This window comes from Peristeroidobacter soli (assembly GCF_004138485.1).
GTDB classification, from domain to species: Bacteria; Pseudomonadota; Gammaproteobacteria; order Steroidobacterales; family Steroidobacteraceae; genus Steroidobacter; species Steroidobacter soli.
On record NZ_RYEV01000007.1, the window covers coordinates 115,344 to 172,455 of the forward strand.

General features: G+C 62.8%; 52 protein-coding genes and 1 pseudogene (2 of these 53 only partly in view). 36 read left to right on the plus strand and 17 right to left on the minus strand.

From position 1 onward, the window contains the following. The 3 genes in view from ligD to EKO19_RS29960 are tightly spaced (at most 9 nt apart) and all read left to right on the plus strand, a layout consistent with a single transcriptional unit that may run on beyond the window. Window positions 1–1,034 carry the end of a DNA ligase D gene (gene ligD / locus EKO19_RS29950; RefSeq protein WP_129781093.1) on the plus strand. The gene continues 1,732 nt to the left of window position 1, outside the view, so 1,034 of the gene's 2,766 nt are visible here — the last part of the coding sequence; its start codon lies off the left edge, out of view; it ends in the stop codon at window positions 1,032–1,034. Window positions 1,035–1,043: 9 nt separating this feature from the next. Continuing rightward, window positions 1,044–1,877 carry a CAP domain-containing protein gene (locus EKO19_RS29955; protein ID WP_129781094.1) on the plus strand — a complete coding sequence of 278 codons (834 nt, stop codon included), beginning with the start codon at window positions 1,044–1,046 and terminating at the stop codon, window positions 1,875–1,877. Beyond that, the gene (locus tag EKO19_RS29960; RefSeq protein ID WP_129781095.1) at window positions 1,874–2,074 is read left to right on the plus strand and encodes a DUF3565 domain-containing protein; all 201 of its coding nucleotides are present in this window, start codon (window positions 1,874–1,876) and stop codon (window positions 2,072–2,074) included. Before EKO19_RS29955 ends, EKO19_RS29960 begins: the two co-directional genes overlap by 4 nt. 56 nt (window positions 2,075–2,130) lie before the next feature. Here EKO19_RS29960 and EKO19_RS29965 read toward each other — a convergent pair whose 3' ends face one another. Beyond that, complete coding sequence (locus EKO19_RS29965) at window positions 2,131–2,979, minus strand: hypothetical protein (RefSeq protein ID WP_129781096.1); 849 nt, start codon at window positions 2,977–2,979, stop codon at window positions 2,131–2,133. Between the two features lie 597 nt (window positions 2,980–3,576). After that, window positions 3,577–5,085, minus strand: coding sequence for a S8 family serine peptidase (locus tag EKO19_RS38960; protein ID WP_217705702.1), 1,509 nt, complete (start codon window positions 5,083–5,085; stop codon window positions 3,577–3,579). Window positions 5,086–5,217: 132 nt separating this feature from the next. Between EKO19_RS38960 and EKO19_RS29975 the strand changes: the two genes are divergently transcribed. From EKO19_RS29975 to EKO19_RS29985, 3 genes are all read left to right on the plus strand, one after another. Next, complete coding sequence (locus tag EKO19_RS29975; RefSeq protein WP_129781097.1) at window positions 5,218–5,724, plus strand: RNA polymerase sigma factor; 507 nt, start codon at window positions 5,218–5,220, stop codon at window positions 5,722–5,724. A gap of 10 nt (window positions 5,725–5,734) precedes the next feature. Then, on the plus strand, window positions 5,735–6,466 hold the full coding sequence (locus EKO19_RS29980) for an anti-sigma factor family protein (RefSeq protein WP_129781098.1): 732 nt from the start codon (window positions 5,735–5,737) through the stop codon (window positions 6,464–6,466). A 75-nt stretch (window positions 6,467–6,541) separates the two neighbouring features. Further along, entirely contained in the window at window positions 6,542–8,047 is a 1,506-nt protein-coding gene (locus EKO19_RS29985) for a phospholipase D-like domain-containing protein (protein WP_129781099.1), read from the plus strand. A gap of 93 nt (window positions 8,048–8,140) precedes the next feature. Here EKO19_RS29985 and EKO19_RS39335 read toward each other — a convergent pair. From EKO19_RS39335 to EKO19_RS30010, 5 genes and pseudogenes are all read right to left on the minus strand, one after another. Next, window positions 8,141–8,575, minus strand: a pseudogene (locus EKO19_RS39335) (thermonuclease family protein); the annotation flags it as partial. Window positions 8,576–8,644: 69 nt separating this feature from the next. Next, window positions 8,645–9,289, minus strand: a complete 645-nt coding sequence (locus tag EKO19_RS29995; RefSeq protein ID WP_129781101.1) for an ABC-type transport auxiliary lipoprotein family protein — start codon at window positions 9,287–9,289, stop codon at window positions 8,645–8,647. 8 nt (window positions 9,290–9,297) lie between these two features. Beyond that, window positions 9,298–10,233, minus strand: coding sequence for an MlaD family protein (locus EKO19_RS30000; protein WP_129781102.1), 936 nt, complete (start codon window positions 10,231–10,233; stop codon window positions 9,298–9,300). Window positions 10,234–10,236: 3 nt separating this feature from the next. Continuing rightward, complete coding sequence (locus EKO19_RS30005; RefSeq protein WP_129781103.1) at window positions 10,237–11,025, minus strand: ABC transporter ATP-binding protein; 789 nt, start codon at window positions 11,023–11,025, stop codon at window positions 10,237–10,239. A 5-nt stretch (window positions 11,026–11,030) separates the two neighbouring features. Further along, on the minus strand, window positions 11,031–12,170 hold the full coding sequence (locus EKO19_RS30010) for an ABC transporter permease (protein ID WP_129781104.1): 1,140 nt from the start codon (window positions 12,168–12,170) through the stop codon (window positions 11,031–11,033). A gap of 60 nt (window positions 12,171–12,230) precedes the next feature. On the opposite strand from EKO19_RS30010, the gene EKO19_RS30015 reads away from it, so the two are divergent. Next, window positions 12,231–13,334 carry a mechanosensitive ion channel family protein gene (locus EKO19_RS30015; RefSeq protein ID WP_129781105.1) on the plus strand — a complete coding sequence of 368 codons (1,104 nt, stop codon included), beginning with the start codon at window positions 12,231–12,233 and terminating at the stop codon, window positions 13,332–13,334. Between the two features lie 7 nt (window positions 13,335–13,341). On the opposite strand, the gene EKO19_RS30020 is transcribed toward EKO19_RS30015, so the two are convergent. Next, window positions 13,342–14,754: an alpha,alpha-trehalose-phosphate synthase (UDP-forming) gene (locus EKO19_RS30020; RefSeq protein ID WP_129781106.1), complete on the minus strand. Its 1,413-nt coding sequence runs from the start codon at window positions 14,752–14,754 to the stop codon at window positions 13,342–13,344. A gap of 336 nt (window positions 14,755–15,090) precedes the next feature. On the opposite strand from EKO19_RS30020, the gene EKO19_RS30025 reads away from it, so the two are divergent. Both EKO19_RS30025 and EKO19_RS30030 read left to right on the plus strand, forming a co-directional pair. Beyond that, the gene (locus EKO19_RS30025; RefSeq protein WP_129781107.1) at window positions 15,091–16,068 is read left to right on the plus strand and encodes a malate dehydrogenase; all 978 of its coding nucleotides are present in this window, start codon (window positions 15,091–15,093) and stop codon (window positions 16,066–16,068) included. 275 nt (window positions 16,069–16,343) lie between these two features. After that, window positions 16,344–18,821, plus strand: a complete 2,478-nt coding sequence (locus tag EKO19_RS30030) for an acyl-CoA dehydrogenase (protein ID WP_129781108.1) — start codon at window positions 16,344–16,346, stop codon at window positions 18,819–18,821. A gap of 1 nt (window position 18,822) precedes the next feature. Here EKO19_RS30030 and EKO19_RS30035 read toward each other — a convergent pair whose 3' ends face one another. Further along, on the minus strand, window positions 18,823–19,833 hold the full coding sequence (locus EKO19_RS30035) for a hypothetical protein (protein ID WP_129781109.1): 1,011 nt from the start codon (window positions 19,831–19,833) through the stop codon (window positions 18,823–18,825). A 169-nt stretch (window positions 19,834–20,002) separates the two neighbouring features. Between EKO19_RS30035 and EKO19_RS30040 the strand changes: the two genes are divergently transcribed. Beyond that, a complete protein-coding gene (locus EKO19_RS30040; protein WP_217705703.1) occupies window positions 20,003–20,446 on the plus strand; it encodes a DUF4399 domain-containing protein in 444 nt (147 codons plus the stop codon). Continuing rightward, window positions 20,443–21,615: a DNA polymerase IV gene (gene dinB / locus EKO19_RS30045; protein ID WP_129781110.1), complete on the plus strand. Its 1,173-nt coding sequence runs from the start codon at window positions 20,443–20,445 to the stop codon at window positions 21,613–21,615. The genes EKO19_RS30040 and dinB overlap by 4 nt, the downstream gene beginning before the upstream one ends. Here dinB and EKO19_RS30050 read toward each other — a convergent pair. The 3 genes from EKO19_RS30050 to EKO19_RS30060 all read right to left on the minus strand — a co-directional run bounded on the left by EKO19_RS30050 (window position 21,612) and on the right by EKO19_RS30060 (window position 23,282). Further along, complete coding sequence (locus tag EKO19_RS30050; RefSeq protein WP_129781111.1) at window positions 21,612–21,938, minus strand: helix-turn-helix domain-containing protein; 327 nt, start codon at window positions 21,936–21,938, stop codon at window positions 21,612–21,614. The genes dinB and EKO19_RS30050 overlap by 4 nt on opposite strands. Next, on the minus strand, window positions 21,938–22,351 hold the full coding sequence (locus tag EKO19_RS30055) for a type II toxin-antitoxin system RelE/ParE family toxin (RefSeq protein WP_129781112.1): 414 nt from the start codon (window positions 22,349–22,351) through the stop codon (window positions 21,938–21,940). The genes EKO19_RS30050 and EKO19_RS30055 overlap by 1 nt, the downstream gene beginning before the upstream one ends. 109 nt (window positions 22,352–22,460) lie before the next feature. Then, window positions 22,461–23,282, minus strand: coding sequence for a hypothetical protein (locus tag EKO19_RS30060; RefSeq protein WP_129781113.1), 822 nt, complete (start codon window positions 23,280–23,282; stop codon window positions 22,461–22,463). 138 nt (window positions 23,283–23,420) lie between these two features. On the opposite strand from EKO19_RS30060, the gene EKO19_RS30065 reads away from it, so the two are divergent. The 5 genes from EKO19_RS30065 to EKO19_RS30085 all read left to right on the plus strand — a co-directional run bounded on the left by EKO19_RS30065 (window position 23,421) and on the right by EKO19_RS30085 (window position 31,572). Next, window positions 23,421–24,032, plus strand: a complete 612-nt coding sequence (locus tag EKO19_RS30065) for a FlhC family transcriptional regulator (protein WP_157995502.1) — start codon at window positions 23,421–23,423, stop codon at window positions 24,030–24,032. Window positions 24,033–24,044: 12 nt separating this feature from the next. Beyond that, a complete protein-coding gene (gene nudC / locus EKO19_RS30070) occupies window positions 24,045–24,998 on the plus strand; it encodes an NAD(+) diphosphatase (RefSeq protein ID WP_129781115.1) in 954 nt (317 codons plus the stop codon). Between the two features lie 190 nt (window positions 24,999–25,188). Further along, on the plus strand, window positions 25,189–26,034 hold the full coding sequence (locus EKO19_RS30075; RefSeq protein ID WP_129781116.1) for an NRDE family protein: 846 nt from the start codon (window positions 25,189–25,191) through the stop codon (window positions 26,032–26,034). Window positions 26,035–26,053: 19 nt separating this feature from the next. Beyond that, on the plus strand, window positions 26,054–27,799 hold the full coding sequence (locus EKO19_RS30080) for an autotransporter assembly complex protein TamA (RefSeq protein WP_129781117.1): 1,746 nt from the start codon (window positions 26,054–26,056) through the stop codon (window positions 27,797–27,799). Further along, window positions 27,799–31,572, plus strand: coding sequence for a translocation/assembly module TamB domain-containing protein (locus tag EKO19_RS30085; protein ID WP_129781118.1), 3,774 nt, complete (start codon window positions 27,799–27,801; stop codon window positions 31,570–31,572). The genes EKO19_RS30080 and EKO19_RS30085 overlap by 1 nt, the downstream gene beginning before the upstream one ends. Here the strand turns inward: EKO19_RS30085 and EKO19_RS30090 are convergent. Together EKO19_RS30090 and EKO19_RS30095 are read right to left on the minus strand one after the other, a co-directional pair. Next, the gene (locus EKO19_RS30090; protein ID WP_129781119.1) at window positions 31,566–32,438 is read right to left on the minus strand and encodes an alpha/beta fold hydrolase; all 873 of its coding nucleotides are present in this window, start codon (window positions 32,436–32,438) and stop codon (window positions 31,566–31,568) included. The genes EKO19_RS30085 and EKO19_RS30090 overlap by 7 nt on opposite strands. 3 nt (window positions 32,439–32,441) lie before the next feature. After that, entirely contained in the window at window positions 32,442–33,053 is a 612-nt protein-coding gene (locus tag EKO19_RS30095) for an NUDIX hydrolase (RefSeq protein ID WP_129781120.1), read from the minus strand. Between the two features lie 133 nt (window positions 33,054–33,186). Here EKO19_RS30095 and rarD point away from each other — a divergent pair, with 133 nt between their 5' ends. The 14 genes from rarD (at window position 33,187) to EKO19_RS30165 (ending at window position 47,602) form a co-directional block, all read left to right on the plus strand. Further along, window positions 33,187–34,110 (plus strand): EamA family transporter RarD, encoded by a 924-nt coding sequence (gene rarD, locus EKO19_RS30100; protein ID WP_157995503.1) that lies wholly within the window; start codon window positions 33,187–33,189, stop codon window positions 34,108–34,110. 104 nt (window positions 34,111–34,214) lie between these two features. Next, window positions 34,215–34,670, plus strand: a complete 456-nt coding sequence (locus EKO19_RS30105) for an arginine repressor (protein WP_129781122.1) — start codon at window positions 34,215–34,217, stop codon at window positions 34,668–34,670. 65 nt (window positions 34,671–34,735) lie between these two features. After that, complete coding sequence (gene argG, locus EKO19_RS30110; RefSeq protein WP_129781123.1) at window positions 34,736–35,956, plus strand: argininosuccinate synthase; 1,221 nt, start codon at window positions 34,736–34,738, stop codon at window positions 35,954–35,956. 43 nt (window positions 35,957–35,999) lie between these two features. Next, complete coding sequence (locus EKO19_RS30115) at window positions 36,000–37,082, plus strand: hypothetical protein (protein WP_129781124.1); 1,083 nt, start codon at window positions 36,000–36,002, stop codon at window positions 37,080–37,082. Continuing rightward, window positions 37,079–38,143, plus strand: coding sequence for an N-acetyl-gamma-glutamyl-phosphate reductase (gene argC, locus EKO19_RS30120; RefSeq protein ID WP_129781125.1), 1,065 nt, complete (start codon window positions 37,079–37,081; stop codon window positions 38,141–38,143). Before EKO19_RS30115 ends, argC begins: the two co-directional genes overlap by 4 nt. Before the next feature lie 51 nt (window positions 38,144–38,194). Then, window positions 38,195–39,364, plus strand: a complete 1,170-nt coding sequence (locus EKO19_RS30125) for an aspartate aminotransferase family protein (RefSeq protein WP_157995504.1) — start codon at window positions 38,195–38,197, stop codon at window positions 39,362–39,364. Between the two features lie 43 nt (window positions 39,365–39,407). Next, window positions 39,408–40,406, plus strand: a complete 999-nt coding sequence (locus EKO19_RS30130) for an N-acetylornithine carbamoyltransferase (RefSeq protein ID WP_129781127.1) — start codon at window positions 39,408–39,410, stop codon at window positions 40,404–40,406. A gap of 48 nt (window positions 40,407–40,454) precedes the next feature. Next, window positions 40,455–41,375, plus strand: a complete 921-nt coding sequence (gene argB, locus EKO19_RS30135) for an acetylglutamate kinase (RefSeq protein WP_129781128.1) — start codon at window positions 40,455–40,457, stop codon at window positions 41,373–41,375. Between the two features lie 126 nt (window positions 41,376–41,501). After that, window positions 41,502–42,689 (plus strand): argininosuccinate lyase, encoded by a 1,188-nt coding sequence (gene argH / locus EKO19_RS30140; RefSeq protein WP_129781129.1) that lies wholly within the window; start codon window positions 41,502–41,504, stop codon window positions 42,687–42,689. A 33-nt stretch (window positions 42,690–42,722) separates the two neighbouring features. Next, window positions 42,723–43,160, plus strand: coding sequence for a hotdog fold thioesterase (locus EKO19_RS30145; RefSeq protein WP_129781130.1), 438 nt, complete (start codon window positions 42,723–42,725; stop codon window positions 43,158–43,160). Between the two features lie 60 nt (window positions 43,161–43,220). Beyond that, window positions 43,221–43,526, plus strand: a complete 306-nt coding sequence (gene lptM / locus EKO19_RS30150) for an LPS translocon maturation chaperone LptM (protein ID WP_129781131.1) — start codon at window positions 43,221–43,223, stop codon at window positions 43,524–43,526. Further along, complete coding sequence (gene polA, locus EKO19_RS30155) at window positions 43,526–46,270, plus strand: DNA polymerase I (protein WP_129781132.1); 2,745 nt, start codon at window positions 43,526–43,528, stop codon at window positions 46,268–46,270. The genes lptM and polA overlap by 1 nt, the downstream gene beginning before the upstream one ends. A gap of 150 nt (window positions 46,271–46,420) precedes the next feature. Then, a complete protein-coding gene (locus EKO19_RS30160) occupies window positions 46,421–46,942 on the plus strand; it encodes an outer membrane beta-barrel protein (RefSeq protein ID WP_157995505.1) in 522 nt (173 codons plus the stop codon). Window positions 46,943–46,960: 18 nt separating this feature from the next. Continuing rightward, complete coding sequence (locus tag EKO19_RS30165; protein WP_129781134.1) at window positions 46,961–47,602, plus strand: outer membrane beta-barrel protein; 642 nt, start codon at window positions 46,961–46,963, stop codon at window positions 47,600–47,602. A gap of 758 nt (window positions 47,603–48,360) precedes the next feature. Here EKO19_RS30165 and yihA read toward each other — a convergent pair. After that, window positions 48,361–48,978, minus strand: a complete 618-nt coding sequence (gene yihA, locus EKO19_RS30170; RefSeq protein ID WP_129781135.1) for a ribosome biogenesis GTP-binding protein YihA/YsxC — start codon at window positions 48,976–48,978, stop codon at window positions 48,361–48,363. A gap of 201 nt (window positions 48,979–49,179) precedes the next feature. Here yihA and EKO19_RS30175 point away from each other — a divergent pair, with 201 nt between their 5' ends. From EKO19_RS30175 to EKO19_RS30190, 4 genes are read left to right on the plus strand one after another with little or no spacing between them, the layout of a single operon-like run. Further along, on the plus strand, window positions 49,180–49,806 hold the full coding sequence (locus EKO19_RS30175) for a c-type cytochrome (RefSeq protein WP_246038998.1): 627 nt from the start codon (window positions 49,180–49,182) through the stop codon (window positions 49,804–49,806). A gap of 25 nt (window positions 49,807–49,831) precedes the next feature. Continuing rightward, window positions 49,832–50,707, plus strand: coding sequence for a thiol:disulfide interchange protein DsbA/DsbL (locus tag EKO19_RS30180; RefSeq protein WP_129781136.1), 876 nt, complete (start codon window positions 49,832–49,834; stop codon window positions 50,705–50,707). Window positions 50,708–50,737: 30 nt separating this feature from the next. Continuing rightward, a complete protein-coding gene (locus tag EKO19_RS30185; RefSeq protein WP_129781137.1) occupies window positions 50,738–51,721 on the plus strand; it encodes a magnesium transporter CorA family protein in 984 nt (327 codons plus the stop codon). Beyond that, on the plus strand, window positions 51,722–52,579 hold the full coding sequence (locus EKO19_RS30190) for an NYN domain-containing protein (protein ID WP_129781138.1): 858 nt from the start codon (window positions 51,722–51,724) through the stop codon (window positions 52,577–52,579). It abuts the gene before it with no gap. Here EKO19_RS30190 and EKO19_RS30195 read toward each other — a convergent pair. Both EKO19_RS30195 and EKO19_RS30200 read right to left on the minus strand, forming a co-directional pair. Continuing rightward, window positions 52,551–53,525, minus strand: coding sequence for an endonuclease/exonuclease/phosphatase family protein (locus EKO19_RS30195; RefSeq protein ID WP_129781139.1), 975 nt, complete (start codon window positions 53,523–53,525; stop codon window positions 52,551–52,553). The genes EKO19_RS30190 and EKO19_RS30195 overlap by 29 nt on opposite strands. A 63-nt stretch (window positions 53,526–53,588) precedes the next feature. Beyond that, window positions 53,589–54,059 carry a hypothetical protein gene (locus EKO19_RS30200; protein WP_129781140.1) on the minus strand — a complete coding sequence of 157 codons (471 nt, stop codon included), beginning with the start codon at window positions 54,057–54,059 and terminating at the stop codon, window positions 53,589–53,591. Between the two features lie 608 nt (window positions 54,060–54,667). Here EKO19_RS30200 and EKO19_RS30205 point away from each other — a divergent pair. Both EKO19_RS30205 and EKO19_RS30210 read left to right on the plus strand, forming a co-directional pair. Next, on the plus strand, window positions 54,668–56,989 hold the full coding sequence (locus EKO19_RS30205; RefSeq protein ID WP_129781141.1) for an ATP-binding protein: 2,322 nt from the start codon (window positions 54,668–54,670) through the stop codon (window positions 56,987–56,989). Between the two features lie 63 nt (window positions 56,990–57,052). Continuing rightward, window positions 57,053–57,112 carry the start of a response regulator transcription factor gene (locus tag EKO19_RS30210; protein ID WP_217705704.1) on the plus strand. 360 nt of this gene lie beyond the right edge of the window, so only the first 60 of its 420 coding nucleotides appear in the window; it begins with the start codon at window positions 57,053–57,055; its stop codon lies beyond the right edge, outside the window.

Below are 57,112 nucleotides of genomic sequence, written 5' to 3' on the forward strand. Positions count from 1 at the left end.
CTTCGCGAGCCAAGGCTGCGAAGAAGAAACATTCGTCCGTGGTGAAGGCGAGCGCGGGCTCGAACGTCGTCATGGGGGTGCCGATCTCGAGCGCGGACAAGCCGCTGTGGCCGCACGCGAATGACAAAACCCCGGTCACCAAGATTGAGCTGGCTCGTTACTACGAGTCCATGGGTGAGTTGATCCTGCCGCACATCAAGGGCCGGCCTTGCTCGCTGATCCGCGCGCCGGATGGCATCGGCGGGCAACAATTCTTCCAGCGTCACGCCATGCAAGGCACGTCGAATCTGCTTTCGACTGTGAAGGTATTCGGCGATCACAAGCCGTATCTGCAGATCGATCGGATCGAGGCGCTGGCGGCAATCGCCCAGTCCGCGGGCATCGAGCTGCATCCCTGGAACTGTCAGCCCGACAAACCGGAAACACCGGGCCGATTGGTGTTCGATCTCGATCCTGGACCGGACTTGGACTTCACCGACGTCATTGCCGCGGCGAAAGAGATCAAGGAGCGCTTGGAGGCGTTGGGTCTGGTCGCATTCTGCAAGACGACGGGCGGTAAAGGCCTGCACGTCGTCACGCCGCTGGCCGACTCGAAGAACAATCGTTTGAAATGGCCGGAGGCGAAGGCATTCGCGCAAGGTGTGTGCACGCGCATGGCCGAAGACAGCCCCGAGAAATATGTGGTGAACATGTCGAAGAAACTGCGCGGCGGAAAGATTTTCCTCGACTACCTGCGCAACGATCGCATGGCCACCGCCGTCGCTCCGTACTCACCTCGCGTTCGTGAAGGCGCCACGGTTTCCATGCCGGTGAACTGGTCGCAGGTCAAAGCCGGCCTCGATCCGATGCGCTACACGATTCGCACAGCAGCTGACTACGCTGGCAAGGCCACCGAATGGGAAGGTTATTGCGATGGCGAGCGGCCGCTGGAGGATGCGATCCGCAAGTTCGTTCAGGAAGGCTCGCCCACCAAGAAGCCGCGTCCCACGACGCGGCGTCGGAAGCACTCGAATCATTCACATGCGATGACTTAACATCGCTGCATGAGAAAACTCGTGAGCGCGTTGGCCGTCCTGTGCGGCGCATGGATTGCGATGCCGGCGCTCGCGGATATCGGCGACGATCTGAATCAGATCCGACGCAAAGGCTGTTCGAATCGACCCGGCGTTTCGCAGCCTCTGCGCGCGAGCAAGGGCCTGGATGCGGTTGCACGTGAGTGGTCGAAGGGCGGTCGGCTGCGTGACGCCCTGGGCCGCAGCGACTATCGAGCCACGAACTCCGCGTCGATGCAGATCTCGGGATCGAGCGATCGGAAGGTGATCGTCGATACTCTGAAAGCCAACTACTGCGACACGCTCACCGATGCGACATTCAAGGACATCGGTGTGTATCAGAAGGCAGATGCGGTGTGGATCGTCGTCGCGACGCCGTTTGTCACGCCGGCGGTGAAGGACGCATCGCAGGTCAGTAAGAAAGTTCTGGCGCTGGTGAATGCAGCCCGTGGCAAAGCACGCAAGTGTGGCGCCAAGGAATATCCAGCCGCTCCGCCGCTGACGTTGTCAGCCATGTTGAGCCGGGCAGCGCTGATTCACAGCCAGGACATGGCGAACAAGGACTTCTTCGAGCACCAAGGCTCGGATGGCAGCACGGTCGGTATTCGTACCGCGCGCGTTGGTTATCAGTGGCGCACGGTCGGAGAGAACATCGCGATCGGTGCACAGACGGCGGAGACTGTCGTGCAGGGATGGATCAACAGCCCGGGCCATTGCGTGAACATCATGACCCCAGGGTTTACGGAGATGGGCATCGCCTTTGTGGTGGATCGCAAGAGCGAGGCGGGCATCTATTGGACCCAGGTATTCGCGGCGCCCCGATGAAACGGAAGATCGTGTCGTTTCATCAGGACGAGGAGCAGCACTGGGTCGCCCGGCTCGAGTGCGGGCACAACCAGCACGTTCGTCACAATCCGCCGTGGACCAGCAGGCCGTGGGTTGTCACGCCGGAAGGAAGGCAGGCGGCGCTGGGGATGGAACTGGATTGCAAAAAGTGTGACGAGGGAAGGCCGCCGGATTGAACGAACGAGCGCCGAGACATTCCTCGACGCCCGCTCGGATCGTCACCAGACGTTTGTTACTTACGCGACGCGCTCATCGAACCGTTACCTTCCGCAGCCACTCCGCTGCGCGAGGCGGAGGCCGAACCGTTCGCATCGCCGGCCAGGTTCAATCCATGTGCTGGCTGGGAAGAGTCTTCGGTGGTCGAGGTCTTGGGCGTATCGAGCAGACCTTTGCTCGATGCGCCACCGTTGCCTGAGGCAGTTGCACCCAACAGGCCTGAAGCGCCACCCTCCTTGCTCGGCTGCGAGGCCGGCGCGGCGCCCTTCGTTGGCTCGGTGACACGCTGAGTCGCGTTAGAAACATTCGGCGCATCGCCACTCGTCAGCTTGGCCGGCGCGACGTTCGGCAATTCCGGCTGCGGCAACACACCGCTATTCGCCGCTGCATTACCCGCACCCTGCGCATTACCAGCGAGATTGACGCCATCGCGACTCACACTCGAAGTCGCGGAGCCGGCCATGTCGGCGGCCCCCTCGATCTGCACATCTTTCACACCATTCGCGGCAGCGGCGGCGGCAGTTGAAGTCGTTGCGGTCGCGGCCTGGCGAGTTTCGCTCACCTTGTCACGCGCCTGATCAACTGTCGTCGAGGCGCGATCACGCACGGCGCTCGTCGTGTTACGTGCGCGATTGGTCACGCGATCGGTTGTATCGCGAGTGGTTCGATGCAGAGAGCTCGCATCGAGATCCGCGCCGAGCGAACCGTTGAGCGTGCCGTGCGTGGCCATATTCATATCGCGCAACCCACCCCCCAGCCCGCCACCCAAACCACCACCGATCCCGCCCAGGACCTGAGCATTCACAGCGGCGCAATTGAACACAGCAGCCATCGCAACACCGATCAGCATGGAACGAGTTTTCATGGGTCTCTCCTGTCCGGCCGGCAGCCAATCTGCAGCCTTTGATAGGAGTACGAGGGGACTCTGCGATTTCTTCCGTCGCCCCGGAAATAAATGTGGTTTGACGTAATGAGGCTTTAACGCAGCCATTGTGGGCTATTGAACGCTCGCGGGGATTCGGAGGCGCCAGTGGTCCGGCGTCGCCAGGGTGGGGATCTCCTCCCCGGCACCGCGCACACGCCTGCGCACGCTTCGCTCCCGCTGTCGCGGGCGCCCTGCTGCACATTGCGGCCGCAACGCCGGTTCTACAACGAGCCAACGCGAAGGCACGCACCAAGGGTTGCAGGGTCGGAGCAGAGTCACGCGCGAATGCGCTGTGACATCACGGCGGCGGCGGGAGTGACCTACCTCGTCCCGGCAGCTTTGCGGCACAGGGACGGGGCCGCAACAGCAGGGCTCACCATGGACGTGCGCCAAGGAGCGCACTGCGCGACGGGCGGCGCCCGGTGCCGGGACGAGGTAGGTCACTCCCGGCGACGCGGACCACCCACGCCTCCGAAATCCGACTCCGACTCCGACTCCGACTCCGACTCCGAACCCGAAGCAGAAGCAGAAGCGAAATCAGCGAACAGTCGCCAACCGCTCAGGCGGGCGCAGCTCTTCGCCAACCAATCCGTTGCCATAAATCTTATCCACCCCCCGCGCGCCCAAGTCAGTTGCCTGCGCGATGAGAGCAGCGATGGCAGCGTCAGCTCGGGCCTTATCGACAGCGATCAACTGCCGCGCCAATAGCCCAGCGACAATGGGCGCTGCGAATGATGTCCCGCGAACGATCCCGAATGGCACATCGAGTCCAGCGGCCGACATGTTCGCTCCCGGCGCCGAGAAATCGACGTGCTTGCCGCGGCAGGCTTCAACGAGCACACGATCTTTCCCATCCACACCGGTAACAGCAACCACTTCGGGATAAGCAGCAGGATACAAAGGCGGCGCGCTAGGCCCATCGTTCCCAACTGCCGCGACGACAATGTGCCCTCGTGCCGTAACCACTCGAACGATCTGTTCGAGCAAAACGTTGGCGGGTCCGACCAGACTTATATTGATGACCGGGACCTTCTCACGCGACATCCACGCGAACGCTTCAGCGACAGAATCGAGCGCACCGCCGGTCGCCAGCCCGCAATAAACATCCGCCGCAAACAACTCCGCACCCGGCGCGGCGCCGTGAAATACATCGCTCTGTCCCACCAATAACGAGGCGACCGCTGTTCCATGCGCGCCGGGAACAGAGCCACCGGTGCAACCGTGCTCGTGCACGGTGACGCCGTTGAAGACGGGATGAGAGCGTTGCACGCCGCCGTCGATCAAGCCGACCTTGGTCGAAACAGATGAGTCGCCGCGGACATCGGCCGCTCCCATCGCAGCCATCGACAACGTAGTCGCGTGAGCCCCGATCGCAGTCACCGGCAGCGCACTCGCGTGAGCCGCCCCCATCGCAGTCACCGGCAACGCACTCGCGTGAGCCGCCCCCATCGCAGTCACCGGCAGCGCACTCGCGTGAGCCGCCCCAATCGCAGACACCGGCAGCGCAGACGTATCAGCCGCCGCAATAGTCAACGTCGCGCCGGCTGAAGAGAACTCAGCGCCGCCGCTCTCCAAGTAAACATGGTTGTAATCGTACGTCCCCGCCGGGTCGTCCCGTCGCAACCGTTCCAACGCCCGGCGTGTCGACATTCCTGGCGGGGCCTGCAGGACCACGATGGAAACATCCAATCCCTCCAACGTCCGGGTCCGCCCGACCGTGAACCCCGCCGCCCTCGCCCCCTCCAGCGCCGCCGGCGTCGGGGACAGCGCGACGACTTCATTGCGGATGATGGGTGCCCCGCGGGGGTCAGCTTCGAGGACCGTCCGATTTGTCCGCAGTAGATTGCGAACCCGTATCTGCCGCAGCTCTCGCAGCCGCTGCGGGTCGGCTTGATCGAGGACGCCGTTGACGGTTCGATTCAGCGGTTCGGTCGGCAGGCCAGGCAGGGTGGGCACCTGCACGTGGGGCAGCGTCACCTGCGCGCGCGCCAGCCCACCGGCGGGCAGCAGCAGAAAAGCGAGAACGATGGATTTAGTCGGGAACATGAGTACCCTCGGCCCTATTCAGAATATACGCGCCAAGAGCCGAAATTCTTCCAAGTCGCCGGCCTGCGCCAGGTCGGGCACAATTATTTGGACCGCTCGGGAATAAACCCAGCTTCCGACTCGTAGTAATCAATGAGCGAGACACCGGCAACGACGAAGTCCTCCTTGCAGCAGGTGCGCGAGCAGATCGTCGCGCTGCTGCCCAGGATGCGGCGCTTCGGTCGCGCGATCACGCGCCATCCGTCCGACGCGGACGACCTGGTGCAGATCGCGATCGAGCGTGCGCTGTTGCGCTATGAGCAGTGGCGGCCCGAGGCGCCGTTTCATAGCTGGATGTTCGGCATCATGCGCAATGCCTGGATCGACGAGGCTCGCGCTCGCAGTCGTCAGGGGAAGGTCCTGGCGCCGGAGGAAGCGGGCCTGGAGATCGCGGACAACGCCAGCGAGGCGCAGTTGCGGATGTTGTCGGTGCAGAAGGCGATGACGACGTTGCCGGAGGAGCAGCGGCTGGCGGTGGCGCTGGTGCTCGTCGAAGGGCTCTCGTACAAGGAAGCCGCCGAGGCGCTGGAGGTGCCGATCGGGACGTTGACCAGTCGGTTGGCGCGCGGGCGCGAGGCGCTGCAGAAGCAGCTGGAATGAAGGGTGGACCATGCAGTTCTCGGATGAAATCCTGATGGCGTATGCCGACGACGAAGTCGACGCCGACCTGCGTCGTCAGATCGAAGCGGCGATGGCGCTCGATCCCTCGCTCGCCGCGCGCATTGCCAAGCATCGCGGTCTGCGGGCCGACGTTGGCGCCGCTTTCAATGGCGTACTCGATGAGCCCATTCCCGATCGCCTGCTCGATGCCGCAACGTCGAAGACCGCGCCGGTCACCGATCTCAATGCGGCTCGCGTAGCCAAGCAGCGCGCCGCGCATCCGCGACGCTGGTCTTGGGTCGAGTGGACGTCGATTGCCGCCAGCCTGGTGATTGGCATTCTGGCCGGGCGCACCGCGCTTCAGCCGTCGCACTCCGATTTGTTTGCAACCAACGCCAGCGGCGTCGTGGCTCGCGGGGAGTTGGCGGCGGCACTCACGGATCAAGTGGGCGCTCCCAAAGATGCGCAAGTTCGGATCGGTCTCACATTCCGCGCCACCAGCGGAGAATATTGCCGCACGTTCGCCACCGCCTCGGCCGCGGGCTTCGCCTGTCGCGAGACCAATGCCTGGCAGGTGCGCGCATTGAGCGAAGGCGCCGCCGGGTCCAAAAGCGGCGACTATCGCATGGCCGCCACCGAGCTGCCGCCGGCGATCCTGGCTGCCGTCGAGCAAGCCATGGCCGGCGAGGCATTGGATCAAGAACAGGAACGGGCCGCCCGCGCCCGCGACTGGACAAAATAAAAGACAACGCGACGCAGGTCCGGAAACGACCACGGGCTTGCAGCGTTGCCTGCCTGGGCCCACTACAATCGCGTCATGGATCCTGTGCTCGAAGAAGAAACGGCGCCGCGCCGGCGCTTCCAGAAACGTTGGGTGGGGTGGGCGTTCCTCGCGTGGTGGGGCATGGTCGCCGCCTGGAATGTGACCAAGCCCATGCCGCCGGGCACCGATGTGAGCTCGCCGCTCATCACCGCCGAGGCGGCCGATGTCCAGTTCCTGTATGACCTGACGACCACCGTGCCCACCGGCCAGACGATTCGCGAACAACGCATCTTCGACGAGGTGTTCGGCATCGTCGATCAGGCGCAGTCGTTCCTGATCGCCGACTTCTTCCTGCTCAACGACATGATGGGTGCGGACGAAGGCGTGCATCGGGCGCTCAGCCGCGAGCTCGCCGATCGGCTGCTGGCGCGCAAGGCCGCCAGACCGGAGCTGGCGATTCTCTTGATCACCGACCCGATCAACGACGTCTACGGCGGCATGCCGTCGCCGCTATTGAACGAGCTGCGCGCCGCCGGCATCGACGTCGTCGTCACCGATCTCGGCAAGCTGCGCGATTCCAATTTCATCTACTCGGCGCTGTGGCGCATGTTCCTGCAATGGTGGGGCAATGCGCCCGACGGCGGCTCGATGACCAATCCGTTTGCGCCGCCGGGCAGTGCGCCGATCACGTTCCGGAGCTGGCTGGCGTTGGCGAATTTCAAAGCCAATCATCGCAAGGTGGTGGTCGCCGATCGGGCCGACGGCACGCTGAGCGGTCTGGTCACGTCGGCGAATCCGCACGACGGCAGCAGCTCGCATTCGAACGTCGCGCTGCGCTTCAACGGTCCGCTGGTGCAGGAGCTCGTCAACAGCGAAATGGCGGTCGCGCGCTTCTCGGGTTGGAAAGGTCACATCTTCGCCACGTCACCGACGCAGCCGGCAACGTTTCAGCCCGCCGATCCCGTGCAGCTGCAGTTCCTCACCGAAGGCGCGATTCGCGATCATCTGATCGACGCGATCGACACGACCCGCAACGGCGACGCGGTCAGCATCGCGACGTTCTATCTATCCGATCGAAAGATCGTGAGCTCGCTGCTGCGCTCCTCAGCGCGTGGCGTGAAGGTGCGGCTGATCCTCGATCCGAACAAGGATGCGTTCGGTCGTCAGAAGGACGGCGTGCCGAATCGACCGGTCGCGACCGAGCTGGTCAGGCGCAGCAACGAGCAGATTCAGGTGCGCTGGTATCGCACCCATGGCGAGCAGTTCCACACCAAGATCGCCCTCATCACGCATGGCGACCGGCTGATTGCGTCGCTGGGGTCGGCGAACCTCACCCGTCGCAACATCGGCAATTACAATCTGGAAGCGAACGTCGCGATCGAATTGAGCGCCAGATCAGCGCTGGGCATAGAGCTGATCAGTTATTTCGACCGGCTGTGGAATAACGACGGGCCACCGGGCACCAGCTTCACCGCGGCTTTCGGTGCCTGGAAAGATGACGATACCGGACGTTACTGGCGCTATCGGTTGATGGAAGGCACCGGGCTGAGCACGTTCTAGCGCATTCAGCGCCGAGCGCTTCGGTTTCTGGCGCTGAATATACCGATACTGCCACGGCGGCAAACGATCGCTCTCGGGCAGCGCCCACAAACCGAGGTGCCTGGCGCGCGCCGCGTCTTCGAGCGGGATCAACGATTGATCGTGAATCGTGCGTCGATACACCCAGACGTGCCCGCCGCGCACCAACTCCTTCACGACATCGAGCCGGTCCGGCTCGCGATACACGCGTACGACTTTGCGACCGTAGCGATCGGTCTCGATCACATCGACGAACACCTGGCGCTCGCCGATGAGTTTGACGAGGGCCGCGCGGGCGGTATTGCCGTAGGGCTGAGTTTTCTCGGGCGCGTCGATGTCCTGCAGACGCACGTCGATGTCGCGTCCTTGCGCCGGACGAACCAGGAAGCTGTCGCCATCGAAGATTTTGCCGACGGTGCCGGAGAAGTCCTGCCCGTCGGCCTGCGCCACTGCCGACAGCAGGCAGACACTGGCAACCAGCAGCCAAGCTTTAGTTACAGCAGCAAACATCCAGAGACGCTCAGATACCCACACTTGGATTCGATGCAACCCGGTCGGTGGGTTCGAGCCGGCGCGGATTTATTCGCCGCGAGCTTTGCGCAGCGTCGGCTGATCGTCGGCGATGACGGCGGCCGCCTGTTTGGCCAGGTCGAGCGCAACCTTCCGGGTTGAGGATTCGAAGGCCGCCGCGACGGCGGTCATGCGGTCCTCGGCGGCACGCTCGCGCGAGTCGCTGCTCACGGTGGCAACAAGCTTCCGATCGACGACTCGAATCAGCCGTCCGATGATCGCGACGTGCACTTCGGGAGCGTTGCCGTTGCCGGCAATGGCTTCGAAGTGGCGCACTTCCACGTCGACGATGTAATCGTTGGCGACCCGGGCCTGTTCGGCCGTGACGCTGCGAAACAGATTCTGGTCGTTCCAGGTGCCGACCAGCATGCTCTGCACGACCTCCACCGTCCGGGCGCCCCAGCGCACGCGGCGGTAGTAATCGAGATTGCGACCGTTCAATACAGCGATGCGATCGGTATCCAGGCCCGGCGCGAAATCCGGCCGGCCGATGGACAGGTCCACCGAGGTAGTCGGCACGCCGGTGAGCGAGCCGGCGGGCGCGGGCGCAATCACATACGAGCTCGGCACCGGGATATCGCTGTCGAACAGTGAGCCGGTGCTGCAAGCGGTACAGGACAACGCGGCGACGGCGGCGACCAGCCCAGTTCTCATGCGCGTGCTCACTTCCTGATCTCGACGCCGCTCTCCGGCGGCTCATACAGAATCTGCGACGGGTTTTCCTGCAGGCTGCGCGACAGGTCGCGGAATTCACGCGCCGCCTGACGCGTCTCGCGCATCAGCCGTTCCAGCTCGAACAAGCCCTGCTCGGTGAAATTGCCCAGCTGCACTTCGCTGCGTTGAGTGAAGTTGTCGATGCGCTTGGACGCATCGGCGAGGTTGGTCGCGATCTCATTCATGCGAGCCAGCGCCTGCTGCACTTCGGGCCGGGAGTCGGTCGCCATGCCACGCAACGATTCCGACGCACCGTGAATCTCGGCGACCGTCGAGCGCAGCTCCGCGACCAGCGACTGCACGTCCTTCGCCGTCTGCGGCATGGTTGCCATCGTGTCGCGCATGCCCTTGATGGTTTCCGCGATGCCTTCGAGGTTCTCATCGGAGACCACGCGCTGGATCCGTTCGAGCAGCGTGGTCGCGCGACCCATCATTTCCGGCAGGCTGGCGAGGAACGCGTCGAAGTCGGACTCGACCGCCTCGATCACCGGATATTGCTCGCCCTGAGTGAGCGGCGCGCTGCGATCCACGTCGGAAGCTTCTTTGAGATTCACGTAGAGCAGACCGGTCACGCCCTGCAGCCCGAGGCTCGCACGCGTCGCCGCCGAGACCGGCGCGCTCTTGTCGACTTCGACCACCACGCGCACCCGTGTGGCATTGCTGGTATCGATGGCGAGCCGGCGCACCCGGCCCACGTCGACGCCGAGGAAACGAACCGGGCTGCCCTGGTCCAGGCCGCTCACCGAGCCGGTGAAATAAATCTCATAGCGCTGGTACTCGCGGCCATCCTTCGCGTCCGTGTACCAGAGCACGAAGCCGACGGCCATGGCGACCACCAGCAGGATGAAGGCACCGACCGCAACGTAATGAGCGTCTCTTTCCATGGGCTACTTCGCGGCCTTCTTCACCGCGGCGTCGGCCGCCCGGGCGCGAGGGCCATGGAAGTACTCCTGAATCCACGGATGCGGGTTCTTCATGATGCCTTCGAGCGTATCGACCACGATTTTTCTGTCAACCAGCACCGCCACGCGGCTGCAGGTGGCCAGCAACGTATCCAGGTCGTGAGTGATCATGACGATGGTCAGCTTCAGGCCCCGATGCAGATAGGTCACCAGCTCATCGAACCCGGCGGCCGAGATCGGATCCAGGCCCGCGGTCGGCTCGTCGAGGAATAACAAGGCCGGATCCAGCGCCAGCGACCGGGCCAGCGCGGCGCGTTTGACCATGCCGCCCGACAGCTGCGAAGGCAGTTTCCCGCCCGCGTCGACCGGCAGCCCCACCATGCGCAGCCTCAATTCCGTCAACGATTCCAGGGCCGCGGGCGAGGCGTCGAAATACTCGCGAATGGGCAATTGGATGTTTTCCGCCACGGTCAGCGAGCTGAACAATGCACCGTGCTGGAAAGTCACGCCGTAACGCCGCTTCACCGACAGCAGTTCCGCGTCGCTCATCTGAGTGATGTTCCGGCCCTCGATCAGCACTTGCCCGGAGGAGGGTCGCTGCAGACCGAGCATGGTCCGGAGCAACACCGACTTGCCGCTGCCCGAACCGCCGACGATGCCGAGCACCTCGCCGGGCATCACATCCAGATTCACGCCGTCGTGCACGACCTGGCTGCCGAAGCGGTTGACCAGGTTGCGGACCGAAATGATGGGCGTCTGCGGGTTGCTGCTCATGGGGCCTAGAAGTCCAGCTCCACGAACACCACGGCGAAGATGGCGTCGGCAAAGATCACCAGGAAGATCGATTGCACCACCGCCAGCGTGGTCAGTCGCCCCAGCTCGCGCGACGAATCGCGCACCTGCATGCCGCGATAGGTGCCGACCAGCGCAATCAGCAATGCGAACACCGGCGCCTTGATCAAGCCGGCCCAGAACGTGGTCGGCGCGAGCGCGTCCTGCACGCGGGGAATGAATTGTGACAACGAGATATCGAGCAACAGCGACGAGAGCAGCGCGCCACCCGCCAGGCCCATGGCGTCGGCGACGATGGTCAGCAGCGGTAGCGCGATGATCAGACCGATCACGCGCGGCACGACCAGCACTTCATAAAAATCGACGCCCATGGATTGCAGGGCATCGATTTCGTCGTTCAGGCGCATGACACCGATCTCGGCGGCGAACGCGCTGCCGGAGCGGCCGGCGACGATGATGGATGTCAGCAGCACGCCCATTTCACGCAGTACCGAGATCGCCACCAGGTCGACGGTGAAGATCTCCGCGCCGAACGTTCGCAACTGTTGCGCGCCCAGGTAGGCCACGATGACGCTGATCAGGAACGCGATCAGCGACACGATGGGAATGGCCTGGATGCCCGTCTCATAGACATGCCGCACGATGGAGGGCAGGCGCAGGTGATGCGCGCTGCGCATGGCGCGAACCATGGTCGCGGCGATGCGCCCGAAGAAACCGACGGCGTCGCGCGCCTGCTTGGCTTGCTGAACCGTGCCCCGGCCGATCCAGACCACCGCGTCCCGCAACGAGGTCCTGGCTTTCGTCGCCTCAGCAGGCTGGTCGGTCTTGTGTTCGAGCAACTCGTCGAGGAACGCAAAATGTGCAGGCCGCTCGCCGACGACTTCGAACTGACCACCCTCGGACTTGGCGTGCTCCAGCCAATTGCGCAACAGCCAGGCGCCCGACAGGTCCAATGTTTCGATGCCGCTGAAGTCGAGCTTGACGCGCTTGCCCTGGTCGCCGAGTTGCGCGAGCGAGGTTTCGATCTCACGAAGATGGTCGATGCACCAGCCGCCGCGCAGCCGCAGCGTCAGTCCATCGCCAGATCGTTCCGATTCGAATAGCACCGGGTCGGGTACCGTTTGCATGAAGACGCGCAAGATTAACAGAGCCTTCAGACCGGCGGCACATCGCGATATCCTGCGCGCATGAACGATGTCGAGAAGCTGGTCGACGCGACCTACATGGACAACACGCTGTGGCAATGGACCGTGGCCGCCAGCATTGCCGTGGGCGTATTTCTGGTGCTGCTGCTGATCCGGCGCACGATCCGCTCGCGTTATCAAAAGATGGCGGCGACGCCCGAGACCGAGTTCCTGGAGCTGCCGCTCAAGGTTGCCAGCCGCACCACCGTCCTGACCGTGGTAGTAACTTCATTGTTCGTCGGTGCTCAGTGGCTGACGTTGCCGCCTGCGGTCAACAAGGCACTGCTGACGCTCTTCACGATCGCCGTGTTCTGGCAGATCGGTCTGTGGGCGACGATCGCGGTGGTCGCCGCGCTGGAGCGCAAGCGGCAGGTGTCGGATCCCGCCTCGGCCAGCTCCATGGGCATCATCGACTTCCTGGCCCGCGCGACGATCTGGTCCTTTGTGCTGTTGTTGACGCTGGACAACCTCGGCATCCAGATCAAGCCACTGCTGGCCGGCCTGGGCATCGGCGGTATCGCCGTGGCGCTCGCTGCTCAGAACATTCTCGGCGACCTGTTCGCGTCGCTGTCGATCACGCTCGACCGGCCGTTCGTGGTGGGCGACTCGCTGCAGGTGGACGATTTCAACGGCACGGTCGAATACATCGGCGTGAAGAGCACGCGTCTGCGCAGCCTCAACGGCGAACAGATCATCATGCCGAACGCGAACCTGATCAGCAGTCGCGTGCGGAACAACTCGCGGATGAATACGCGGCGCGTGGTGATCTCGATCGGGGTCGACCAGCAGACGCCGGTGGAAAAGCTACAGGAGATCCCCGGCAAGCTCCGCGAGCTGATCGAATCGCATCAGCCGATCCGCTTCGACCGCTCGCACTTCGTGAAAATCGGCGCGTCGTCGTTCGACTTCGAGGCCGTGTACGTCGTACTTACATCGGACTACGCCAAGCACCTGGATATCCTGCAGGATATCAACCTGCGCCTGGTGGAGTGGCTCAACAACGAGCGCATCGTGCTCTCCACGCCGCAGCGGATGTACTACGTGGAGCACCAGCCCGGCGTGCAGACCACGCTGGAAAAGCACGAGCCGACGTCCAGAGACGGCTGAGGTCGGTTCAGATCGCCTTGCCAAAGGCGCGGACGCGGCTCTCGGGGGCCTGCGTCTGCTCCAGCGCTTCCATGAAGCGACGCGTCCAGGCCGCGATGTCGTTGCGACGGAGCACTTTCATCATATCGGCGTGACGCTCGCGCCGTTCGTTCAGCGGCATCGACAACGCCGCCTGCATCGCGTGGCTCACCCCACGAACGTCGTACGGATTCACCTGCAGCGCCGCCGACAGCTCACGCGCGGCGCCGGCCAGGTTCGAAAGAATCAACACGCCGGGATCGCCAGGATCCTGAGCCGCGACGAATTCCTTCGCGACCAGATTCATGCCATCGCGCAACGGCGTGACCAGGCCCGCCTTGGCCGCGCGCAGGAAGCCCATCAACGTGGCGTGCGGGAAGTTGCGATTCAGATAACGAATCGGCGTCCAGTCGGTATCGGCGAAGCGGCCGTTGGTGCGACCCGCCGCTTGCTCGAGCGCCTGCCGAATCTCGGCGTAAGCACGCACGTCGGTGCGCGACAGTGGCGCAATCTGAATGTATGTAATGCGGCCGAGATTTTCCGGATGCGTTTCCAGGAACTGCTGATATGCGGAGAAACGCTCCACCAGGCCTTTGCTGTAATCGAGCCGGTCCACGCCCATCATCAATGAGCGCCCCATCAAACTGTCGGTCATACGCCGGACCACGTCGGTGGTGCTCGCTTCGAGCGCTTCGTTCTCGACCGAGGCAACGTCGATACCGATCGGGAATACCTCGGCGCGGATCACCCGATCGCCGATCCGAATGCGCCCGTCCGGCCGCAGTGCCTCGGCACCGAACAGATGTTCGATGCCGCTATGAAATGAACGCAGATCGTTGTGCGTCTGGAAGCCGACCACGTCATAGCTGATCAGATCGCGCAGCAGCTCCGCGTAGCACGGCAGGATGCGAAGCATCTCGATATTTGGAAACGGGATGTGCAGGAAGAACCCGAGCGGACGTTGCACGCCCAGCTCACGCAGCCGACGGCCCAGCGGAATCAGGTGATAGTCATGCACCCAGATCAGATCGCGGGGCTGCAGCAGCGGCAACAGTTTCTGCGCGAAGATGCGATTGACGTTCTCGTAGGCCTCGCGCTGCTCGTTCGAGTAGCGCATGCCCTTGGAGAAGTAATGAAACAACGGCCACAACACATCGTTGGAGTAACCGTTGTAATAAAGCTCGAAGTCGGTCTTGCGCAGCTCGATGGTGGCGTAGGACACGCCTTCGCGGATATGAATGTCCGGGTCGCCCGGCTCGGTCTCGCTGGTTTCGCCGCCCCAGCCGAACCAGAGCCCGCCGGTGCGCTTCAGCGCGCTGAGAATGCCCACCGCCAGTCCACCGGGCGCGGCCGATTTGCGGGGCAGGGAGATCCGGTTGGAAACGCAGACAAGTCGTGTCATCTAGTCCGTGTACTCGATAGCACCTATGAAGAAAAAGCTGTGGCACAGAGGTCGGCTACAACGCGGCCTAACGCCCCGGCGGGCGGAAAAGTTTCATAAAACCCCTATATGGACCTCGGAAATTTCATGACCAGCGTTGTCGTGACCGCCCGGCCCCGCGGCGCAGTCCGATAAATTGCTTGACGATTCAAACAATTGATTCCACCGGCCCGGCCGACGTGCGGCGCGAAGGCTGCATTCACCGGATGTGTAGCCGCGCTGCTGCTGCTCGGCGCTCGAAAACGCTAGAATTCGCGCCCCCTATCGATGCAGCTTCGTCTTGGAGTGCCGCGGTTCATGAAAAAGCCCGTCAACGTTGCGATCACCGGCGCCGCCGGCAATATCGGCTATGCCCTCGCCTTCCGCGTCGCCTCCGGCGGCATGCTGGGCCCCGATCAACCGATCAACCTGCACCTGCTGGAAATCACGCCGTCGTTGGCGGCCCTGCAGGGCGTGGTGATGGAGCTCAACGACTGCGCGTTCCCGACGCTCAACAAGATCGTCGCGACCGATGACGCCAAGGTGGCCTTCAAGGATTGCGACGTTGCTCTGCTGGTGGGTGCGCGTCCGCGCGGCCCGGGCATGGAACGTAAGGACCTGCTGCTCGCCAACGCGCAGATCTTCTCGGCGCAGGGCAAGGCGCTCGATGCGGTCGCCAATCGCAACGTCCGCGTGCTGGTCGTCGGCAACCCGGCGAACACCAACGCGCTCATCGCTCAGCGCAACGCGCCCAACCTGAATCCTCGCAACTTCACCGCGATGGTTCGTCTCGATCACAACCGCGCCCTGTCGCAGCTCGCCGAGAAGACCGGCTCGCACAGCACGCAGATCAAGAAGGCCATCATCTGGGGCAATCACTCGGCCACTCAGTACCCCGATCTGCATCAGGCAACGGTCGACGGCAAGCCGGCGCTGTCGCTGGTGGACCAGAAGTGGTACGCCGAAACGTTCATCCCGGTCGTGCAGCAGCGCGGCGCGGCCATCATCAAGGCTCGTGGCCAGTCGTCGGCGGCGTCGGCGGCTTCCGCTGCCATCGACCACATCCGCGACTGGGTGCTGGGCACGCAGGAAGGCGACTGGGTCAGCATGGGCGTGCCGTCCGACGGCAGCTACGGCATTGCCGAAGGCGTCATCTATGGCTATCCGGTGACCTGCAAGAACGGCGACTACCAGATCGTGCAGGGCCTGTCGGTCAACGACTTCAGCCGCGCGCGCATGGATGCGACGCATAAGGAACTGCTGGAAGAGAAGGACGGCGTAAAGGAGCTGATCTAGTTATTTGAGGGTCGAAAGCGGCCAAGGCCCTTTCGACCCACCAGACATTCGTCGGTACTGGAAACGGCGAACGCGTCCGAAGTGATGCGTTCGCCGTTTTCTTTTATTTGACTGCCTTTAGCGCCATGCCCGACTTGCCGGTGTCAGCCGCGCAGGCTACTGTCGTCGGGACCGCGCGACACCACAGGCCGTGACCGCATTGTCGGACACTCCGACTGAAACATTCGCACCTCTTCCGGCCTGGTCTCGCGCCCTGCTTTCAAGAGGTTCACATCGTGAGCAGCGTGATCTGGTTCCTGGTGTTCGTGCTTGGCGCACTGACGCTCGCTTATAACCGCGCTTCGTTACTGACGACGACGCTCGCGTACGGCGGCGGCCTGCTGGCGTACGGTTGGTTCGGCAACCCCTCCTTCCCTTGGCTGGTCGTGCTGTGGGCGGTGCTCGCGGTGCTGGTGTTCCTCAACATCGATGCACTGCGCATTCGCTTCATCTCACGCCCCTTCCTGCGCACCTATCGACGCATGCTGCCGTCGATGTCACAAACCGAGAAAGACGCGCTCGAAGCCGGCACCGTGTGGTGGGATGGCGAACTGTTCACCGGCGGCCCCGACTGGGAAAAACTGCTGTCGGCGGCCGCGCCGAAACTCACCGCCGAAGAACAGGCCTTCATCGACGGCCCGTGCGAAGAGCTGTGCCGCATGATCGACGATTGGGACATCACCCATCGTCGCGCCGACCTGCCGCCGCACCTCTGGGACTTCGTCAAGAACAAAGGTTTCTTCGCGATGATCATCCCGAAGAAATATGGCGGTCTGGAATTCTCCGCGTACGCTCACTCGTGCGTGCTCGTGAAGCTGTCGAGCCGCTCGGGCGTCGTGGCATCGACCGTCGCCGTGCCGAACTCGCTCGGCCCCGGCGAATTGCTGCTCCACTACGGCACGCAGGAACAACGCGACTACTATCTCCCGCGTCTCGCCCGGGGCGAAGAAGTGCCTTGCTTCGCATTGACCGGTCCACGCGCGGGCTCGGATGCCGCGTCGATTCCGGATTTCGGCGTGGTCTGCAAAGGAACGTTCGAGGGCCGCGAGATCGTTGGCGTGAAGCTGAACTTCAGCAAGCGCTACATCACGCTCGCACCGGTCGCGACCGTCATCGGTCTGGCGTTCAAGCTGTTCGATCCGGACAAGCTGCTCGGCGAAGACAAGACCGACTACGGCATCACCTGCGCCCTGATTCCGCGTAACACGCCGGGCATCACCATCGGCCGTCGTCACTTCCCGATGAACGCGCCGTTCCAGAACGGACCGATCCAGGGCAAGGATGTATTCGTACCGCTGGATTATCTGATCGGCGGCATCAAGATGGCCGGTCAGGGCTGGCGCATGCTGGTCGAGCAGTTGTCGGTCGGCCGCTGTATCTCGCTGCCATCGAGCGCGACGGGTGCGGCGAAGGCAGCAGTGTTCGCTACCGGCGCTTACTCTCGGATTCGCCGGCAGTTCAATGTTTCCGTCAGTCAGTTCGAAGGCGTGATGGAGGTGATGGCCCGCATGACGGGCACGACATACATCATGGACGCCGCGCGCTCCGTCACCGCCGGTGCGATCGATGGTGGCGAGAAGCCGTCGGTGCCGTCGGCGATGTTGAAGTATCACCTCACCGAATACGGCCGCCAGATCGCCAACGACGCAATGGATATTCACGGCGGCAAGGGCATCTGCCTCGGCCCGAAGAATTATCTCGGCCGCAGTTACCAGATCGTGCCGGTCGCCATCACCGTGGAAGGCGCCAACCTGCTGACGCGCAGCCTGATCATCTTCGGCCAGGGCGCGATTCGCTGTCATCCGTTCGTGTTGCGTGAGATGAACGCCGCGAAGGAAAAGGACAAGCGCAAGGGCACGATCGAGTTCGACAAGGCGCTGTTCGGCCACATTGGTTTCACGATCAGCAATGCCGTGCGCTCGATGGTGATGGCGCTGACGCTCGCCCGCTTCTCGAAAGTCCCGGACGCGGGCCCGACCAAGCGTTTCTATCAACACATCAATCGATTCAGCGCCTCGTTCGCGTTCGCCACCGACGTGGCCATGCTGTCGCTCGGCGGCTATCTCAAGAAGAAAGAAAGCCTGTCGGCGCGCCTCGGTGATGTGCTGTCGTGCATGTATCTGGCGTCGATGGTGCTGAAGCACTACGAAAACCAGGGCCGCCAGGAAGCGGATCTGCCGATGGTCGAATGGGCTTGCCGCACGCTGCTGTACAAGGCTCAGGAACAATTGCACAGCTTCCTGCGCAACTTCCCGAACCGGTTCCTCGCGGCGTTCATGCGGCTGTTCATTTTCCCCCGCGGCCAGACGTATCACGCGCCGTCGGATCCGCTCAGCCACCAGCTGGTCGAGCAGATCATGCATCCGACCATCACACGCGATCGCCTGACCGATGGCGTTTATCGCACGGTCGAGCCGACCAACGCGCTGGGCCTGCTGCACGAAGCGCTGGTATTGAGCGAGACCGCCGAGCCACTGGAAAAGCGCATTCGCGTCGACGGCGTGAAGACCGGCAAAGTCACGGCACTCGATCTGCCGGGACAGATACAGCAGGCGCTGGCAGCGGGCATCCTGTCCGAAACCGAAGCGGCGATGCTGCGCGACTACGATCGTCGCGTGATGGACATCATCCACGTCGACGACTTCAACACCGAAGACCTGGCCGCCGGCCATCAGCCGGTCGAGCTAAGGCAGGTGCGGGTCGGCAACGCGTAACTCAAAACTTACATCGCCATTCGGAATCTTGCCAAGTTTGAGAATGGATTTTCTGAATGGTAAGGACGCCGGCGCCAGGTCCGACCGCTGCCGTGAACATTGCAAAGCTCCTTTTTGGCGAGCGTTTAACGACAGCGCGGCGCTGACTTTCCAATGCCTCTCGCTGCTCGGCTGAGAGGTTTACGGAAAACGACTGGCCCTGACCGCAAGGAGTAAATGTCAGGGCTCGATCGTCGAACGCCAGGAAGCCCTTGTACACCCGCACTTCCTCCGGCCGCAGGGGAGGCTTGAGGTCTTGCACATCAGCCCGGCGCAGCAGTATTACGCGCTCGATAACCGCATCTGGATCGGTCATAGGTGCCGACAACTGCGCAACGATTCGTGACTGAGCCCGGCGCCTGGGAAAAGCCGTTGGGTACGAGAACTCAATGCCGCTCTTCGTTGCATCGTACGGAAACCCCGTTATTCCGTTGAAGCTCGACCAATTGGCGAAATCAGCGCGAATATTCGAGTCGACGCCGCCGATGGCATGTCGAGCGTCGCGCAATAGCGCTCCGGGCACTAACGCGCGATAGGCCAAAGCCATCTTTTCCTCTTCGTTGGTGTGAATCAGCTCTGAGAGAAAGCGCGCTTCGTACCTCAGCGCAACGCCCAGGGTGAGCGTCAGCCCGTAGACGATCAGCACCCTTCTTCTGCTTCGTTCTCCGAACCACAAAGACAGAGCGGGATACGCCAGGCCAGACAACAAACCGAGGAATCCCATCAGCAGCAGAATCTTCGAGATGAATGATCCCGACACGACTGCCGAATGGTAGTGAGCACCGTAGGGAAACGTCGAAACGAACACATACCCGCCAAACAGGTATGCCAGCACGGGAATCGACGCAGCGAGCAACGCAAGTACCGTTAGTTTTCCGTATGGCATGTCTTCAGGCTCCTGACGCCGCGAATGAACCGCGAGCAAACTGTCGGCTTCGACATTCTCCCACAGAGCCCCATGCTTCTCCTCCATGTGGCATTGAGATGGACAGGTGCTTCCACCGCCTTCCCCTCGCGAGTACATTACGGCCGTGCACCTCTCGAGTGCGCTCTCGTTTTGCGTGCGACTCAATCCGACCCGCCGGTTGCCGCGAACCAGGAGCGTACCTGTCGACGCTCATCCCCATCGGAGTCCTTCAAGAATGAAACGCCAACTCAAGACTCGCTACATGCTCGCCGCGACCGCCGCTCTTTGCATCGGCGCCGCCCTGGCCATGGCCGATGACGTGAAGCGCACAGCTTCGCCGGCCGGCGCCGAGGTGTATTTCATCGCACCGGCAGACGGCGCGACGGTGACCAGCCCGGTCACGGTGAAGTTCGGCCTGAAGGGCATGGGCATCGCCCCGGCCGGCATCCAGTTCGACAACAGCGGCCATCATCACCTCATCATCGACGCCGACCTGCCGCCCGCCGGCGCGCCGATTCCGACCGACGCGAATCACGTGCACTTCGGCAAGGGCCAGACCGAAACCACCCTCGAGCTCAAGCCCGGCAAGCACACGTTGCAGCTGTTGCTCGGCGACTTCGGCCACGTCCCGCACGATCCGATCGTGACTTCCAAGAAAATCACGATCACGGTGAAGTGACGCGATCCATCCTGCATGTGGACATGGACGCGTTCTACGCGTCCGTGGAGATGCGCGACAATCCTGAGTTGCGCGGCAAGCCAGTGATCGTAGGCGGCCTCGGCGGGCGTGGTGTCGTCGCGGCCGCTTCCTACGAAGTGCGCAAATACGGCGTGCATTCCGCCATGCCGATGCGCGAGGCGTTGAAGCGCTGCCCTCACGCGGCGTGCGTCCGACCGCGCTTCGATCGTTATAAAGCGGTCTCCAATACCGTCTTCGAGATTTTCCATCGATTCACGCCCTTGGTTCAGGGGCTGTCACTGGACGAAGCCTTCCTCGATGTGACTCACAGCCAGGCGGCCCTTGGCTCGGCGGAGTCCATTGCGAAACAGATCAAGCAGCTCATCTTCAAGGAAACCGAGCTGACGGCGTCGGTGGGGGTGGCTCCCAACAAGCTGGTTGCGAAGATTGCCTCCGATCTGCGCAAGCCGGATGGATTGGTCGTCGTGTCGCCCGAGCAGGTCACCGCGATTCTCGATCCGCTGCCGATTCGCCGGCTGCACGGGCTCGGCAACAAGACCTCTCCTTTGCTCGAGCGAATCGGCATCGTGACCCTTCGGGATCTTCGGCTCGCGCCGGATGCCACGTTGCGGTCGGTGTTTGGGAAATACACGTCGCAGATGAAGGCGCGTGCGGCGGGTGAAGACGATCGGCCGGTCATTCCCGACTACGACGAGAAACAGATTTCTTCCGAAACGACGTTCGACAAGGACATCGCGGATCCTTCACGGCTCCATGCCGAACTGGTCCAGCTGGCGGATCGGACCGCGGCCCGGTTGCGATCGCAGGGATGGTTGTCGGAGCGAGTGACGGTGAAGATTCGGCGTCACGATTTCAAAACATACACGCGGCAGTGCGCGGTTCGACCGGCGACTCAGGAAACGAAGCCTCTCGCCGCTGCGGCGGCAAAACTGCTCGATGAGTGGATCAAGGCTCAGCCGCGCACCGCGATTCGGCTACTCGGCGTTGGCGCTGGAGATCTCACCGCTCAGCCGCAGCTGGAATTGTTTTCGGCGCAGGAATCGAAGAAGAATCAGCACCTCGATGCGACGCTCGACGACATCCGGGCAAAGTTTGGGAACGCGGCGGTTTCGCGGGCGAGCTCGCTGAAGAATCGCGAGCCGCACTAAGCCGCAACAGTGATGCCGGCTGCATTGGCCCGACGCGCGGGCTGCACGACGATCTGGACATGCTGGTCCAGCGACACCAACGCATGCATCAATCGTTCGAGCGAGATGTTCTGAAGCTTGTGGCGCCGGACCTGAGACACCTTGGGTTGACTCATGCCGATGACGGCGGCGGCCTCGGTCTGGCTCAGGCCGCGCTGGTCGATCAACGCGTTGAGCTTCATCGCGAGGATCACCTTTACCGACAACTCTTCCGCGTCCTCGAAGCCGAGGTCCACCAGAACATTGCGGGTGCCCTTGGGATTCTTGCCTTTGCTCCGGCTCATCACACTCTCCTTGTCGCCCTATAGCGGGCGATCACAGCCTTCAATCGCTTCTCGACCAACTCCACATCGGGCCGCGGTGTCGCAATGCCCGACTTGGACTTCTTCTGAAACGCATGTAGCACATGCACCGCATCGCCAACTCGCACCATATAAACAGCGCGGAAAGTGTCGCCGCGGTGATCCTCCACCAGCTCATACACTCCGGAGCCGTTGCCTTTCCATGGCTTGGCAGACTCTGGCGTGGCCCCTCGCTGCACGACATACAGCGCAACGCCCATGTCCTTCTGTACCGCGACAGGGAATTCCTTGAACTCCTTTTTCGAGGAACCTTCCCAATACAAGGGCTTTGGCGCCTCGATGGAAACTATACCCGTTCGGGAATAAATATCAAGTGATGTAATTAATCTGGGCATCCTTGCCAACACTCCGCAGCAACGACATAACATCCGCGACTTCCACTTAAGGCGTATCCAGCTCGCGAGCGCACGGCTACATTTGCGCGTGGCTCGCGGAGCCGAGTCATTACGAAGCCGATCTCCTCCTACTCAACGAAATGCGAGGCGACAGTTGCAACTTCCTCGCGCGCAGCCGAGGTGAAGCTAGAGCAGGGGCGATGCGCGGGTGTCGGCGAGAGAGTTCGCACGACACTTCCAACTCCGCGGCGATGAGTTGAACACCGAGCAATCGCGTGGCATGGAGTCGGCGCGTATCGTTGGAAGCCGCGAAGCGGATCAGATCCGGCCAGAAGGCGGGGTTCGTCGGCCAGCGAGGCATCATCAGTTCGCCGTAGCTTCCCGCGATACATCGGATCTGCCACAGCGGCGTATTGATCAGGCGCCTCGCCGTCGCGTATGGCATCGCATACATCATGCGCCCAGCCATCACGTTCTTACCCGCGACATGCGAGGCCTCCATCAGCGCCAGCTCGCAGAAGGAGCATTGCGCCGACGCATCACCCACACGCGCATATCTCTGCACCGCGCTCGACGATGAAGTCGCGCTCTCGCACACCGCATTCCAGAAGTTCTCATCCTCGAACCCCAGCGAATACAGCGAAAAGGGCATCGCCGCCAGCGTGCGCAATGCGCGCGGTGAAAGCGCGCCGAGAGCTCCGCGCTGCCGCGGAGGCAGGTACTGCAGCTGTGTTGACGCATCCGTCGCGTCGCGCTCCGCCACGAGCAGTTCCAGATAGTCGAAATTGAGCTGATGAATCCGCGCGAGCAGCGCAGGATGAAGGATGGGGGCGCCCGCCTCGGTTTCGCGATCGAGAGCCTCGCTCTCGACAACGATTGAATGTGCGCTCGCATCGTTGATCAAACACTCGTCCGTGTGCCTCAGTGACATGTCGCTTCCTTGCGAACTGAAAGGGGCGACGACTGTATTCGGACCTTTACGTGCAGGTCAATTGCGGAGCACACTATGCGCGCCGCATGCGACGGCCGCAGACAAGTCAACGGAACGCACACCGAACAGGGAGTTCACATGGATCTCGAGAACGATTCGTATAGCAACGAGCGCAGCCGGAACGATCTCGCGCTTCGCATGATTCGCCATGAAGCGCGCACCTGTACGATTCGCGAATGCACCGGCCTCTCCGACGATCGCATTCGCCGTCTCTATAAATCCTATGCACACGAACTGAGCGAAACGCCCGTGCGCCGGCACCGAGGGAAGTCGCCGCGGCAAGTGACGTTCTTTGTTCGAAACACACGCACGCAATTTGAATCATCGCTGCTGGCGAGCGCGTTCGCGGCGTTCGGTCTCCTGCAACCCGCGGGAACCCAGCCGTCGATCGAATCCGACGATCCGCTCGACTACGGCCGCCGCTTTTGTGATGCATATGAAACACACCAGCAGTTGCTGAACACGCAAACACTCTCGTTCGAGCACGCGTGGTTCCTGCTTCGACTGCTGAACCATAGCGGCGACCTGCGCGCCGTGCGCTGTCGACACTGTGACAGTTACTACCTCAAGGACAAATTCAACCTCTGCCGACATTCCTGTCCGACCTGCAGGCTCAAGCGAGCGCGCGCCCGTTGCCGCACCAAGCCGTGGAAACCCTGTTCCAGTTCACGCGCTGTAATGCGCGACTGATAAACTGCCGGCATGCCATCGCGCTCGCCAAACACACTCGCTGGGCCCTACCTGGAACGTGCCGCGCACCGTCGCAAGGACGAGGCGCATGTGCAGGCGGCACTGGCCGATCCGGGGACGCTGTTCGTACCCGTCTGGCAGACGCGTAACTCCATCCTTCGACAGGGCGATCTGCTGGTCGCCCACTTCGTGACCGGCGTGCAGGCGTTCGCCTCAGCCGGCGCGACCGATTACGTGCTCCTCGGCGAATTTCACGGTCACGCCGTATTTGCCGTCGGTCTGTCGGGCGAACGCCCGCAGATGCCCGATCCGGCAGTGGATTTTCAGGACCTGCGCATGGTCGCGGGCGCGCTGCCGGCGGAAGAGGCGGGGTTGCTGGCCTACGCGCGGGCCATGATCCATTGGCGCGAGACTCACCGGTTCTGCGGCCGATGTGGCTCGCCGACCGAGGCGGTCGACGGCGGCCATGTGCTCAGATGCAGTAACGAAGCCTGCCGTACGCAGCAGTTTCCGCGCATCGATCCGGCAGTCATCGTTCTGGTCACGGATGGCGAGCGCGCCCTGCTCGGCCGGCAGGCGGCGTGGCCGCCCGGCCGTTACTCGACCATTGCCGGGTTCGTGGAGCCGGGGGAAAGCCTCGAAGACGCCGTCGTTCGAGAGGTCCGAGAGGAAACCGGCGTGGATGTGGGCGTGGTGGACTACCATTCATCGCAGCCGTGGCCGTTCCCGTCGTCGTTGATGCTGGGATTCACGGCGTACGCCCGTAGCACGGATATCTCGCGAGTCGATGACGAGCTAGAGGACGTGCGCTGGTGGACGCGCGAGGAGATTGCCGGCGGGGCGGTGTCGCTGCCGATCACGCATTCGATCTCCTTCCGGCTGGTCGAGGACTGGTACGACTCGGGCGCCAGCCGCCCGCTGCGCGAAGAGCCGGGCGTGCGGCTGTGGCAGCTGCCGCGCCGCTGACCGCGCGACCCATGCGCCTATTTTCCCCCCTTAGCCCGCAAGTCATGACACTTTAGCGGTGAATCTCGATAAAACTGGTCTTGCGACCCCCTGGCTCGTCACGGCCAGGGAAGTCGATATGCCCGGTTCGAGTTTTTCTTCTTAGGGCGTGTTCATCCACCGTTAGACCTGCTGCTCTACAATCCCCGCCATGTGCCTGCTCGTCCTTGCCTGGAAACACCACCCTCGTTACCGCCTGATCCTCGCCGGCAACCGCGACGAGTTTCATGACCGTCCGGCCGCGCCGCTGAATTGGTGGCAGGACGATCCGCGCATTCTCGGCGGGCGGGACCTCAAAGCCGGCGGCACCTGGCTCGGCGTGGCCCGCTCGGGGCGGTTTGGCGTCGTCACGAACTACCGCGATCTGCAGGCGCCCGTTGAGAGCGCGCCGTCGCGTGGACAACTGGTTCCGCGCTTCCTCACCGGCGCCACCTCGCCGAAGGAATTTCTGGACGACCTGCGCGGCGCGGCGCCTCGCTACTCCGGCTTCAACCTGCTTGTGGGCGGCACCCGCGCGCTGTACTACTTCTCCAACCGCGGCCCGAACCCCACGGCACTGGCGCCGGGCGTGTACGGGTTGAGCAATCATCTGCTCGACACGCCGTGGCCCAAGCTGGCGCGCACCCGCGAGCGCTTCAACGCCCTGCTGTCACAGCAGGAAATCGCGCCGGAAGATCTGTTCACCATGCTCGGCGATCGCGACCAGGCCACCGGCGCCGACCTGCCGTCCACGGGTTTGCCCGAGGATTGGGAGCGAGTGGTGTCAGCACCGTTCATCGTCAACGAGCGCTACGGCACCCGCTGTTCCAGCGTGCTGCTGGTCGAGCGCACGGGTCGCACGATTCTCCAGGAACGTCGCTTCGATGCCGCCGGCATCCAGAGCGGCAACTCCCGCTTCGAATTCACCAGCGCCGAAGTGCCCGAGGTGTGGTTCGAAGCCGAGGACCCCGACGAGACCGTGACGACCGACACTTCGTTCGATTCTTCGCCGGAATAACTCTACGAGCGGCGCTCTCGTGACAACGAGGCTGCGGGCGATGGCGACGGGAGTGCTGGCGACGGCACTGCTGTTGCCATTGCAGGCCGACGCCAGGATCGACATCGCCATTCCCGAAGTCAGCGACGCGATCCAGACCAATGTTCGCGCCTTCCTCAGCCTCACCCGTTACGCCGAGCGCGACGATGTGACCGAGGAGGTCATGAGCCGCCTGCAACGGCGCATCGTCGCCGAAACCCGCCAAGCACTCGAGCCGCTGGGCTACTACGAGCCGAATGTCAGCTACGAGGTGAAACACGACGGCGGCACCTGGAAGGTGACGATTCACATCGAGCCGGGCCGGCCGGTGCGCCTCTCCGAAGTCACCGTCGACGCCACCGGTCCGGGCGCGAACGATCGCGCCATTCGCGAGCTGATCGAAGCCGAAGAGCTCAAGCCCGGTCTGCGCTTGAATCACGGCACTTACGAGCGGGTCAAAGGCAACCTGGTGCGAGTGGCCAAGAACGAAGGCTATCTCGATGCGAAGCTCACCCGGCACGACTTGCTGATCGATCGTGCCGAGCGCCGCGCCACCGTGGATCTCGAAGCCGACACGGGCGAGCGCTACCTGTTCGGCGACATCGATATCGCGCAGGACGTGATCACCGATGAAGCGATGCGGCGTCTGTTACGCATGCATCCCGGCGATCCTTACACGCTCGATACGCTGCTCAGGACTCAGTACGTGCTCGACGACACGCAGTATTTCTCGGTCGTCGATATCGAAAGCGGCGATCCCGACCCCGAGACGCGCACCGTGCCGATCAAAGTGACGGCCGAGCCCGGCAGGAGACATCGCTATGCCGCCAGTATCGGTTATGGCACCGACACCAAGGTGCGCGGCAAATTCACGTGGGACAACCGACGCGTCAACGACGACGGCCACAAGTTCAAGCTCGAGCTGCTGGGCTCGTCCATCGTCACCGACCTCACCGGCCGTTACATCATCCCCGTGATGGATATCGCGCTGGAAAAGCTGGAGTTCACCGGCACGTTGCGTGACGAAGAGCTCGGCGACACGCGTTCCAGACGAGCCGAAGTGGGCGCCGGTCTCACGCAGGTGCTGGGCCGCTGGCAACGCGTGTTGAAAGTGTCGCTGGCCGAAGAAGAAACCATCGAAGCCAACGACGACTCCAGCACGAATTTTTATATCGTGCCCAGTGTCACGTTCTCGACGCTGCCGAGCTACATCACTGGCGGACGCCGACGCCCGTACTTCTTCTCAGCCGAGTTGCGCGGCTCGCCCGAAACATTGGGTTCGGATGCTTCGTTCCTGCAGCTGCGCCTGAAGGGCGAACGCATCTTCAACTTGAGCGAGCTGTGGCATCTGCATTTGCGTAGCGAGCTGGGCATGACCCGCATCGCTGCCGCGGCCGATCTGCCAGCATCGCAACGTTTCTTCGCCGGCGGTGAAGGCAGCGTGCGCGGCTTCGCGCTCAACGAGCTGTCACCCAAGGACAGTCAGGGCCGCACCGAGGGCGGACGCAATCTCGCCACCGGTACAGTCGAGTTCGTGCGCGACCTGCCGCGCAACTTTGGTGTCGCGACCTTCTTCGACATCGGCAACGCGTTCAATGAATTCAGCGATCCGATGCTGGAGCGTTCGGCGGGGCTTGGCGTCCGTTACAACATCGCCGTCGCCAGCTTCGGCGTCGACGTGGCGCAGGCGTTGTCCGAGTCGGGGCGCACGCCGCGCGTTCATCTTTATATCGCGACTCAGTTTTGATGCGTACGCGCCTCATCCTGATCCTGGTCGCAATCCTCCTGCTGGTGCCGGTGGTCGCTGTCGGGGTGCTGGTGTATTCGGAAGCGGGCCTGCAGATGGTGGCCGCTCAGCTGTGGCGGCTGGAGCGCTATCACGTAAAGATCGAAGGCGTGTCCGGCACGCTGGCCGGTCCGCTGCGTGTGGCTCATTTCGAGCTGAATCACCCCCGCGTGCACGTCGTGGTCAACGACATCGTCATCGACCCTCAGTTGCGCGGTTTGTTGATTCAAACATTGCAGGCCGGATCGGTGACCGCGCGCGAGTCGCTGGTCGAGCTGCATCAAGTAGAGATGCCTCACAGCACGACGCAGCCACGCTTCCTGCCGTCGTTCCTTCGCGTTGACGCCCGCAATGTCGAGCTCACGAATGTGCGTTACGTGCACATGAACGGCACGGCCATCGATGCGCGGACCGTTCGCGGACGCGTGACGATCACCTCCTCTCGCCTGCGAGCGAGACATTTTTCGGTCGATTCCGATCTGTTCGATGCCACGGGCAACGTGTTGTTGCGAGCCGCGGCCACGGCCGATCTGCCCATGGGATTGGAAGGCGACACCAGCGGCCAGCTGCATCTGCCGGATGGAATCGATCTGGATTTGAAAGGCAAGGTCGCTGGCACCATCGATGAGCTCAAGATCGACGGCGAGCTGCTCAAACCGAGTGCGGCCAGTGTCGCTGCCGTCATGACGCGGCCGGAAGACAGTTGGCAGATCGCAGGCAAAGTGACATCGGAACAGTTCCTGCTCGACCCGTGGCTACCCGATCCACCGCTGACGCTGCGGAACATCGCGCTGGACGTGCTCTACAACCCCGAAGGCATCCATGCCAAAGGGCTCGTGCTCGTGCCCGAGATCGATGAGAAGCAATTGCTGGTCGATGCGCAAGGTCACTATGCCGATCACACGTTGTTCCTCAGCCAGGCCGACGTGCAACTCCAGGACTCGCCGGCGGCGATGCAGGCCAACGGCAAGCTGATCTTCGACGGCTCATCGCCAACCATCGATCTGACCGCCGATTGGCAACACCTGCAGTGGCCACTGCGCGGCAAGCCCATCGTCACCAGCGCGAATGGCGACGGCACGCTGCGCGGCCCCATGCCGTATGACTTCGCAGTGACCGCCAGCCTCGCCGGACCCAACTTTCCTTCCGGCGCGGGCTCGGCCACCGGCGTGATCTCCAAGGAGCAGGTGACTGTCGCCAGTTATTCCGTCAACGCCTTGGGCGGATCGCTGACAGGTAACGGACAGCTGCAATTCGCCGAGCCTCGCGCGTGGCGCCTCTCGACCCGCACGAACAACGTGAACCCGGCGGGGCTGTTCAAGGATTTCCCCGGCAGCGTGAACCTGGTGGCGAATGCGTCGGGCGAAGGTTTCGACAAGAAGGCTTCTTTCACCGCCGACGTGAGCGAGTTGAAGGGCACATTGCGCGGCGAACCTTTGCAAGGTCGCGGCTTCGTACAGAGAGATCGTCGCGGCTGGACGGTGCGCAATGCGAGCCTCGGGCTCGCCGACGCGCATCTCGCGCTGAATGGTGTCTGGAAAGAAACGATTGAAGCCACCTGGTCGCTGGAGGCTCCGTCGCTGAATCGGCTGCTGCCCGATGCAAAAGGCCGGATCGTTTCCAACGGCAGAGCCAGCGGACCGCTCGAGTCCCTGCACATCACCGGCGACCTGACCGCCAACGACGTCCACTACCAGCAATGGCAAGCCGGACAGCTCACCATCAATGGCGACATCGATGCGAGCGGTCAATCGCCGTCGCGCCTGGTCGCATCCGCGAATCGGATCGGCGCGGGCCAGCCCATCATCGAGAACCTGCAGGTGAGCGGCGACGGCACGGCGCTCGATCACAAGATCAGCATGAATGTCACAGGCGCCGCCGCCACACCGCGCGATACGCCTCCCAGCGCCGAGATGCAGATCACCGGCACATACGACCAACGAGTGTGGAATGCGACAGTCACCACCACGAAGCTCGTGACCGGCAAAGCCGACGACAAGATCTCCATCGCCGAGCCGGCGAAGATCATGGCGTCGAGCGATCGGGCCCAGCTCGACAACTTCTGTCTGATCGCCGGCGACGGCCGCATCTGCGCGAGCGGCAAGTGGCAGAAGGCCGGCTCGTGGGAAGGCACGGTGTCCGGCTATGAGATTCCGTTGGCCCTGCTGTTACCGCCGGCGGGCGAAGAAGCCGAGTACGGCGGACGCATCGAAGGTCGCGTGCACGCTTTCGGCGCGCCGAATCAGCCGTGGCAAGGCGAAGCGGGCATGCGCATCATCGATGCCGCCATCATCTATCGTCCGCAAGGCGCGCCGCCGGAAACGTTGAATCTGGGCACCGGCGGTCTCGCGGCCACGGCCAAACCCGACCGCATCGATTTCTCGTTCGGCGTGCAGGCCTTCACGGATACCTATCTGTTCGCCAACGCGCACCTGGAGCGCAACGGAAGTAACGATTTGATGCGCCTGCCACTCACCGGCGACATGCGAGCCCGCGCGGCGGACGCAAACATTCTGCCGCTGCTGTTCAACGAGGTGGACAACGCAGCGGGTCTCTTAACCGCGAACGCCACGATCGGCGGCACACTCGCCGCGCCTGAGATCAACGGACGCGTCGAGCTCGCGAATGGCGAGCTCGATTCGTATCGCGTGAACTTCGCGCTACGCAATCTGAATCTGGTCGCCGATCTGGCGAGCAACGGTCTGGGTTTCCGTGGCACCGGCAACGCCGGCGAAGGCGAGATGCAAGCAGACGGTCGATTTGCCTGGAACGAAGGCAAGGCGCAGGGCGAGTTGCACTTACGCGGCAACAATCTGCTGGTTGCCGATCTGCCCGAGTATCGCGTGATCGCTTCGCCGGACCTGCGCTTCTCGATCGATGGCAATCAGGTCGATGTCGCCGGCGACGTGTTGATTCCGAGCGCCCGCGTGCAACCGAACCAGATCTCCGGCGCCGTGCGGGCCTCCGACGATGCCCGTTACATTCACGAGACCGAGGCGGAGCGCGCCGGTCGCATGGTCGTTCACAGCGAAATCAAAGTGAACATCGGCGACGACGTGCGCGTCGACGCGTTCGGCTTGCAGGGCCGTCTCGCCGGCGGCGTTGGCACGACGGTGCGCACCGGCGAAACTCCCATCGGCCGCGGTGAATTGAGCGTCGTCGACGGGCGCTACGAGGCGTACGGTCAGAAACTGGAGATCAGCAAAGGTGAGTTGCTGTTCGAGGCGTCACCGCTCGACGATCCGGGATTGGATATCGAAGCCCGTCGCAAGATCGAAACCGTCACGGTGGGCCTGAACGTCCGCGGCACACTGCAACAGCCGCGTCTGTCGTTCTTCTCCGATCCGACCATGCCGCAAACTCAGATCGTGACCTATCTGCTGACCGGCAAAGCGCCCGACTCCGTGTCCGGCACCGACACCGCGACCATGACATCGGCGCGCGATACGCTGACCATGCAAGGCGGCGGCCTGCTGGCCTCGCAGATCGGCCGTCGACTCGGCCTGGAAGAAGTCGGCGTGGAAAGCTCTCTCGGCGCCGACGGCAATGCCAACACCGCGCTGGTGCTAGGCAAATTCCTGTCGCCGCGACTGTTCATCAGCTACGGCATCTCGCTGACGGAATCGATCAACACGCTGAAGCTGCGTTACACGATCAGCGACAAGTGGGTGTTCAAGACCGAGGCCGGCGAAAATCAGAGCGCCGACCTGGAGTACACCATCGAGGCTCAGTAGAGCAGCGCCCGCAACGTCGCCACCAGCGACAGCGGCTGATCCAGCAGCACGTGATGATGGGCCTCCGGAATCGCGATCGGTCCACGGCATCCCGGAATGTGAGCGACGATCTCGGCCGCATGCTCATGCGTCACGATGAGGCTGTGATCGCCATAGACGAACGACACCGGCACCTCGATCCGCTGCAGCATGCCCGACACGTTGTGATGGATGCCCAGCCGCGGCCGCGTGTCGTCGAACTTCCAGGTATAGCCATCGTCGACGCGTTTGATCGAATGCTCGGCGACGTAATTGATGATGTACGGCGCGGCGACGTTGTCCGACGGGATCAGACGAAAGCGCGCCCGGGCCGCTTCATACGTCGGATAGATTTTCTTCGGCCGCAGTTCCTGGGCGCGAATTCGCGGCTCGCCGTCATGCAGCTGCAGATGTGAATCGACGATGACGGCACGACCCACCTCATCCGGATGATCGGCGCACGCGTGTAGCACTCGTCCACCGCCGAAGCTGTGGCCGACAACCACCGGCCGATCAAAGCCAGCCGCATCGATCACGGCCAGCAAATCTCGCGTGTAGTTCTCGTCCGTGTATTCGTCGCGGTTACCGCTGTCGCCCATGCCTGAGAAATCGAAAGCGACGACACGGAAGCGCTCGACGAAGAACGGCGCTATGAAACTCCACCAGCGGGCGTGAGCTCGAAAGCCATGAGCGAACACGAGGCCAGGCTTGCGCGTCTCGTGCTCGTTCCAGATCAAATAATGAATCGCCGTCCCGCCGGCATTCACATAGCGGGACTCGCACGGCACGGCGAGCGCACGCGTGAACCACTCGGGCGGCAGGAAATCCAGGACAGGGGTGTCACTCATCGTTCAATCGAACTCGGTGGGCAGCGAACGATCCAGATGGTGCTTGTACGCATTCTGGATCTGCGCCACCGTGGAGCGGCCGGTCGACAGCTCCGGCAATTCGCCGACCGGAAAAAACTTCACGTCCGTGGTCTCGTAACTGGTCCGAAAATCGCCGCCGGTGATGTCGCAGATAAAGAACAACTTCCAGACGTGATACAGAAACTTCGGATGGTTGTGCTTGTTACGATCGTGGATCGCGGCCAGCTTGACGGCGCGTGCCGTGAAACCCGACTCCTGCTCGATCTCTTTTTCCACGGCGTGCGAAGGCGTGTCGTTCACGTCGGCCCAGCCACCGGGTAGGGTCCACTTGCCGTCGACGCGTTCTTTCACCATCAACACTTGATCGCCGCGAAACACGGCGCCGCGCACGTCGACCTTGGGCGTCGAGTAACCGTCTTCAACCATCCAGGTGGCGCGCAACTGGTCGGGCGTGAGCCCCGATTCGAGCGCCAGCAGCTGGCTTGCGATCTGTCCCATCTCGCGATAACGCTCGCGATCGTATTCTTCCTGTGAGAACGCCAGACCGGTTTGTGACAGCGCCAGCAGACGACGCGAGAGATCGAGCACGGACATGGTTGATGCTGATTCAAATTCAGTGATGGACTGGAAGCTTCTCGCGCCAGCGCCGCTCGTGCAACTTCAGAAAGACCGACAGGGGACTGCGTCCTGCACTATGATTGCCGCCCAGCAGACTTTCGTCCCGTCCGTGAACGATTCCTCCGCGCAGCCCATAGCTGCATCAGCCGTCCAACGCATCGACGGACGCGGCCTTTCCGCCGCTGTCTCGGCCTTCCTGATCTGGGGGTTGATGCCGCTGTATATGAAGTTGTTGCAGACCCTCCCGGTTCTGCAAATCACTGCGCATCGCATGTTGTGGGGCTGCCTGGTGGGTTTCGGTTGGCTGGCGGCGCGCGGCGACACCGATCAAACCTGGCGCGCTCTGGGCAATCCGCAAGTTCGTTTGCGCCTGTGCGCGTCGGCCACCTTCATCGCCATCAATTGGTCGATTTTCATGTGGGGCATCGCCACTGCCCACGTGGTGGAAATCAGCCTCGGCTATTTCATCGGTCCGCTGCTCAACGTGGCGCTCGGCGTGATTTGTTTTCGGGAACGGCTGAATCGTTTGCAATGGCTGTCGGTGGCGATCGCCGCCGCCAGCGTGCTGTATCTGACCTGGGCGGCGGGCAAGCCGCCATATGTGTCGATCGCGTTGGCGTTGAGCTTCGGGCTCTATGGCCTGGTGCGGAAGACCGCCAACGTCGAAGCGCTGCCCGGCTTCACGGGCGAGACGCTGCTGCTGTTGCCGTTCGCGGCCGGCTATGTGCTCTGGTGTGAATTCTCGGGCACCGGCGCGATGAGCAACGGCTCGCTCGCCACCAACCTGTTCCTTTTATTGGGGGGTCCGCTGACCGCCGTGCCGCTGGTGTTGTTCGCCATGGGCGCCCGGCGCATTCCGCTGTTCACTGTCGGACTTTTGCAATACATCGCGCCCAGTCTGCAGCTGGCGTGCGCGGTGCTGGTGTTCGGCGAGCCGTTCAGCGGCCCCCGCGTCCTGGGCTTCATGATGATCTGGACCGCGCTGGCGGTGTTCGCCCTGGACGGTTTGTTGACCTCACGCCGTCGGGCTTGAAACTCCCGTTAAAGCCGTCATTGACAGCGTCTGCATAATTATGCACCATGCGCGCCTTTTTATGCATAGGCGCGTTTGCGCCCTTTTGAGGTTTCCGCCGGGACATGGCTGCAGAGATTCATCAATCCGTCGCGCGCCGGGCCGCGATTCTCCGGATCATCGGAGAGTCGACCGTGCGCAATCAGGACGAATTGGTGAAAGTCCTGCGCAAGGAAGGCTTTGAAGCCACCCAGTCGAGCGTCAGCCGCGACTTGCGCGAGCTCCGCGTGGCCAAGGCCGGCGATCGCTACATCCTGCCCGCTCAGGATGCCGACACCGCCAGCAACCCGTTCGCGGCCGTCGCCAGGTTCGTGCTCGAGATCAAAACCGCGGGCACATCGCTGACGGTCCTGAAGACGACCACCGGCACGGCCCAAAGCGTCGCCGTCGCCATCGACAGCTCGGAGTGGACCGAAGTGGTCGGGACCATCTCCGGCGATGACACCATCTTTATCGCCACGGACGAGCCGAAGGATCAGAAGAAGCTGCGCGAACGCCTGCGCGGCATCTTTGGCATCTGAGCGGCATCACGACCGCGGCTTCTCCAAACACCCGATCGGCTATTGGTATTGATACGGAAACGAGCATGAGCACACTTCCTCCTGGCAACGAACCGATTCTGCTGGCTTTCTCCGGCGGCCTGGACACGTCCTTCCTGGTGCCGTGGCTGTCGGAGAACTATAAGCGTCCGATCATCACGGTGACCGTCGACACCGGCGGTATCGATGCCGAAGCGGCGAAAGTGCTGGATCAGCGCGCGCGTGCGCTGGGCGCGAAGGATCACATCCTGGTCGAAGCGAAGCCGGCTTACTTCGAGCAGGTGATCAAGTACCTGATCATGGGCAATGTGAAGCGCGGCCAGATGTATCCGCTGTGCGTCGGCGCCGAGCGCGTCATGCAGGCGCAGATCATTGCCGAATATGCGCGCAAGCTCGGCACCAAAGTCGTCGCGCACGGCTGCACGGCCGCCGGCAACGATCAGGTGCGCTTCGAAGTCGCGATCCGCACGCTCGCGCCCGAGCTGACCATTCTCGCGCCGGTGCGCGATCAGGCGTTCAAGCGTCCGGATCAGCTGAAGTATCTGCAGGATCGGAATCTCACCATCCCGCCGTACGGCGCCGCCTATTCGGTGAATCGCGGCCTGTGGGGCGTGACCATCGGTGGTAAAGAGACGCTCACCTCCGACGGCAGCATTCCCGATCATGCATGGGTGCTGTCGAAAGATGCGTACTCGAATCCGCAGGCGCCGGAAACTCACACCATCGGCTTCGAGAAGGGCATTCCTGCCAGCCTCGACGGCGTGAAGCTCGATGCGGTGAGCGTGATCGAGAAGGTGGAAGCGATCGGCGCGAAGTTCGGCGTCGGCCGCGGCATTCACCTGGGCGACACCATCATCGGCACCAAGGGCCGCGTGGCGTTCGAAGCGCCGGCCGCTGAAGTGCTGATCAGCGCGCATCGCGAGCTGGAAAAGCTGGTGATGACCGGCCGTCAGCAGCGCGTGAAGGAAATGTTGTCCGGTCCGTACGGCGATCTGGTGCACGAAGGCCAGCACCTGGATCCGGTGTGCCGCGACATGGAAGCGCTGTTCGTGAACTCGCAGGCGCGCGTCACCGGCGAAGTGAAGGTGCAGTACCACCCGGGCAACGCGTTTGTCGCCGGCGTGACATCGCCCTACTCCATCATGGCCGCGTCCAAGGGCGTGTATGGCGAAGCGGCCGGTGAATGGACCGCCGCCGACGCGCTCGGCTTCTCGAAGATGGTCGGCCTGCCCGGCATGTTCTGGACCCGCGCGGGCCAGGGCAAGTAACAGAGTTTTTTTCAACGTCTCAACAGGTGCATCGAACACAGCCATGAAGACAGTAGTCGTCGACAAGATCGCGTCCATCACCCAGGCTCTAAACCTGGGGCATGAGTTGCGCGTCGCCACCGACAACATTCCTTGCGAGGAAGGCGTGGTGCTGGTTGTCGAGATCCTCAACAACAAGTCGACTTACAACACCCTGGAGCTGACCAGCGGCCGCATGGCCAAGGTCGCCAAGGGCGACGTCATCGTCGGCGCGCTCGGCCATCGCCAGGCGCTGTTCGGCTACTCGGGTCATTTGCCGACCTCGGTGAAGGAAGGCGACATCATCCAGGTGCTGAACATCGGCGGCGTGCTGGGCGTGGTCGAATCGGTGAACCCTGAGAAGGGCACGCCGTTCAACGCGCGCGTCATCGGCGTGGTGTTGCAGTTCCCGTATCTGGGCGAGCGCATCGGCGTGCCGGCGCGCATCGGCTACCGCCGTCTCGACTACAACGCGACCGTGAATACGCGGAATGTGCCGGTCGTGGCGCTCGCGGGCACTTGTATGGAAGCGGGCAAGACCGCGGCCGCTTGCGCCATCGTCGCTCGCATGCGGCATCGGGGCTTGAACGTGCATGCGTTCAAGGCCACCGGTGTTTCTTTGCGTCGTGACATTCTGGCGATGGAAGATGCCGGCGCCACCAAGAGCATGATCTTCACCGATCTCGGCGTCGTCACGACCACTGCGAAGACGGGTCCGGCGATCACGCGCGCGCTGCTGACGGAAATGTCCCAAGGCGAGCCCGATGTGATCGTGTTCGAGCTCGGTGACGGCATCCTCGGCGCGTACGGCGTCGAAGCGATTCTGTCGTCGCAGGATATTCGTGCCGCGCTGACGTCGGTCGTGCTGTCGGCGAACGATCCGGTCGCGGCGTGGGGCGGCGTGAAGCTGCTTCGCGAACAGTTCGGTATCGAGCCGTCGGTCGTCACCGGCCCGGCGACCGACAACGCGGTCGGCGTCAACATCATCAAGGACAAGTTCGGCGTGGCTGCGTTCAACGCCATCACCGATGGCGCGGCGCTGGGCGACTGCGTGATCGATTCCTTGAAATTGACCCCGAAGACCAAGGCGGCGGTGAGCGAAGAATGAGCGACGCGAAGATTCCGGTCATTGTTCTCGGCGGCACCGGCTATGTGTCGGGCGAGCTGCTGCGCCTGATCGCCGCGCATCCGCGTCTGGAGCTGAAGGCCATTCTTTCGGACAGCCAGCCCGGCGAGCCGGTGGCGAAGTTTTTTGCCCACCTGGCGCCGATCTATCCGGAGCTGAAGTTCTCCAGTCTGGACGAAGTGAAACAGCTGGTCGGCACGCTGCCGACCTCGGCGGTGGTGTCGGCGGCTCCGCATGGCGTGGCCGCCAAGCTCATCGACGACATCCTCACCGCGGCCGAAGCGAAAGGCACGAAGCCGCGTGTCATCGACATTTCCGCCGATTATCGCTACAGCACGGCCAGCGCCTATGAAGCAGTGTACAAGCATGCGCACGGTGCGCCGAATCGAATCGCGCAGTTCAGCTGCGCGGTGCCGGAACACCTGAACAAGCTCACGACGCCGCACGTGGCGCATCCGGGCTGCTTCGCGACGGCGGTGTTGCTGTCGAGCGTACCGTTGTTGTCGCTGGGCTTGGTCGAGCCGCGTTTGTTTGCTGCTGGCATCACGGGTAGCACGGGCTCGGGCCGTACGCCTGGCGCGGGCACTCATCATCCGCAACGTCACAGCGATCTGTACGCGTACAATCCGTTGTCACATCGGCACACGCCGGAGATCGCGGCGCTGGCGCAGGTGGCCTCGCAAGTGCCGGCGGAGTTCAACTTCGTTCCGCACTCCGGTCCGTTCGCACGCGGCATTCATGTCACGGTGCAGGCGAAGGCGCTGAAGCCGATCAAGACGCCCGAGCTGCTCGAGGCGCTGAAGGGCTTCTACGCCGGCCGGCCTTTCGTCCGTGTCGTCGGCGAGATGCCTCATGTAAAAGACGTCGCGACCAGCAACTACGCGTTCCTGAGCGCGGCAGCCAACGGGGAATCGGTCGCGGTGATGTGCGCCATCGACAACCTGGTGAAGGGCGCAGCCGGCGGCGCGTTGCAATGGTTGAATCGCGTGTTCGACCTGGACGAGACCACTGGCTTGACCACACCGGCGGCGGGCTGGACTTAAAGGATCGGCCGGCGACCCTGCCGGCGGCTTTCAAACGAGAACATGAGTTCGATGAGCAATTCAGTAGCCACTTCCAACGCACCGGCCGATCATCTCGCGCCGGTCTACGCGCAGTTTCCGTTGCAGATCACGGACGCGCGCGGCGTCTTCTTGCACAAGCCCGATGGCGGCAAGGTGCTGGATCTCTATGGCGGTCACGCCGTGGCGGCGCTCGGTTACGGCCATCCGCGCTGGGTCGAAGCGCTGACCGAGCAAGCCAAGTCGCTTTGTTTCCAGAGCAATGCCGTTGCGCTCGACGTGCGCCGTCGCGCGGCGACTCGTCTGGCGAAGTTTGCGGGCCTCGGGCTCGACACCGTGTTCTTCGTGAACTCGGGCGCGGAAGCGAATGAAAACGCGCTCAAGCTCGCCTGCAAAATGACCGGTGGCACGCAAGTGATCGCGGTCGAAGGCAGCTTCCATGGTCGTACCGCCGCCGCTGGCGCGGTGACCTGGGGCGCGGACAAGAAGTGGTACGGCTTCCCGAGCACGCCATTCGAAGTGAAGTTCATCAAGCCGACGACCCCCGCGGCCGAACTGAGCACGCTGATCAACGATCAGACGGCCGCCGTCATCGTGGAACCCGTGCAGGGTGTGGCTGGCGCGCTCGACCTGCCCAAGGAGTTCCTGCAGGCCCTGCGCTTCCGCTGCAGCGAGAACGGCAGCGTGCTGATCTTCGACGAAGTCCAGTGCGGCTTCGGGCGCACGGGCTATCCGTTCGCCGCCAACCTGTATGGAGTGACGCCTGACATCATCACCACCGCGAAAGCGCTGGGCGGCGGCTTCCCGGTGTCGGCCATGATGGTCGCGGATCATGTCGCGCCGTATTTGAAGATGGACTCGCTGGGCACGACGTTCGGCGGCGGCCCGATGGCCTGCGCCATCGTCGAAGCCGTCATCGACATCATCGAATCCGAAAACCTGTTGCAGAACGTTCAGCAGCGCTCGGCGGAAATCCGCGAGACCTGCATGGTCGGTCCGGTGATCGGCTCGCAAGGCGCCGGCTTGCTGCTGGGCCTGCGCACCTCGCGTCCGGCAAAGGATGTGCAGGCGGAACTGTTGAAGCTGGACATTCTCACCGGCACCAGCGCCGATCCCAACATCCTGCGCATCCTGGCACCGTTCGTATTAGAAAGTGAGCATGTCGAGTTGCTGCGCAAAGCACTCGCTCGACTGCCGAAATGACTCATCGATCCAGGTGAGTCGCCAACACACCGAGCAATAACTTATGAATCGTTTTCTAGATCTGGGCGATTTTCCGCGCGAGCAAGTGAAAGACCTGCTGGGTCTCGCCGCTCGCCTGCAGCAGACACCGCAACCGCAGGCACTGGCGGGCAAGGTGCTCGGCCTGCTGTTCTTGAATCCCTCGCTACGTACGCTTGCTTCGTTCCAAAGCGCGATGATGCGTCTCGGCGGTACCGCCGTCGTCATCACGCCGGGCCAGGGCACGTGGCAGATGGAAACTCGCTCCGGTGCGATTATGAATGGCGCCGCGGCCGAGCACGTGCGTGAAGCCGTGCCCGTGCTCGCTTCGTACTGCGACGCCATTGGTATTCGCATGTTCGCCGAGCATCGCAACCTCGCCTCCGATCTGGCCGAGACCGGCTTCCGCATGATGGCGGATCTTTGTGACAAACCGCTGGTGAACATGGAATCGGCGATGGCGCATCCCTGTCAGGCGCTGGCCGACTGGCACACGATGGATGAGCTGCGCGTGCCGGAGAAAGGCAAGTTCGTGTTGAGCTGGGCCAATCATCCGCGCGCGCTGCCGCTGGCCGTGCCGTCATCGACCGTTCACATGGCGGCAATGCGCGGCATGGAAGTCGTCGTGTTGCGTCCGGAGGGTTTCGCGCTGCCCGAACCCATCATGGAAAAAGCACGACAGGCCGCCAAGGCGTCGGGCGGTTCCGTACGCGAGACCGAGAATCGCGCCGAGGCACTCGATGGCGCTCACGTGATCTATGCAAAGGAATGGGGCTCGCCGCAATATTACGGCGACGACGCGGCCGACAAACGCCTGCGCGAGGACTTGAGCGACTGGTGCGTGAAGGAGAGCTGGTTCCGGGCGACGGATCCTGGCTGTCATTTCATGCATTGCTTGCCGGTTCGGCGTAATGTCGCGGTGGCCGACGAAGTGCTCGACGGTCCGCGCAGCGTCGTCATTCGTGAAGCGTTCAATCGCATGGTCGTGCAGATGGCGGTCCTGTACCGGCTGCTCCGAGGCTGATTTTTTCCGCTCGTTCTTTGTCACTCCTCACTTGTAAGGAATATTGCCGTGGTGCTTCGCTCTGATCCCTCCGTTGCCGTTCGCGCTCTGCGCAGCGCCGCACCGTACATTCGCATGTACAAGGGCAAGGTGTTCGTCATCAAGGCCAGCGGCGGTGTGTTCGGCGACATCGAGTCGACCCGTACGCTGATCGAACAAGTCGCGATCCTGCATCAGGTCGGCATTCGCGTCGTGCTCGTGCACGGCGGCGGTCCGCAGCTGTCGCAGATTCAAGAGTCCTTGGGGATCACGCCGCGCATGGTCGCTGGCCGTCGCGTCACCGACGAGAAGTCCATGGAAGTCACCAGCATGGTGCTCAACGGCCTGGTGAACACTCAGATTCTCGGCATCTGCCGCGAGCTGGATATCGCCGCCGTCGGCGTGAGCGGCGTCGATGCGGGCCTGGTCCGCGCTCACAAGCGCCCGCCGGTGAAGGTCGAAGGCGAAACTGTGGACTATGGTTTCGTTGGCGACATCGATCTGATCGACGCGAAAGTGCTCCAGCAGTTGCTGGACGACGGCTTGATGCCGGTCGTGAGCCCGGTGTCCGCCGATGACCAGGGCACGCTGCTGAACATCAACGCGGACACGGTCGCGGCTGGTATCGGCGCGGCACTGAAGGCCGAGAAGTTGATGTTGGTGACCGGCGCGCCCGGCATTCTCGAGTCGCTGGAGGATCCGCGTTCCATCATTTCGTACACGGATCTCGCCGGCCTGCAGAAGCTCAAGGATCAGGGCAGCCTGAAGGACGGCATGCTGCCGAAGGCGAAGGCCATCGAAGAAGCGATCCGCGGCGGCGTGCGTCGCGTGCACGTGATTTCGTACAAGAGCACCGACAGCATCCTGGCCGAAGCGTTCACCAACGAAGGCACCGGCACGCTGGTCGTCGAGAACATCAGCGCGCTGAGCCCGGCCGAGCAACATGCATAACGCAGCCACGTCACTGTTTTCAGGAAGCTCGCTTCGCGAGCTTCCTGGTAGAAACATTGCTGTGATGTCTACATTGTCCTGCTTTGGCAGCTCGCGCAATGGGGTGCCGATTATCGTGGTGGCGTCATGAGCCGGCTCTGGGACAAAGGCGCGCCGCTCGACGAGCGGGTACTGCGTTACACCGCCGGCGAAGATCATGCACTCGACAATCGCCTGGTCGAATACGACGCTCGCGCCTCGATCGCGCACGCCGAGATGCTCAATGCTCAAGGCCTGTTGTCAGCGACTGACCTCGAAGCCATTCGTCGCGGCCTGACCGAGATCGCGACCGAGCATGCCGCTGGCAACTGGCGCGTGCTGCTCGAACACGAGGACGGCCAGACCGCGCTGGAAAACCTGCTGACCGAGCGCATCGGCGAGGCCGGCAAGCGCGTGCATCTGGCTCGTTCTCGTAATGATCAAGTGCTCACGGCGGTGCGCCTCTATCTGCGCGACGCCGTCGATGAATTGAAACAACGCACTGAAGTCGCCGCGCAATCGCTCGACGAACTTGCGGCGCGCGAAGGCGACGTCCCGTTGCCGGGCTACACTCACATGCAGCAGGCGATGCCCAGCTCGGTGAAATTGTGGGCCGGCGGCTTCGCCGCCGAGTTGCGCGATGACGCCGAAGGCTTGCAGCAGGTGCACCGTCGCTTGCAGAAGAGCCCGCTCGGTTCCGCCGCGGGTTATGGCTCACCGAATCTGCCCATCGATCGGGAAGCGACCGCGAAGAAACTGGCGTTTGCATCGGTTCAACAGCCGGTGACGTCAGTGCAGCTGTCGCGCGGCAAAGCCGAAGCTCAGCTGTTGTTCGAAATCTCGCTGGTGATGCAGGACGTGGCGCGACTCGCCTCTGATCTGTTGTTGTTCTACACGCAGGAGTTCTCGTTCGTCGCGCTGCCGGACGCCTTCACGACCGGCTCGTCGATCATGCCCCAGAAGCGCAATCCCGACGTGTTCGAGCTGATCCGCGGCCGCAGTGCCAGCGCGCAGGCTTGTTTGCTCGAAGTGATGGGCATCGTCGCTAAACTGCCCTCGGGCTATCAGCGCGATCTGCAGCTGATCAAAGTGCCACTATTCCGTGGCATCGACCTGTGTCTGGATACGCTGGGCATTCTGCCCTCGGCGCTGGCCGGCGTGACCTTCCGCAAGGATCGCATCCGGCTCGACCCGTCGATTCACGCCGCCGCGGAAGCGAATGAGCTGGTGGTCAAGGAAGGAATCTCTTTCCGCGAAGCTTATAGACGCATCGGGGACAAGTTGCGTAAATCGTAGCTTCCGGCCAACCGCTAACCGCCAACCACCGTCATGTCCATCTGGTTCAAACCCTACACGCTCGCCGATCTCACTGTGCGCATCGGCATGGCGGAACATCTGGGCATCGAGTTCACCGAGCTCGGCCCGGATTATTTGCGCGGTCGCATGCCGGTCGACCATCGCACTCATCAACCCTACGGCATCCTGCACGGCGGCGCATCGGTTGTTCTGGCGGAAACATTGGGCAGCTACGCGGCCATGCTGACGACGGACCCGAGCAAATATCGCTGCCTGGGCCAGGAGATCAACGCCAACCACATCCGCGGCGTCGCCAGCGGTTTCGTGATCGGCACCGCGCGCCCGGTTCATCTCGGCCGCCGCAGTCACGTCTGGGAGATTCGTATCACCGACGAGCGCGACAAGCTGGTGTGCATTTCCCGCCTGACCATGGCGGTCATGGAGATCGAACAGCAGGGCGCAACCACCTAGGTTGTCCTCGAAGCTGTCATGGATGACCCATGCCCGGGAAGGGTCCTTTATAATGCGCGGATGAAATCCTCCACGCGCACATTCGGGCTGGCATTCGCACTGTTCGGCCTCGGGGGCTGCGGGCTGAAAGGTCCGCTGTATTTGCCCGACGACAAGGCCCAGGAAGTGCCCGCCCCGACCTCCCAGCCGGCGCTGGAAGGCAGCAAGGTCCGGGTCTTGCAGCCCGCGCCACAGTCGCAAAAGAAAGATCGCACCCAACCTCAGCGCACCGATCCGTCGACGCCCAATCAGTCGCAGCCGCCGCCGGTGTCGCCGCCCGATCCGGATCGTCCCGCCTCCACCCCACCGCCGCAGGCCGGTCAGTAATGGCAGCACAACGCAAGCTCGTCCTGGTGGACGGCTCAGGTTATTTGTATCGCGCCTTCCATGCGCTGCCGCCGCTGACCAACTCGCGTGGCGAGCCAACAGGCGCGGTGCTCGGCGTGCTCAACATGCTGCAGAAACTGCGCAAGGAAGAGGCGCCGGATCTGATCGCCGTCGTATTCGACGCGCCGGGCAGAACGTTTCGTGACGATCTGTTCGAAGAGTACAAAGCGACGCGCACACCGATGCCGGACGACCTGCGCTCGCAGCTGCAACCGTTGCTGGACAGCGTTCGCGCCATGGGTCTGCCGTTACTGCGCGTCGAAGGCGTCGAAGCCGACGACGTGATCGGCACGCTCGCGTGCCAGGCCGCCGCGCAGGACTTCGATGTGATCATCTCCACCGGCGACAAAGACATGGCGCAGCTGGTGAACGAGCGCATCACGCTGGTCAACACGATGACCGGCTCGCGCCTGAATCGCGACGGTGTGAAGACCAAGTTCGATGTCTATCCCGAACAGATCATCGATTACCTCGCGCTGGTCGGCGACACCTCGGACAACATTCCCGGCATTCCCAAAGTCGGCCCGAAGACCGCGGCGAAATGGCTCGGCGAGTACGGCACGCTCGACAAGCTGGTGGAGAACGCCGCCGCCATCACCGGCAAGGTCGGCGAGAATCTGCGCAACGGCATGAAGGAGCTGGAGCTGTCGCGCAAGCTCGCAACGATCGACCTCAAGGTCGCTCTGGAGCAGCCGTTTGAAACATTGAAGGTCGGCGAGCCCGATAAGGATCGGTTGAGAGAACTGTTCACGCGCATGGAGTTTCGTGCGCTGCTGAAGCAGCTCGTCGGCGACGACGCTGGCGGCGCCCCCACATCATCCGCGGCCACCACTTCTGCAGAGCCTCCTGTCGAAGGCGCGCCGCCTCCGCCCGTCCCGCGCAGCTACGAGACCGTCGTGACGACCGCTGCGCTGGAAACCTGGGTCGCGCAACTGAAGTCGGCGAATGTGATATCGCTGAATGTGGCGACAACGTCCGGCGGCTACATGCAGGCGGATATTGTCGGGATCGCTTTCAGCGTCGAGCCCGGCACGGTCGCTTATGTGCCGGTCGGTCACAACTATCCTGGTGCGCCCGAGCAGTTGTCGCGCGATGCCGTATTGAAAGCGCTGCAGCCCGTGCTCGAAGCCGAGCGGCCCCTGAAGGTCGGTTACGATCTGAAGTACAAAGGCCACGTGCTGAAGCGCGCCGGCATCGAGCTGCGCGGCGACAAGTTCGACGTCATGCTCGAGTCGTACGTGCTGAACAGCACCGCGACCAAGCACGAGCTGGGGCCGATGTCGCGCCGCTATCTCGGCATCGATCCGATTCCTTATGAAAGCGTCGCCGGCAAAGGCGCGAAACAGATCGAGTTCAATCAGGTCTCGCTCGACACCGCCACGAACTATGCGGCCGAAGAAGCGGACCTCGCTCTGCAATTGCATCGGCTGATGTGGCCGCGGCTCGAAGCGCTGCCGCCGGTAAAGGAGCTGTACGAAAACATCGAGCAGCCGCTGGTGGCGGTATTGCTGAAAATGGAACAGGCGGGCGTACTGCTCAACGGGGACTTGCTTCGCAAGCAGAGCAACGAACTGGCCACCGGCATGCGTGAGATCGAAGCGAAGGCCTATGCCGCTGCCGGCGGACAATTCTCGCTGGAATCTCCCAAGCAGTTGCAGGACATCCTGTTCAACAAGCTGGGTCTGCCTGTCATTCGCAAGACACCCACCGGTCAACCTTCGACGGCGGAAGATGTGCTCGAAGAGCTCGCGGGGAGTTATGAGCTGCCGAAGCTCATCATGGATTACCGCGCATTCGCGAAGTTGAAATCCACGTACACGGACAAGCTGCCGCTGCAGATCAATCGTTCAACTCAACGCGTGCACACGTGTTATCAGCAGGCGATCGCCGCGACCGGACGACTGTCCTCCGCCGATCCGAATCTGCAGAACATTCCGATCCGCACTCCCGAAGGCCGGCGCATTCGCCAGGCGTTCGTGGCCCCGCCAGGCATGTGCATCGTCGCGGCCGACTATTCGCAGATCGAGCTGCGCATCATGGCGCATCTGTCTGGCGACGAAGGCTTGCTGAAAGCTTTCAGCGAAGATCGCGACATCCATCTGGCAACCGCGGCCGAAGTGTTCGGCATGACTCTCGACACCGTGACCGCGGACCAGCGCCGCACGGCGAAGATGATCAATTTCGGTTTGATCTATGGCATGTCGGCGTTCGGCCTGGCATCGCGCCTCGGCATCGAGCGCAGCACGGCGGCACGTTACGTCGAAACGTATTTCCAGCGTTATCCCGGCGTGCGTCGTTATATGGATGAGACACGACAGCTCGCGCACGAGCGCGGCTTTGTGGAGACCGTGTTCGGACGTCGTTTGTATCTCAACGATATCAACGCACGTAACGCAGCGCTGCGTCAGGCTGCCGAGCGCGCGGCAATCAACGCTCCGATGCAAGGCACGGCCGCGGATGTCATCAAGCGCGCCATGATCGAAGTCGATCGCTGGCTGTCGCAATCCAAGCTCCAGGCGCGACTGTTGCTGCAGGTCCACGACGAACTTGTCTTCGAAGTGCGACGTGAGCAGGCGGAAGAGTTGATTACCAACGTCCGCGCGCTGATGAGCGGTGCCGCCGAATTGCGCGTGCCACTCAAAGTGGATGCCGGCATCGGTGAAAACTGGGACGAAGCGCACTGATTGTTCGCCGTGCGCCGCGGCGCCCGCCGCTCCGTTCATTATTTCATTTCACATTCAGGTTGATCGTGCATCCTGATGCAACCTGATGCCCTGCCTGACTGTTTCAACAGTCAGTCGTCCGTCAGCTATTTGTTACAAAGGATCCCCTCCATGCGTAAAGCAATTCTGGCCACCGCACTGCTGCTGGCAAGCACGGCCTCGATGGCCGCCGACAACGGCATCTATCTCGGCGCCAGTCTCGGCGATGCCGGCGTCGATATCTCTCAGGGACTGGTGCAGGTGGATGAAAGCGACACCGGCTTCAAGATCATCGCCGGCATCCGGCCGCTGGACTGGTTCGGCATCGAGGCCAGCTATGTGAATTTCGGCGAGCCCGAGCAGGGCAACTTCTCGGTCAAGACCGACGGCATCAGCGGCTTTGGCGTGTTCTTCCTGCCCGTCGGCCCGGTCGACGTGTTCGCCAAAGGCGGCGTGATCAGCTTCGACACCGACTTCCGACGCAAGAACGTCGGCAGCTTTTTCAAAGACGACGGCACCGACTTCGCCTACGGCGTCGGCGTGCAGTTCCGTCTGCTCAGCCTCGGCATCCGGGCCGAGTATGAGAAGTTCGATATCGACAATGTGAAGGACGCCAACATGCTCTCGCTCGGCGTTACCTACACGTTCCTGTAAGCAACGGAGTAAGAAACGATGCGTTTGCCCATTCGCTGGCTGTCATTGCCAATTGCGCTGTGCGCGGTGAGCCCCGCCGCGTTCGCGCGAGACCCCGCTCTGGCGGGGCCTTATTTCGGCGGGTCGATCGGCGACTCGACCGTGCAGTTCAAGGACGACGAGACGCGCGAGGAATTCGACGCCGACGACACCGGCTTCAAGGTGATCGCTGGCTATCGAATCATCGACTGGGTCGCGGTCGAGCTGAACTACACCGACTTCGGCAAGCCGGTGGACCGCATCTTCGGCGTCGATCTGCAGGCCGACTATTCGGCCGTGTCGGTCAGCGCCTTGGGCATGCTGCCCCTGGGCAGCAACTTCGACCTGTTCGCGCGCCTGGGCGTGGCCCGGCTGGACGCGGATTTCAGCGCGCGGGGCTTCTCCGGCTCGGACAGTCAGAAAAGCACTGAGCCGCTGTTTGGCATTGGCGCCCAGTTCCGCGCCAATAACCTGGCGATCCGCATCGAATATGAAGGCATCCTGCTCGATGCCGACAATCGCAATGACGACGATTGGTGGGACGACTGGAACGACGACAACGACTGGGATGACAGCAACAGCGACTGGTTGAGCATGCTGTCGCTCGGCTTCACTTATAAGTTCGGCGGCCCGGGACGATGATTTTGGAATGAATTGGTCAGACCAATTTGTTGTATGCGTGCCACAAAAACCACGGAAGCGGCCCGCGCCAAGGCTTCTGGATGTGGTCTCGTCGTCGCAACTAAATTGCGGTTAACCGCATGAAAGCATAAAGATTTTTTCACGCGAACAGAGTGAAAAAGTCGCGGAACTTTCGCCCCCCACGGGCGTCATAATTCCCGAGCGTCGGCCAGGACGCTCCCGTTCGCTGACCTCCCTGAGTGAACGGTAACCCGGTCCATCCCCATGCCGGGTAATACTGCCCCGGTGGCTCCAGAAGTCGCCGGGGTTCTTTTTTTCTGGATCCCCGAAAAAGTGGCGGCTTTCAGGACGCCTCATAACGCAGCAGCAGATTTATTTGCGGCTGGCGCCGCCCCTCCGGTGCCGCGCTGGGCCCTTCGGGCCCGCGCCAGTCCCATCCGGCAAGTTCAGGCCGGCCACGCTTGCAGCCTCACGTGGCCGCTCCGTCAGTTCCAGGCCGGCCACGCTTGCAGCCTCACGTGGCCGCTCCGTCAATTCCAGGCCGGCCACGCTTGCAGCCTCACGTGGCCGCTCCGTCAATTCCAGGCCGGCCACGCTTGCAGCCTCACGTGGCCGCTCCGTCAGTTCCAGGCCGGCCGCGCTTTGCAGCCTCACGTGGCCGCTTCGGCGGTTCAAGGCCGGCCGCGTTAGCGGCTTCGGCCGTCTGCGCCAACGCCAGCGCCTGAGGCTTCCGTTCCGGGCCGGCGCGAAGGGTCTTTTTAAATTTCAGTGGCGTCCGAAGCGCGCCGGGCTTTCCCGGCCAGCATCTTCAGCACCTCTTTGCGCGCCTCATCCACGCCGGTCTTGTTCACGGCGGAGAACAGCTGCGCAGTCACGCCCTCGCCCACGGAGGTGCGCACTTTCTTCAGAGTAGCCATCGATTCGCCGCGGCCGAGCTTATCGGCCTTGGTCAGTAGCAAATGCGCAGGCAAGTTCTGCGCGCCGGTCCATTCGAGCATCTGCCAGTCGAAGTCCGTCAGGGGGTGTCGCGAGTCCATCACGATGACCACGCCCGCCAGCGACGCGCGGGTCTCGACATAGCGCTCCATCAGCTCGCGCCAGTGATCGCGCATTTTCTCGGGCACTTTCGCGTATCCGTACCCCGGCAGGTCGGCCAGCCGCTGCCGGTCGTTCAGCGCGAAGAAATTGATCAGCTGAGTGCGCCCCGGCGTCTTACTGGTCCGCGCGAGGTCCTTGCGCCCGGTAATGGCATTCAGCGCACTGGACTTGCCGGCGTTGGAACGGCCGGCGAACGCGACTTCCGCGCCGGAATCGGCGGGGAACTGGCGGGGCTGCCAGGAGCTGGTCAGGAACTCTACAGGCGGGAATTGCGGCATGTTTTCTCTCGGGATCGAGCATCCTGCCACGACCCTCGTGCAGGCGGCAAAAGGCGCGACTTTTGCCACTTGCTCGCCGCCTGCGCCGGCGAGGTACATCCATGGACCCGGGGTGGCTTCGTTTGATGGCGGTGGAACGCCGTATCGCTAGTGTACAATTCCGCGCCTTTTGGCCAGCCGCCGCTACCGGAGTTGCGAATAATGAAGTTTCAGTCGATGGTCCTGCTCACCGTTCTGTGCGGCCTGCAGGCGGGCGTCAGCTTCGGTGCCGAACCTGCGGTCGCGGGCTCGGCCGAGAAAGGCCAAGCGAAAGCCGCGCCGTGCGTCGCCTGTCACGGTGTCAACGGCAACAGCGTGAACCCCGAGTGGCCGAACCTGGCCGGCCAGCACGAGACCTACATCAAGCGTCAGCTGAGCGCGTTCAAGAACGACCAGCGCCAGAACCCGCTCATGACCCCGATGGCCAAGCCGCTCTCGGACGAAGATATGGCCGATATCGGCGCGTACTTCTCCGCGCAGAAGTCCACGGGCACGCTCGAGGCCGAGCCGTCGAAGGTGGCGCTGGGTCAGAAGCTGTTCCGCGGCGGCGATGCGGCCAAGGGCCTCGCGGCCTGCCAGGCCTGCCACGGTCCGGACGGCGCGGGTAACCCGGCGGCCGGCTACGCGCAGATCAGAGGCCAGCACGCCACGTACACGATCAATCAGCTCAAAGCGTATCGCTCGGGAACACGCCAGACCGATCCGAATCAAATGATGCGCAACGTGGCCTCGCAGCTGACCGACGAACAAATCGACGCGGTCGCTGCCTACATCCAAGGTTTGCGCTGATCTTTTCATCGCCTCGGAACCACGCATGAACAAACTCGCTGCCCTGCTCTCGACCTTGGTTCTGCTCGCGGCCTGCGGTAAGCAGGAGCCGGCTCCCAGCGCGCCGCCTGCCGCGGCACCCGCCACTGAGCAACCTGCGGCGCCGGCACCGGCGGCCGAGGGGGCAGCACCGGCGACCGATCAGGCCGCAGCCGATCAGGCAGCGACCACCGCGCCGGCCGAGACCGTCAGCGAGATGGACGACGCCCCGCCGGCGGCCGAACAGCAGCAGGCGGCTTCGACCACCCAGCCGCAACTGAAGCTGGGCGGCTCCGCGGGCGGCCCGCCGACCTCGTCGAAGTTCAAGGAAGGCGTGAACTACACCAAGATCGTGCCGGCACAGCCCACCAATGCGGGGCCCGGCAAAGTCGAAGTGACCGAGGTGTTCTGGTACGGCTGCGGCCACTGCTTCGCGCTCGATCCGGCGATCGAGTCGTGGAAGTCCAAGGGCAAGCCGGCGTACGTCGAGTTCAACCGCGTGCCGGCGATGTGGAACGAAGGCACGCGCCTGCATGCGCGGATCTTTTACACCGCCGAGGTGCTGGGCAAGCTCGAAGAGCTGCACACGCTGATCTTCCGCGAGATCCACGTGAACGGTAACCAGCTGAACAACGTCGACAAGATCGGCGCGTTCTTCGCTCAGCACGGGGTGAGCAAGGACAAGTTCACCGAGACGTTCTCCTCGTTCGCGGTGGAATCCAAGCTGCAGCGTGCCGACTTCCTCAACAAGCGCTATCGCATCGACTCCGTGCCGACCGTTATCGTCAACGGCAAGTACAGCACCGACATCAGCAAGGCTGGCGGCGAGGACAAGCTGTTCCCGTTGATCGAAGAGCTGGCCGCGCACGAGCACGGTGGCTGATCCAGAGCAACGCGCCCGGCGGCGGTCCCAGTGCTGAATATCTTCGTCCCGACAGCTCAGGGCCTGACCAAGGTCCACGTGGGCACGGGCGACGACGGACCGCCGATTCCGACCCAAGCGGTGTGGGTCGACCTGCTCGAACCCACCGTCGAGGAAGAGAAGCTGGTGGAAGCCTCGTTCGGCATCGAAGTGCCGACGCGCGAGGAAATGAAGGAGATCGAGACCTCCAACCGGCTGTACGAGGACAACGGTGCGCTCTACATGACCACGACGGTCGCCGCGCAGCTCGATACCGATCGACCGATCAGCACGGCGGTGACATTCATCCTCGCCGGCAACCGGCTCATCACCAACCGCTACCTCGACACCAAACCGTTTCAGCAGTTCATCACTTACGCCGGCAAACATCCGGCGTCCTGCACGAACGCGGTGACCGTGCTTGCCGGCTTGATGGAAGCATTCATCGAGCGCATCGCCGATGTGCTGGAGCGAGTCGGCTCCAGCCTGGATGGCGTTTCCAGCAACATCTTCGCGCGCAACGGCAACGGCCAGCCGACCAGCAACGACCTGCGCGCCATGATCGAGCGCATCGGCTTCAACGGCGAGCTGAACTCCAAGGGCCGCGAGAGCCTGGTCAGCCTGGGCCGCTTGTTGATGTTCGTGCAGCAGTCGGTGCCGGGCATCAGCGCCGAGCAGCGCGACCGCTTTCATTCCATCAGCCGCGACGTGCTGTCACTCTCCGACCACGCCTCGTTCCTGGGTTCGAAGGTTTCGTTCCTGCTGGAAGCGACGCTCGGCCTGATCAACGTCGAGCAGAACAACATCATCAAGATCTTTTCGGTGGCGGCCGTGCTGTTCCTGCCCCCGACCCTGATCGCCAGCATCTACGGCATGAACTATCACTTGCTGCCGGACCTGCCGGGCAAGTACAACAATTTCTTCTTTTCCATCGGGCTGATGATCGCCTCGATGGGTGTCACTTACTGGCTGTTCAAACGCAAAGGTTGGCTGTAGATGGCGGCTCACAACATCACCAGCATGGCGCTGTTCTGCGATTTCGAGAACGTCGCGCTCGGTGTGCGTGATGCGCAATACGCCAAGTTCGACATCGACCGCGTGCTCGAGCGCCTGCTGCTCAAGGGCAGCATCGTCGTGAAGAAGGCGTACTGCGACTGGGATCGCTACAAGGATTTCAAGAAGCCCATGCACGAGGCGTCGTTCGAGCTGATCGAGATTCCGCACGTAAAGATCTCGGGCAAGAACTCCGCCGACATCCGCCTGGTCGTGGACGCGCTGGATCTTTGTTACACCAAAGCGCACGTCGACACGTTCGTCATCATCAGCGGCGACTCGGACTTCTCGCCGCTGGTCAGCAAACTTCGAGAGAACAACAAGACCGTCATCGGCGTCGGCGTGAAGAGCTCGACCTCGGACCTGCTGATCGCCAATTGCGACGAGTTCATTTTCTACGACGATCTGGTGCGTCAGGACGAAAAGAAACGCCAGGGTCGCGCACGTCGTAAACAGCCCGCCACGTCGAAGCAGACGGCCGCCGCTACTGCTGCCGGCGCGGAAGCACCGAAGGCCGCGAAGCCGGAGACGACCGAGGAAGACCGCAAGCAGCAGGCGTTCGATCTGGTGCTCGACACCATCGATGCGCTGGGCGAGGAGCGCGATCAGGACGAGAAGATCTGGGGTTCGATGGTCAAGCAGACCTTGAAGCGCCGCAATCCCGGTTTCAACGAAAGCTATTTCGGCTTCCGCACCTTCAGCGATCTGCTCGAAGAGGCGCAACAGCGCAAGCTGCTGACCCTGGAGCCGGATCAGAAATCGGGCGGCTACATCATCCGCCGGGCGCCACGGCCGGAATGACGACATCTGCCACGATCGGCAGATGATCCGAACCGAGCGACGGCCCCACCGAGGTCGTCAGGCTGCGCCAGTGTCGTGACATCAAGCAATGATCGATGCGGATGCCCACCGGCGCGAATTGCGACGGCCAGGTGCGCGCCAGCCCGAAGCCGAGCGCGGCGTCGCGCAGCCCCGACTCTTCCAGCGCGTCGCTGAAATATTCCGACCAGGGCGTGAGATTGAAATCGCCCGCGACCAGCAGCGGCCCGCCTTGCGCCTTGCTCAAGGCCACCAGCGAATTCAGCTCCTGATTGCGATACGCCGAATTGCGCGGCCCCAGCGGCCAGTTCAAGTGCACGCCGAGCACGGTCACCGACGTCCCTCGCCAATCCAGCATCACCCGGGAAGCGACCGCGCCGCCCTGAGACAGCGGCACCGACTCCGCCGAGATCACCGGCCATTTGGTGAACACCGCCGCGCCCATGCGACTGTTATCCATCTGATAGTGAGGATACGTCGGCAGCAGCGGCAACAGCCGCTCCGCCTGCGGTTGCGTCAGCTCGAGCAACACGACTGCGTCCGCTTGTGACTTTTCGATGTACTCCGCGACGCGCGCCATGTCCGGGTTGCGAAACCAGACATTGAAAGACACCACCCGGAATGTTTCTTCGCGCGTGGCGGTCGCGGCGGCGACCGGTACTGATTCGCTGGCGATATAAGGAAGCAGCGGCACGATGCTGACACCGAAGCCCGCCGCGGCGGCAACGGCAATCCAGAACCGCCGCAACACCATGAGCACGCACGCGAGCACGACGAACAGCGCCGCGTACTGCACCCGGAAATGAGCAAACAAGTCGAACGGCCACGCGAGCTGCCCGAGCAGGGCCGCCAGCAGACACAGCCAAAGAGCGGCGGTGCCGAGAATCGCGAGCTTGTTGGTGATGCGAAGAAACGATTGGCGGAACAATGCACTGAACCCAACGCGACCGCGGCCCGTAGCGAAGAACGGGCGGGGCGATCCCGGCAACGTTTACATCAACACTTTGGCGGACACGCGAGGGGTGGCAGCGCGGCCCGTGGCGGTGGCATAAAACAAATCCATCGTACGAATGCCTTTCACACGACGCGTTGAACGCCGCACTTCACGCAGCAGCTTCAACAGCAATTGTTCATTGGCGCGGCGACCGCCGCTGGCGAATTCCGACGTGATACCGATGTGAACGACAGTGACGTGCTCGATGTCCTGACGGGCGTACACGGCAACCCCCACCGGCCGGCCCGTATCCATGTCGATGGCGAACAGCGACTGCACTTCGGGCAGGCCCTTCATATGAATCCGCAGACGGTCGCGATCGGCGACGATTTCCGGCGCACCGAATTTCTCGATGGCATCGGCAATGCAGGCGCTGACCCGCTCCTGGCAGTCATTGAAGAACAACAGGGCTTCCAGCGCCGCTTTATGCGCTACGGGCACGTGCGATTTGAATTCTATTTTGCTCATGACCCTACGGCGTTCCTGACGTGACGACCCGGCCTCGAAGCTGAACGGCAGGCGTTGATCCATCGCGAGGAGCGCACTATGAGCGGCGGCCACGGGCTTGTCGAGCATCCCAAGTTACCTATCGCGGTGCGTAACTGCTTGCAACGGCGGCGAAAACGCCCGGTTGTCGCATAAACGCGCCATTGACTTAACCCCACCCCTCCAGGCAAAACTGTCTGCTGCAGCGCCTTCGGCCAAGCATCGGGGGCGCGCTGTTGCAGTCATGTCACATCAGCGGGCCGAGCCCTCCGCGCGCTTTGCGAGCGGGGCCTACGACGGTTTGAGCAATCGGATTGAGCCTTTCCGGTAGTAACACGGGCGGGATTCGCGCAGGCCACTGCGTGAAACTTTGAACTGGTGCAAGTTTTCGTGATTAAAAAACGGGAACTGAGTCGAGCGACAGTCAAAGTGCTTATTGTCAGATTAGATACTCGTTCATCAGGGAGCGGAACACCGCGGTCTGGGAAGACATCACCTCGCGTTGGCGAGGCTGAAGGGCGGGTGTTTCGCATAATTCCGGCTTGAGCTGGTAGGTCTGCGTTCAGCGCAGGCGACCAAGGGGAAAAGACATGGGAATTCTTGATCTGGGTCGGTACAAGGGAATCGTGTTCGCGATCACCGGCTTCCTGGTGTTCATCGCCATCATCCTGGCGGTCAACCACGGTAAGGCCGGCGGATTCTCGGACAATGTCGCGGGCGTGCGCTTCCTCGAGAACCAGGCGGTCCTGCCCCACGCGGTGTATGACGCCAGCGTGCAACTGGCGCAACGCCTGCAGAACGGCGAAAAGGTCGACGACGCGCTGGAAAGCCTGCGCAAGGCGGCCACGACCTTCGATCGCTCCCTGAACAGCCTCGCCAATGGCGGCATGATCACGGACAGCTCCGGCGACATCATCGTGTTGCCTTCCATGACCGAGCCCGAGGCGGTCGCGCAGCTGAAGAACGGCAGCAAGCTGTGGGACGGCTACAAGGCCAAGCTCGATCCCATCCTGCGCTTCTCCGGCTCGCCCTATGTGACCGCGCAGCCGGCACCCGCCCCCGCGCCGGCCCCGGCCCCGGCCGCGAACGGCAAGAATGCAGCTCCGGCGGTCGCCGCTCCGCCCCCGGCGGCACCGACGATTCAGCTCAGCCCGCGCGGCCGTCGCCTGCAGACCGCGCTGACCGATCTCACTCAGTACGGCAACACCGTCCACGGCCAGCTCTCCAAGGTGCTGACGGACCTGTCGATCCAGGTCGAGGCGAACAGCCGCAAACAGACCGACACCCTGCGTTACATCCAGGTCGGCGGCATGGCCGCGGCCCTGCTGCTGCTCGGCGCGATCTTCCTGTTCTTCACCCGCAACTTGCGCAAGGAAGAGGCTTCGGCGAACCGGCAGCGCAAGGAAACCCAGGACATTCTGCGCACCGTGAACGAAGGCCTGTTCCTGCTGGACAAGGACCTCAAGCTGGGTAGCGAGCGCTCGATGGCGCTCAACAACATCTTCCGCCGTGAAGAGTTCCTGGACCTCACGTTCGACAAGCTGCTCAAGGACATCGTCCCGGAAAAGACCCTGCGAACCGCGATGGACTATGTCGCGCTGCTGTGGGGCGAGCGGGTCAACGAAAAGCTGGTGAAGACCATCAACCCGTTGAACGAAGTCGAAGTGCACTTCGACAACCCGGCCGGCGGCTTCGACACCCACTTCCTGGAATTCGACTTCAACCGCGTGAAATCCGAAGGCTCGCTGTCCCACCTGCTGGTGACGGTGAACGACGTGACCAAGCGCGTGATGCTGTCGCGCGAGCTACAGGAATCGCAGGAAAAGGCCCAGGCCCAGCTGGACCTGTTGTTGCGCATCCTGCACGTGGAGCCGGACAGCCTGACCAGCTTCCTCACCGACGCCGACGTGTCGTTGAAGATGGTGAACTCCATCCTCAAGGAGCCGGCGCGCGAGGAATCGGCGTTCCGCGCCAAGATCGACGGCATCTACCGTCAGGTGCACGCGGTCAAGGGCGAAGCGGCGGCGCTGGGCCTGAAGACCGTCGAGCAGCGCGCGCACGCGTTCGAAGAATCCTTGAACGACCTGAAGGGCCGGCAGTCGCTGTCGGGCAGCGACTTCCTGCCGCTGGTCGTGAAACTGGACGATCTGTTCAACCACCTCGCCCAGGTGCGCGAGATGTTGAGCCGGCTGGTCGACCTGCATCACGCCATCGCCACCCGCCGTACCGCCGGCAGCGAAGTCGGCGCGGAGAAGGTGGACCAGTGGCTGGCCGGTCAGGACCAGACCCAGATCACCAAGGCCATCATTCCGCCGCCGGATCTCGGCGAGACCACCGGCGCGGTCGGCGGCCTGGAACGCACGCTCGAGGATCTGGCGGCCCGTGTCGCCAGCAGCCAGTCCAAGCAGGTCAACCTGCGCTGTGCCGGCCTGGAGGGCGTGCCCGAGTCCTATCGTCGCGCGGTCAAGGACATCACGATTCAATTGGTTCGCAACGCCGTCGTGCACGGTATCGAAGAGCCAGGCGAGCGCGCCAAGGCCAACAAGGCAGCGGCGGGTGCGCTGGCCGTTGAGTTCACACCGCGCGGCACGGACGGTTACGAGCTGATCGTCCAGGACGACGGTCGTGGCCTGCAGCTGGAGCGGATCAAGGAAGTCGCCGTGGAACGCGGCCTGATCACGCCGGCGCAGGCGGCATTGCTCGACCCGCGTCAGACCATGGCGTTGATTTTCCGCCCCGGCTTCTCGACGGCGGATCGCGTCACCACCGACGCCGGCCGTGGCGCCGGCATGGATCTGGTGCGCATTCTGGTCGCCGAGCTCGGCGGCCGCGTCGGCCTGGCCTCGGCCGGCGGCAAGTTCTCCAAGTTCAAGATCTGGCTGCCCGCGACCCAAAGCGCGGTAGCCGCCTGATGCCCCTTAAGTGACGGACCGAACTACTTCGTACTGGAATACTGAAGACTAAGAGGGACTGTAATGGCGAGCGCCAATGCCAAGGCTTCACCGTTGACGGGCGGGAAGCTCAAGCTCATGATT

What these genes read in the sequence shown, in the direction of transcription:
- EKO19_RS29985 (WP_129781099.1), top strand. Translation starts at nt 6,542, where the DNA reads ATGGATCCTGTGCTCGAAGAAGAAACGGCGCCGCGCCGGCGCTTCCAG.
- EKO19_RS30190 (WP_129781138.1), top strand. Translation starts at nt 51,722, where the DNA reads ATGGCGGCTCACAACATCACCAGCATGGCGCTGTTCTGCGATTTCGAG.
- EKO19_RS29965 (WP_129781096.1), bottom strand. Translation starts at nt 2,979, where the DNA reads ATGAAAACTCGTTCCATGCTGATCGGTGTTGCGATGGCTGCTGTGTTC.
- EKO19_RS30095 (WP_129781120.1), bottom strand. Translation starts at nt 33,053, where the DNA reads ATGTCCGTGCTCGATCTCTCGCGTCGTCTGCTGGCGCTGTCACAAACC.
- EKO19_RS30145 (WP_129781130.1), top strand. Translation starts at nt 42,723, where the DNA reads ATGTCCATCTGGTTCAAACCCTACACGCTCGCCGATCTCACTGTGCGC.
- EKO19_RS30200 (WP_129781140.1), bottom strand. Translation starts at nt 54,059, where the DNA reads ATGAGCAAAATAGAATTCAAATCGCACGTGCCCGTAGCGCATAAAGCG.
- EKO19_RS30075 (WP_129781116.1), top strand. Translation starts at nt 25,189, where the DNA reads ATGTGCCTGCTCGTCCTTGCCTGGAAACACCACCCTCGTTACCGCCTG.
- EKO19_RS30055 (WP_129781112.1), bottom strand. Translation starts at nt 22,351, where the DNA reads ATGCCCAGATTAATTACATCACTTGATATTTATTCCCGAACGGGTATA.
- EKO19_RS30060 (WP_129781113.1), bottom strand. Translation starts at nt 23,282, where the DNA reads ATGTCACTGAGGCACACGGACGAGTGTTTGATCAACGATGCGAGCGCA.
- EKO19_RS29980 (WP_129781098.1), top strand. Translation starts at nt 5,735, where the DNA reads ATGCAGTTCTCGGATGAAATCCTGATGGCGTATGCCGACGACGAAGTC.
- EKO19_RS29955 (WP_129781094.1), top strand. Translation starts at nt 1,044, where the DNA reads ATGAGAAAACTCGTGAGCGCGTTGGCCGTCCTGTGCGGCGCATGGATT.
- lptM (WP_129781131.1), top strand. Translation starts at nt 43,221, where the DNA reads ATGAAATCCTCCACGCGCACATTCGGGCTGGCATTCGCACTGTTCGGC.
- EKO19_RS30050 (WP_129781111.1), bottom strand. Translation starts at nt 21,938, where the DNA reads ATGAGCCGGAGCAAAGGCAAGAATCCCAAGGGCACCCGCAATGTTCTG.
- EKO19_RS30035 (WP_129781109.1), bottom strand. Translation starts at nt 19,833, where the DNA reads ATGGAGGAGAAGCATGGGGCTCTGTGGGAGAATGTCGAAGCCGACAGT.
- EKO19_RS30090 (WP_129781119.1), bottom strand. Translation starts at nt 32,438, where the DNA reads ATGAGTGACACCCCTGTCCTGGATTTCCTGCCGCCCGAGTGGTTCACG.
- EKO19_RS30025 (WP_129781107.1), top strand. Translation starts at nt 15,091, where the DNA reads ATGAAAAAGCCCGTCAACGTTGCGATCACCGGCGCCGCCGGCAATATC.
- EKO19_RS30015 (WP_129781105.1), top strand. Translation starts at nt 12,231, where the DNA reads ATGAACGATGTCGAGAAGCTGGTCGACGCGACCTACATGGACAACACG.
- EKO19_RS30130 (WP_129781127.1), top strand. Translation starts at nt 39,408, where the DNA reads ATGAATCGTTTTCTAGATCTGGGCGATTTTCCGCGCGAGCAAGTGAAA.
- EKO19_RS30105 (WP_129781122.1), top strand. Translation starts at nt 34,215, where the DNA reads ATGGCTGCAGAGATTCATCAATCCGTCGCGCGCCGGGCCGCGATTCTC.
- EKO19_RS29960 (WP_129781095.1), top strand. Translation starts at nt 1,874, where the DNA reads ATGAAACGGAAGATCGTGTCGTTTCATCAGGACGAGGAGCAGCACTGG.
- EKO19_RS30125 (WP_157995504.1), top strand. Translation starts at nt 38,195, where the DNA reads ATGAGCAATTCAGTAGCCACTTCCAACGCACCGGCCGATCATCTCGCG.
- EKO19_RS30205 (WP_129781141.1), top strand. Translation starts at nt 54,668, where the DNA reads ATGGGAATTCTTGATCTGGGTCGGTACAAGGGAATCGTGTTCGCGATC.
- EKO19_RS29975 (WP_129781097.1), top strand. Translation starts at nt 5,218, where the DNA reads ATGAGCGAGACACCGGCAACGACGAAGTCCTCCTTGCAGCAGGTGCGC.
- EKO19_RS30180 (WP_129781136.1), top strand. Translation starts at nt 49,832, where the DNA reads ATGAACAAACTCGCTGCCCTGCTCTCGACCTTGGTTCTGCTCGCGGCC.
- argH (WP_129781129.1), top strand. Translation starts at nt 41,502, where the DNA reads ATGAGCCGGCTCTGGGACAAAGGCGCGCCGCTCGACGAGCGGGTACTG.
- EKO19_RS30020 (WP_129781106.1), bottom strand. Translation starts at nt 14,754, where the DNA reads ATGACACGACTTGTCTGCGTTTCCAACCGGATCTCCCTGCCCCGCAAA.
- EKO19_RS29995 (WP_129781101.1), bottom strand. Translation starts at nt 9,289, where the DNA reads ATGAGAACTGGGCTGGTCGCCGCCGTCGCCGCGTTGTCCTGTACCGCT.
- argG (WP_129781123.1), top strand. Translation starts at nt 34,736, where the DNA reads ATGAGCACACTTCCTCCTGGCAACGAACCGATTCTGCTGGCTTTCTCC.
- nudC (WP_129781115.1), top strand. Translation starts at nt 24,045, where the DNA reads ATGCCATCGCGCTCGCCAAACACACTCGCTGGGCCCTACCTGGAACGT.
- argC (WP_129781125.1), top strand. Translation starts at nt 37,079, where the DNA reads ATGAGCGACGCGAAGATTCCGGTCATTGTTCTCGGCGGCACCGGCTAT.
- EKO19_RS30175 (WP_246038998.1), top strand. Translation starts at nt 49,180, where the DNA reads ATGAAGTTTCAGTCGATGGTCCTGCTCACCGTTCTGTGCGGCCTGCAG.
- EKO19_RS30085 (WP_129781118.1), top strand. Translation starts at nt 27,799, where the DNA reads ATGCGTACGCGCCTCATCCTGATCCTGGTCGCAATCCTCCTGCTGGTG.
- EKO19_RS30000 (WP_129781102.1), bottom strand. Translation starts at nt 10,233, where the DNA reads ATGGAAAGAGACGCTCATTACGTTGCGGTCGGTGCCTTCATCCTGCTG.
- polA (WP_129781132.1), top strand. Translation starts at nt 43,526, where the DNA reads ATGGCAGCACAACGCAAGCTCGTCCTGGTGGACGGCTCAGGTTATTTG.
- EKO19_RS30065 (WP_157995502.1), top strand. Translation starts at nt 23,421, where the DNA reads ATGGATCTCGAGAACGATTCGTATAGCAACGAGCGCAGCCGGAACGAT.
- EKO19_RS30160 (WP_157995505.1), top strand. Translation starts at nt 46,421, where the DNA reads ATGCGTAAAGCAATTCTGGCCACCGCACTGCTGCTGGCAAGCACGGCC.
- EKO19_RS30005 (WP_129781103.1), bottom strand. Translation starts at nt 11,025, where the DNA reads ATGAGCAGCAACCCGCAGACGCCCATCATTTCGGTCCGCAACCTGGTC.
- EKO19_RS30040 (WP_217705703.1), top strand. Translation starts at nt 20,003, where the DNA reads ATGAAACGCCAACTCAAGACTCGCTACATGCTCGCCGCGACCGCCGCT.
- yihA (WP_129781135.1), bottom strand. Translation starts at nt 48,978, where the DNA reads ATGCCGCAATTCCCGCCTGTAGAGTTCCTGACCAGCTCCTGGCAGCCC.
- EKO19_RS38960 (WP_217705702.1), bottom strand. Translation starts at nt 5,085, where the DNA reads ATGTTCCCGACTAAATCCATCGTTCTCGCTTTTCTGCTGCTGCCCGCC.
- EKO19_RS30115 (WP_129781124.1), top strand. Translation starts at nt 36,000, where the DNA reads ATGAAGACAGTAGTCGTCGACAAGATCGCGTCCATCACCCAGGCTCTA.
- EKO19_RS30165 (WP_129781134.1), top strand. Translation starts at nt 46,961, where the DNA reads ATGCGTTTGCCCATTCGCTGGCTGTCATTGCCAATTGCGCTGTGCGCG.
- EKO19_RS30010 (WP_129781104.1), bottom strand. Translation starts at nt 12,170, where the DNA reads ATGCAAACGGTACCCGACCCGGTGCTATTCGAATCGGAACGATCTGGC.